The organism is Paucidesulfovibrio gracilis DSM 16080 (assembly GCF_900167125.1).
GTDB classification, from domain to species: Bacteria; Desulfobacterota; Desulfovibrionia; order Desulfovibrionales; family Desulfovibrionaceae; genus Paucidesulfovibrio; species Paucidesulfovibrio gracilis.
This window is the reverse complement of sequence record NZ_FUYC01000001.1, coordinates 229,317-286,141: the sequence shown is the minus strand read 5'-3', so window position 1 is coordinate 286,141 and position 56,825 is coordinate 229,317. Positions and strand designations below refer to the sequence as shown.

Below are 56,825 nucleotides of genomic sequence, written 5' to 3'. Positions count from 1 at the left end.
TGGGTTCCGCCGACCTTCTCATACACTTTGCGCAGCGGCACCTCGGCCACCTGCACCATGATGTTGGTGCCGTGCTGATCGTAGTAGACGCCGGGAACGATGCCCTGGGCGCGCAGACGGCGGTTCGGGCCTTTGCCCGTGGCGGTGCGTTCAGCAACGGTGAGAGTGGAAACTGCTTTTTTAGCCATGTGGTTTCTCCTTTCGTGGTCCCGGCCGCCACCCATTGACGGACGGACCGAGTTGATATGCACGGATTGTTCGGCAATCCGTTTCGCCTGGCGGCGCAGCCTCCGCCGACACTGCGTGGCGGGAGGCCCGGGCGGGGTTTTGCGCCCGTGAGAAGTATTAGACGAAAAGGACGCTGACGGAACTTTCCGTATGTACGTTGTTGATGGCCTTGGCCAGGAGGCTGGCCACGGAGACCACCTGGATCTTGGAGCAGGAGCGGGCCTCCTCGCGCAGGGGAATGGTGTCCGTGACAAATACCTTGGTGAACACGGATTCTTCCAGACGCTGGATGGCCGGGCCGGAAAGCACGGGGTGCGTGGCGCAGGCCATGACTTCCTTGGCTCCGTTTTCCAGCAGCACATTCGCTCCGGCGCACATGGTGCCTGCGGTGTCGATCATGTCGTCGATGATGATGGCGACCTTGTCCTTGACGTCGCCAATGACATGCATGGCCTGGGCCTGGTTGGGCTTGTCGCGGCGTTTGTCAATGATGGCCAGCCCGGCTCCCAGGTGCTTGGCAAAGGCTCGGGCGCGTTCCACGCCGCCAGCATCCGGGGAAATGATGACCAAGTCCTCCTCGTATTTCTTGAGGTGGTCGAGCAGCGCGGGAGCGGCGTAAAGGTTGTCCACGGGACAGTTGAAGAAGCCCTGAATCTGTCCGGCGTGCAGGTCGATGGTGACGATGCGGTTCATGCCCGCAGTGGTCAGGCAGTCGGCCACGAGCTTGGCTGTGATGGGCGCGCGTGGAGCCACTTTGCGGTCCTGCCTGGCATAGCCGTAGTAGGGCACGACAGCGGTGACGCGGTTGGCGCTGGCCCGTTTGAGCGCATCAAGCATGATGCACAGTTCCATGAGGTGGAAGTTGACGGGCGTACAAGTGGGCTGAATAATGAACACGTCATCGCCCCGTACGTTGTCGCCGATTTCAATCCGGATTTCGCCGTCGCTGAACTGCTCGCGCAGCATGGGACAAAGGCGGGTGCCGAGATGTTCACAAATGTCTTCGGCCAGCTTGGTGTTTGCCGAGCCGGAAATGATCTTGAGTTCGCCCTGCATCGGGGACATGACTTCCACCCCTGTGGATAGTGTGGGTGACCTGGCGCGTTGTACGCGTTCGGTCGGATGAAAGAAGAATGGCTGGGGTGGTAGGACTTGAACCCACGAGTGACGGGACCAAAACCCGCTGCCTTACCAACTTGGCTACACCCCAGCATCAAAAGACTGCGTATGGCAGGGAACATCCTTTCGGCGAAGCCGTGCGGCCGCGTTCCGGGCCTGCGTATGATCCCGAAACAGAGCGAAAATACCGGCTCCGCTCCCGCTCATGGCCGCGCCCGAGGCACCGGCGGAGAGCAGACATTCCTTGATTTCCCGCAGTCGGGGAAATGCTGCGAACACGACCTGTTCAAAGTCGTTGTGCAACAACAAACCCGATTCGGGAGCGGACTTTTTAGTACCCAATGGAACACTTGTCAAGACTGTGGGGGCAGGGTTTTTACGATCCCATTCCGAATATGCCCAGGCCGTGTTGACGTGGACGGGCGGGCAGGCCAGAACCAATGTGAATCCGGATAGATCCGGGCTGGCCGGACAAAGTTTTTCGCCAATGCCTGTGGCGTGGGCCGCAGGTGCGTCCAGCAGAAAGAGCGGAACATCCGCCCCCAGGGAGGCGCCCAGGGCAATGAGCCGGGATTGCTCCAGTCCACGGTCCCCGGCGAGGCGGTTCAACTCGCGCAGGACCACGCCCGCGTCCGCGCTCCCGCCGCCCAGTCCCATGCCCTGGGGGATGCGTTTGGTTACGCGGATGTGCAGGTCCGGGCGAAATCCCGTGAGACTGCCCAGTTTTTCCCAGGCTTTATAAATGATGTTATTTTCCGGGACCAGTCCGGGAATGGGGCAGTCCAACACCAGCCCCTGACCTGGATTGGCCGGGACTATGTGAATGGTGTCCGCGGGAGCGCGGAGCTTGAGAAAAAGGGTGTCCAGTTCATGAAACCCGTCCTCGCGCACCCCGGTGATGAACAGGTTCAGATTGATCTTGGCCGGGGCCGTGCGTTGGATTTCATGTGCGGGCATGGTGTTGAAAGACCGGGAGGCCGCAGCCCCCCGGTCGATGAATTGTTGTTATTTCATGACCGGAAGGGTCACGAAGAAGTTTCGGGTTCCACGGCGTACCAGCAGCAGGGCCGGGCGGTTGCCCGAGTCCTCGGCGGACTCCACAAAGTCCTTCACCGTGTCCACACGGGTCTGGTTCACTTCCAGGATGACGTCCCCTCGGGAGAGTCCCTGACCCGAGGCAGCGGATCCGGGCTGGACATTGGTGACCAGCAGCCCTCTGGTTTCGGTCAGTCCCATGCGTTCGGCCTCGCCTTTTTTCAGGGGACGCAGGAAGATGCCGAACTGCGAGGCAGGTTCCACCTTGCCTTCCCGTTCCTGCGGCTGGGCCTGGGCCATGTTGCGGGAGCGCTCTTCCAGCGTGACCGTGACTTCGGTGCGTTCGCCCTTGCGCAGCAAGCCGATTTCCGCCTCATCACCGGGCATCATGCCGCCGATGAGCCGGGCCAGGGCATGCATGTCCTTGACCGGTTCGTCGTTCACGGAAACAATCACGTCCCCGGCGCGGATACCGGCTTTGTCCGCGGGGTTGCCCGCGAACACGTCGGCCACGAGTACGCCTTCGGGCGTGTCCAGGCCGAGCGCCTGGGCCATGTCCTCGTCAATGTCCTGCATCTGAATGCCGAGCCAGCCCCGGTGCACGGTCTCCCCGAGCTTGAGCTGTTCGATAACCCGTTGGGCCATGTTGCTGGGAATGGCAAACCCCAGTCCCTGGCCCGAAGGAATAATGGCCGTGTTGATGCCCACGACGCGACCGTGCAGGTCGATGAGCGGACCGCCGGAGTTGCCGGGGTTGATGCTCGCGTCGGTCTGGATGAAGTTGTCAAAGGGACCGGCACCGATGATGCGGCCCGTGGCCGAGATGATTCCAGCCGTGACCGTGTTGCTCAGGCCGAAGGGGTTGCCGATGGCCAGTACCCATTCACCCACGCGGGCCTTGTCGGAATCCGCAAATTCGAGCACGTCCAGGCTCTCGGCCTCGATTTTCACTAAGGCGAGGTCGGTTTCCGGGTCGGTTCCCACCACCTCGGCGTCGTATTCGTCCCCGTTTTGCAGGCGGACGGAAATGGTGTCCGCGCCCTGGACCACATGGTTGTTGGTCACGATGAAACCGTCCGGAGTGATCACAAAACCGGAACCCAGGGAGCTTTGTTCCCGAGGTTGCTGGCGAAACGGGGCAGGCAGTCGCGGATCATTGAAAAACTGGTCGAAAAATTCGTCCAGCGGCGAATTGCCCCGGCCAGGGCCAAAACGAAAGGCTTGGCCGCCCTGAACGGTTTTGGTGATGGAGATGTTCACCACGGCCTTGCCTGCTTGTTCGGCCAGGGTAGCGAAGTCGGGCAGACTGGCAACCTGGTCCTGATCCGAAAACAGCTTGAAACCTGCCGAGGACTGACCGGGGAGAGCCAGGACCAGCAGCAGGGCAAGCAGGGAAAGGGATTGTTTGAGGGGATGTTTGGGGTGCATGATGACTCCTTGTGTTTCCGCGTGCATGATGTTGACGAAGCGTGGCGGAACAATGACCCAGAGTATAAAACGTTTTCAGTGGATGTAAATAGCGGGGACGGGAAAAAGGCGCGATCCGCAACAATCGGGACGGTTCGGAAACGACGGTAACTGGCTGCGCCGGGAAACCATTGAACCGGCCCCTTGAATACGGACCTGGAATGCAGTAGGGTGCGTCTCCCGATTTCACCGCCCCCGTAGCTCAGTTGGATAGAGCAACTGCCTCCTAAGCAGTAGGCCGCGTGTTCGAATCGCGCCGGGGGCACCATGAATTCCAAAGGCTTGCAGCGCCGCTGCAGGCCTTTTTTTGGTTTTTAGGCAGAGAAAATGGGTCTACACCAAAAACGGGGGCAGTCACGAAAGCGAACTGTTCCGAGCATGTCCACTTACCCACACAGCGCCTTGCGCGACGGGGCGCTTTTTCGGACTTGTGCATACAGGGGATCCTGGCTGGATTTGCGGAAATTCCGAACGGCGTCAGGCGTGAGTAATGAACGGTCTTTGGGAAGGGGAGTCCGAGGGGAAAGTTCTTTCTGCAAGAAACAGGGTTGCCCCTCGGAAACAGTTTTACAAACCATAGAAAAGGCCCGCACACCATGTGCGGGCCAGGTCCGTGTCTGGGCGTCGTTCACTCGCCCGTGTCAGGAGGAGTGATGGTCGAAGTCCGTTGCGCGGTTTTCTTCCATCTACCTGAACTATTGAAAATGTTTTGTCAGCGGCCCTTGGTCCAGTCCAGCACCACCTTGCCGCTGTTGCCGGAGCGCATGACATCGAATCCGTTGGCGTAGTCATCCACGTCCAGGCGGTGGGTGATGGCCGGAGCGATGTTCAGGCCGCTTTGGATCATGGAGGCCATTTTGTACCAAGTTTCGAACATTTCCCGACCGTAGATGCCTTTGAGCCGCAACCCCTTGAAGACCACCTCGTTCCAGTCGATGGCCGTGCTTTCCGGGAGGATGCCCAGTAAGGCCACGCTGCCGCCGTGGTTCATGTTTGCCAAAAGCTGGCGGAAGGCGGAGGGATTGCCGGACATTTCCAGTCCCACGTCAAACCCTTCCACCATGCCCAGCCCGGCCATTGTGTCTGCCAGGTTTTCGCGGGTCACGTTGACGGTGTGGGAGGCGCCGAGCTTGGCGGCCAGGTCCAGGCGGTAGTCGTTGACGTCGGTGATGACAATGTGCCGCGCTCCCACGAACCGGGCCACGGCCACGGCCATCATGCCGATGGGACCGGCTCCGGTGATGAGCACGTCCTCGCCCACGAGATCAAAGGAAAGGGCCGTGTGCACGGCATTGCCCAACGGATCGAGCACCGCGCCCATCTCATCGGACACCGCGTCCGGCAGATGGAACACGTTGGAGGCCGGAACGCTGAGATAGTCGGCAAAGCAGCCGGGCCGGTTCACGCCGATGCCCACGGTGTTGCGGCACAGATGCCGTTTTCCGGCTCGGCAGTTGCGACAATGTCCGCAGGTGACGTGTCCTTCGGCGGAAACGCGATCCCCGGGTTGCAGGCCGCGGACTTCACTGCCCACAGCCACTACGCGGCCGGAAAATTCGTGGCCCACGGTCATGGGAACGGGGATGGTGGCGGCGGCCCATTCGTCCCAGTTGAAAATATGCACGTCCGTTCCGCAGATGGCGGTTTTGTCCACCTGCACGAGCACATCGTTGTGTCCGAATTCCGGTACCGGCGCTTCCTGGAGCCGGATGCCTTGTTTGGCTTCGTGTTTTACCAGCGCCCGCATGGTGCGGGGAACGTCCGAGGTGCGGCTCATGTTTCCCCCTGGATCAGGCAATAAGGTTCATTTCACGGCCCGTGGCGATGAAGGCGTCCACGGCCTGCCGGACCTGTTCCGGCGTGTGCGCCGCGCTCATTTGCGTGCGGATGCGGGCCTTGCCCTGCGGGACTACGGGATAGCTGAATCCGATGACGTAGACGCCCTTCTTGAGCAGGCTGGCAGCCATGTCCCGGGCCACACGCGCATCGCCAAGCATCACGGGGATGATGGGGTGCTCGCCCGGAACCAGATCGAACCCGGCTTCGGTCATGCCCTGGCGAAAGATGCGGCTGTTTTTCCGCAGATTATCGCGCAATTCGTCCAGTCCTTCGATCATGTCCAGGGCTTCCAGGGATGCGGCCGCAATGGACGGGCAGAGCGTGTTGGAAAACAGATAGGGCCGGGAGCGCTGCCGCAGCCATTCGATGATTTCCTTGCGTCCCGAGGTGTAGCCGCCGGATGCGCCACCCAGTGCCTTGCCAAGGGTGCCGGTAAGGATGTCGATGCGTCCCATGACGCCGCGATGCTCGTGGCTGCCGCGTCCGTGGTCCCCCATAAATCCGGTGGCGTGGGAGTCGTCCACCATGGTCAGGGCGCCGTATTGTTCGGCCAGGTCACAGAGTGTGCCGAGATCAGCCACAATGCCGTCCATGGAGAACACGCCGTCCGTGACCACGAGCACGTGGCGGCAATCGGCGGCTTCGCGGAGTTTGGCTTCCAGGTCCGCCATGTCGTTATTTTTGTACCGCAGGCGGCGGGCCTTGCAGAGCCGTACACCGTCGATGATGGAGGCGTGGTTCAATTCGTCGGAAATGATGGCGTCCTCGGGACCGAGCAGGGTTTCGAATAGTCCGCCGTTGGCGTCAAAGCAGGAACCATAGAGAATGGTGTCCTCGGTGCCGAGAAAGGAGGTCAGGCGCTCTTCCAGCCGTTTGTGCACGGATTGGGTGCCGCAGATGAATCGTACCGAAGCCATGCCATAGCCGTAGTGATCCAGGGCGTGTTTGGCCGCGTTGATCAGGCGCGGGTGGTTGGCCAGCCCGAGATAGTTGTTGGCGCAAAAGTTGAGCACTTCGCTTCCGTCGGCCAGGGTGATGCGGGCCTGCTGGGGCGAGTCGATGACCCGTTCGGCCTTGTATAGTCCCTGGGCTTGCAGTGCGGCGGTTTCTTCGGCCAGGCGTTCGGTCAGCGATGCGCGCATGTCTGTCTCCTTGGGTAGGGTGTGCTCGTTTGAGAGGGAAACCGACATTATTTTTCTTGTCAAGTAAAAATACAGTAGTTAAATTGCTCGTATCGTATCGCAGATGAAATCACCAGCTCAGCAGAACGACCGGGGAAGAGTATGGAAAAGCCGTTGAACCTTGATCATATCGACCGGGCCATTATCGAGGAACTCCAGCGTGATGGCCGCGCATCCTATAAAAGCATCGCCCGCAAGCTCGGTGTTTCGGATGGTACGGTGCGGCTGCGCACCGAACGGATGATGGACTGCGGGTACCTGCGTATATCCGCTTCCGTCAACCCGTTATATTTTGAAAACACGCTCACCGCGGTGATCGGCATCAACCTGGAAAAAAAGGTGGATCAACAGATCATGGAGTGGGTCTCGCGGTGTAGCGGGGTGCAGTCCGTGATCAATGTGACCGGCCGCTACGATCTGATGGTGGAATTGTCGGTTTCGTCGCGCTCCAAGCTGAAACGGTTTTTGGTGGACGACCTTCAGGCGCTGGGCGGGGTGGTTTCCACGGAAACCTATCTCTATCTTGAGGCCATCAATAAATGGGTGGAACACAAGGAACACTCCGGATCCTTCAAGGGATAGACGGCCGTCGAGAAGGGAAGCATCAAAGGCGGCGTATAAGCAGGCGACAGGGACGCGAAAAGCTTCCTGGCAATGCGCAGGCGTTGCGTACAAACCCGAACGGTTGGATGCAGCAACGCAGGCGCGGTTGTGTTGAAAGCGGGATGGGCGGGCCGAAAGTTTTGTTCCGCGTTTGCTCTTGACCTTCTCTCCTCTCCATGGTCACACCCGAAGGCATGAAAATGATCCGCACCACCTGTACCCGGCATTGCGGCAATGGCTGCGCCCTGCTTGTGCGCTATGACGGTGAGCGTCTGCACGTACGGGGAGATCCCGATCATCCGGCCACGCAGGGCTTGAGCTGCGCCAAAACCGTGCGGTTCGGCGAGCGTCTGCATGCCCCGGACCGGATAACCCGCCCTCTGCTGCGGCAGAACGGCGAGCTTCGGGAATGCTCCTGGGAAACCGCATTGAATGAAGCGGCCCGGCGTATCCAGGCCGTACGCCACGACCCGCGCCGGATGCTCCATATTTTTTATGTCGGTTCATACGGTGTTTTGTTCCGGGCTTCCCCCTACCTTTTCGGCAGGCTCGGGGCTTCGGCCATGTCCGGGGATTACTGTCTGGACGGCGGCATAGAGGCCCAGACCCGGGATTTTGGGGAGTGTCTGGAGCCGGAACTGGATGATCTTTCCGCCAGCCATGCCATCGTCAACTGGGGCCGCAATCTGGATGCCGAGGGCATGCTGCCCGGTCGGCACGTGCGTGCGGCCATGCGTCGCGGCGTCGAGGTGTTGGCGGTCACGCCCGGAGATCCGGGGTACACATCCTCGGCGCATCGGGTCATCACCATTCGTCCCGGCACGGACCGGTTCCTGGCCTTGGCAGTGTTGCGTATGCTGGACGAGCAGGGCGGGTTGTGTCCGGACAGCTGCCGTGCGGCTCATGGTTGGACCGAATTCAAGCGCCTGCTTCGGGAATCCTCTGTGGCCGATCTTTTGGCGGCCTGTGACGTGTCTCCGGAGGATGCCCGGGCATTGGTCCGGGCCTATGCGTCGCGCCCTTGCGCCTCCATTCTGGGACGGGGGGTACAACGCTATCGCTACGGTGGTGAGAACGTGCGGTTCATCGACGCCCTGGCCCTGCTGTCCGGCAACATGGGGGTGCGTGGCGGCGGGACGTATTTTGCTTCCGGTGAGCGGGGGCATATCGATTATTCCTGGTTTCGGCGGCCTGAACCTGCGCCGCGCAGCCTGCCCACGCATGACCTGGGCGCGGCCCTGGAGCAGGCGGACAAGGACGGCGATCCTGTGGAACTGATCTGGGTGGAAGGCACCAACGTTGTCACACAAAGCCCGGACAGTGAGCGCCTGGCCAATGCCATGCGTAAGCCGTTTGTCATTGCGGTGGAGGCGTTTCCCAATGATACGGCGGAGGTGGCCGATCTGGTGCTTCCTCCGGCATTGATGTGGGAGTGGGAGGATGTGACCCGTTGCTCGTCCCATGGGTGGATACATCATTCCGCCAAGGTGCTGGAGCCGCCCGAGGGCTGCTTGTCCAACTTTACGATTTCCCAAGAGGTGGCGGCCCGGCTGGATCCGCCGGTTCCCTTCCCGGATGCCGAAACCGTGTTGCAGGAGGCCTTGCAAGCGCCCAACGCAACCACGTCATTGGAGGAATTGCGGCGGTGTACCTATCTGCCGTCCCCACGGCGGGAGCCGCCGTTTGTCCATGGGCGGTTTCATCATGCGGACGGCAAGGCCCGTTTGCCCGTGGAGTTGCATCCGGAACCTGCTCCCGGTCCCGAGTTTCCGCTCCGCATCCTCAGTCTGGTGGACAAGGCGCACCTGCTCTCGCAGATACCCGAGGCCGAGCAACGGCGCGGGCCAAGCACCGTGTATCTTTCGCCTGACTGTCCGGAGCTGGCGCGGCTGGACCGGACAGCCCCTTTGGAGCTGGTTACCGAGTTTGGCCGCATGCCCGTGCGACTCGAGTTGTTGACGGGACTGCACCCCGAAGCCGTGTTTCTGCGGCGGGGCGGCTGGATGAAGTGCGGACGGGGAATCAACGTCCTGATCGGCCCGCATGAGGGAGATATGGCGGGCCAGTGCGCGTATTATGCTCAGTACGGCACCCTGCGGAACGCTTGATCCCAGGGGCTATTCCTCGTTCAGGTCAATGCAGAGGATGCGTGCCGTGCCGTCCGGATCCAGAAACATGCTGGAGATGGTTAGGCAGCGGCGACCCGAGGCCTGCGAGATGTATGGTTCCGTGGTGAACCGGGTCAGACCGGAACGTAGGGGCAGAAAGTATTCCTTGCAGGAGTGGTCCGCGCCGCGCCGCGCCGGTTCATAGAGCAGGCGGCGGCTTTTGCGCACCCATTCGGGACGCCGGACTGTATCCGTTGACTGTATGCCCTGGGAATCCAGCAGATAGAGGCACTCAATGCGTGCGTCGGCATCCAGGCACTGCCGCAGTCGTTCTTCGAGCTGCGTGTTTGTGGGGGCGTTGCCCTGGGCCGTGGTCGCGCCAAGGGTCGCGCTGATGCGGTCCACCAAGGCGTTGTATCCTGAAAAACGGATTTTCTCAGAATTGTAGTGCCGAATGCTCGAGGTCTTGTGCGCTTCGGCCACCTGAGCGACCGATACCTCGGAAGCGGCCCAGTCCGGGAATCCGGGAACCGGGCGGCCGAAATAAAATCCCTGAAAAACATCCACACCGCATTCCAGCAACGTCAAGGCTTCGTCCAGGCGTTCCACGCCTTCCCCCAGCACAAGGCAGCCGGTGCGTCCGGCCAGCCGGACAAAACTCTTGACCACCTCCTGCTTGTGAAAATGCCGATGAATACGGCTGATCAGGCAGCGGTCAAGCTTGACCAGGTCCGGCTTGAGCAGGTGGATGCGGTCCAGATTGGAATGGCCCGCCCCAAAGTCGTCCAGGGCCAGCACAAACCCGAGCCGTTTGTATTCGGCAACGAATTCCATGAGTGCGAGCGTGCCGCCCGCCTTGGACTCCACAATTTCCACAATGATGTTTTCCGGGGGAATGCCCGAGGCCGCCACCTGTTCTTCCAGTACCTTGGAATGGACGCTGGACGCATCAATGATGGAGGCGTCCACATTGATGGAGAGCAACAGATTCGGATCGGCCTTGTGCAGGGGGCGGAACGCTTCCAGCGCGGCCTGACGGCAGCGTCGGTCCAGCTCCAGGCGCGCTTCCTGGCTGCGGGTTTTGCCGAAGAGGTGATCCGGCGTGATCAGGGCGCCTGTTTCGGGGTCTTTCCCCCGGGCCAGCGCCTCCACGCCGAGGACCGTTCCACGCCGCAGGGAAACCAGAGGCTGGAAGTGGATTTCCAGGGGCGGGATGTGGGCGGAACGTGGGCGGTGGGCCAGGATGGAGTGGGGCATGGGAGAGGCTCCGTGGATGGAAGGGGGCCGGGGGAATCCCCCGACCTCCCTTACTGGTCGTTGGCTCAGGCCAGGATGTCCTGTTCGCCGGTGCGGATGCGCACGGCCTTGGCTACATCGAGGACGAAGAGGACGCCGTCGCCCTCTTTGCCGGTCTGGGCGGATTCGCGAATCAGGGCCAGGGCTACGTCGGCGCGATCCGCGGGCAGTCCAAGTTCGATTCGTACCTTTTTGAGCAGGTTCACTTCCATGGGCACGCCGCGATAGGTTTCGGTGAAGCCCTTTTGCCGACCGGACCCGAGGATGTTGGTCACGGAGATGGAATAGAATCCTTCGGCGTAGAGCGCCTGCTTCACCTGGGTGAGCTGCTCTGGGCGGATATAAGCGATCACGAGTTTCATGAGCTGTGTCCTCCTTGCTGGTTGGACGGGTTGTCTTTTCTGGAGCGGGCTATTCCACGGTGAAGATCTGGAAGCCGCTGTAGGCTTCGGAGCCGTGTTCGGAGATGTCCAGCCCCTTGCGTTCCTCTTCCTCGCTCACGCGCAGGCCCATGAGCTTCTTGAGTACGGTGAAGGTGATCAGACCGGTTCCAAAGGCCCAGACAAAGAACACTGCCACACCCACGACCTGGACGCCGAGCTGGGCCAGACCGCCGCCGAAGAAGAGGCCGCCGTCCGTGTTGAACAACCCACAGGCCAGGGTTCCCCAGGCACCGCACACGCCGTGCACGGAAACCGCGCCGACCGGATCGTCGATCCGCAGCACTTTGTCGATGAATTCGATGGAGAGCACCACCAGGGCGCCGGCCACCAGACCGATGAGGATCGCGGAACCGGGAAGCACCGTGGCGCAGGGAGCGGTAATGCCCACCAGACCCGCCAGGGAGCCGTTCATGGTCATGGACATGTCGGGCTTGCCGAAGCGCAGCCAGGACACAGCCAGGGCAGCCAGGGATCCGGCCGCAGCGGCCAGGGATGTGTTCATGGCGATGAGACCGATGCTCGAATCCGCCGTGGTGGTGGAGCCGGGGTTGAAGCCGAACCAGCCGAACCAGAGGATGAACACGCCAAGGGCGGCCAGGGGGATGTTGTGGCCGGGGATGGCGCGGGCCTTGCCGTCGTTGTCGTACTTACCGATGCGCGGTCCCACGACCAGGGCGCCGGCCAGGGCGAGCCAGCCGCCTACGGAGTGAACCACGGAGGAACCGGCAAAGTCGCAGAAGGCCACGGAGAAGGTGGATTCGAGCCAGCCCGCGTCACCGTAAAGGCTGCCCCAGGCCCAGTGTCCGGAAATGGGGTAGATCACGCCCGTAACCACCAGGGAGACCAGTACGTAGGTTCCGAACTTGGTGCGCTCGGCAATGCCGCCGGAAACGATGGTGGCCGCAGTGGCCGCAAACACGGACTGGAAGAACCAGAAAGTGTATGACCAGGGCAGGTCCGCATCGGCCACGCCGCTCAGTCCGAAATTGGAGAGTCCGAGCAGGCTGGAGCCGGTGCCGAACATGAGACCGAATCCGAGAAAGTAGAAGACGATCTGTCCGGCACCGAAGTCCAAAAAGTTTTTCATGATGATGTTGCCGGCGCTTTTGGCGCGCGTGAAGCCGCATTCCACGCAGGCGAACCCGGCCTGCATGAACATGACCAGGATGGCCGCGATGAGGGTCCAGAGGATGTTGGCATTGTCCTGGGTGAGCAGCTCAGGCGCGTCCTGTGCCAGGGCGAGGCCGGGGACGAGGGTCAGCGCCAGGGCCAGCATGCCCGGGAGCGCGGTGATGCGGCGCTTGCGGGAATCGGGATACTCGGTTGACATGAAAAGCTCCTTCTGTTGAAAATTGCGTTGTAGACGGATCGAGATAAGCAGTGACCGTGCCAAAGTTGGCACCTCTCTGGAATTATTGAAGAAACAGGTTTTACGTCAAGACAAAATATTTCAAAATTGTCAAATTTACGTAGAAATTTAGTCTATAAAACTTGTAAATTTACAAAAAAGTTAATTTGAACTATTTTCCTCCCAGCGTGACAATCGGGGTAGGTGCATGGAAGGTGGATACAAAAGTAGGCGGTATCGTCCTTTTTTTTGCCCTCAAAAAAGAACCGATGACAAAACGTGGGGTGTGGGGTGCGCGTGGGGTGGTTTACGTTCCCACGGACCCGTGGGATCTTGAAGGACGTGTTCTGAATATGTCGGAATGGGCGCACGGTGCTCCAGTCCGCCGAAGAAAAAAATGTTCCCACACATACTGTATGTGATGAACGAAAAAAAATGGTTGACAGCTTTAAGGAGCTTCAGTAGCCAAAAAGCATGAACTCTCACAAAGACCTCGGCGTGTTCGCCTCCTTTTATTTTTGGTATTGGTTTACCCGCGTCAGCGGTCACGGGAGAGTTGTAGCCTAACGTACAGTATCATCAGGTGAATCTCTTCAAAGGGCCGCTGGCAAAATGCCGGTGGCCCTTTGTTTGTTTCATGGTCCCGGTGCCTCGGTCCGCAACACTACGGAGCAGGATTATGCATATTGGAAAAGCCATCCGGCTGGAGCGGATCTTCAACCGCAACACCCACCGAACCATCGTGGTTCCCATGGACCATGGCGTCACGGTGGGACCCATTGAGGGCATTGAGGACATGCGCGAGGCCGTGAGCCGCGTGGTGGAAGGCGGAGCCAATGCCGTGCTGGAGCACAAGGGCAACGTGCGCTGCGGCCACCGTGCCGAAGGGCGTGATGTGGGACTGATCGTCCACTTGTCCGCCTCCACCTGTCTTTCCCCCCGGCCCAACTACAAGGGACTGGTGGCCTCGGTGGAGGATGCGGTCTGCCTGGGGGCGGATGCCGTAAGCGTGCATCTGAACCTGGGGGACGACAACGAAACCGACATGCTTCGCGATGTGGGCCGGGTGGCCACGGACGCGGCCCGCTGGGGCATGCCGCTTCTGGCCATGGTCTACGCCCGCGGACCCAAGGTGAAGGACGAGTACGATCCAGCCGTTGTGGCGCATTGCGCACGCGTGGGAACGGAACTGGGCGCGGATGTGGTCAAAGTGAATTACACCGGGGATCCCGACAGCTTCTCCCGGGTGACGGGCGCATGCTGCATCCCCGTGGTTATTGCGGGCGGTCCGAAAATGGACAGCACCGGAGAATTCTTACAGATGGTTCGTGATTCTCTGATGGCCGGCGGAGCTGGTCTTTCCGTGGGGCGCAACGTGTTCCAGCACCCCCGGGTGACCAAGCTGGTGCAGGCGTTGTCCATGGTGGTACATGAGGACATGCAGGTGGACGAGGCCGTGGCCTTGGTGGACGGAAAGTAAAGCGAGCGGGATTCATGAAACGTATCATTTTCAAGGCTGTGCCGTTTGACAAACACCTGGTGACCCTGGCGCTCGAATCGGGCGTGGACGCGGTCCTTACCGAACCGGAGCGCGTGGACGACGTGTTGTCCCTGGGCCGGGTGGAAGTCGTGTCCGAGTCGGCCATGCCGGTGGTCTCCATCACGGATAAAACCGCTGAAGAGGAGGCCGTGGACCGGATGCGCGGCGGGGAAGCCGTGGTCCTGGCCGAGGGGTGGGAAATCATCCCCCTGGAAAACATCCTGGCGCAGCAGGACGACGTGGTGGTGGAGGTCGGCTCCCTGGAGCGGGCGCGCCTGGCCGCCGGTGTTTTGGAGCGGGGCGTCGCCGGGGTGGTGGTGCTGCCCGAGGCCGCCGCGGAACTGAAGGCCATTGTTTCCGAACTCAAACTTTCGCAGGGTGTCATGGATCTTTCCACTGCGGTGGTCACCGCCATTCGTCCCGCCGGGCTGGGGCATCGCGTCTGCGTGGACACCATCTCCATGTTGCGTCGGGGCCAGGGCATGCTGGTGGGCAATTCTTCGGCCTTTACGTTTCTGGTGCATGCCGAAACCGAATCCAATCCCTATGTGGCGGCGCGTCCGTTCCGGATCAATGCTGGTGCCGTCCACGCCTACGCCCAGATGCCCGGGGACCGTACTTCGTATCTGGAAGAGCTTTGCGCCGGATCACAGGTGCTGGTGGTGGACGCCCAGGGCAACACCAATCTGAGCACGGTCGGCCGGGTCAAGGTGGAGGTGCGGCCCATGCTGCTCATCGAGGCCCGGGTGGACACGCCGGACGGACCGAAACAGGGGCAGGTGTTTTTGCAGAACGCCGAAACCATCCGCGTGGTGCGTCCGGACGGCGAACCCGTGAGCGTGGTCTCCCTGCGGGAAGGGGATGAAATTCTCTGCCGGACGGACGAGGCGGGCCGCCATTTCGGAATGCGCATTCAAGAGGACATCAAGGAAGGCTAGGCCCATGCACGGGAACAGGAAGGACACGCTGCCCGACGATACCGGGCTGACCGGAATGCGCGAACGCATCGACGCCCTGGACGAAGCCATTTTGGACCTGCTCAACCAGCGGGCGGAAGTGAGCCTGGAAGTGGGGCGGCACAAGGCCGGATCAGCTGAACCCATCTTCAAGCCACGCCGGGAAAAGGAAGTCATTACCCGGTTGCAGGTGCTCAACCCCGGTCCTCTGCCGGATCGCCACCTCTATTCCATCTATCGCGAGATCATGTCCTCGTCCCGCCGTCTGCAACGGCCCGAGCGCGTGGTCTATCTTGGTCCGGAAGGCACGTTCTCCTATTTTGCGGGCATCGAGTTCATGGGACACATGGCCGAGCTGACCCCCAAGTCGAACCTGGGGGAGGTCTTCCGCGCTGTGGCCGAAGGCGGTGCCGAGCTGGGCATCGTTCCTCTGGAAAATTCGCTCCAGGGTACCGTGGGCCAGACCGTGGACCTGTTCATGCGCTATCCCGTGTTCGTGCAGGCGGAACTCTATTCGCGCATCAGCCATGCGCTGTTGGCCGCGGTACCCGGCCTGGGCCACGTCACCCGCGTGTATTCCCATTCCAAAGCCCTGGGCCAGTGTGGGGAATGGTTGGAGGCGAACCTGCCCGAGGCGCCGCGACTGCCCATGTCCAGCACGGCCGCTGCCGCACGGCTGGCCCGGGATGCCGGGGACGGCTCCGCTGTGGTGGGGCATGTGCGTCTGGCCGAACTTTTCGGACTCAACGTCCTGGCCGAACATCTGGAGGATCTGCCCGACAACTGGACCCGTTTTCTGGTCATTGCTCCGGCTCCGGGCCAGGAAAAGGAACGGGACAAAAGCTCCATCCTTTTCACCACGCCGGACAGGCCCGGCGCACTGGGGACGGTGCTGGAGATTTTTTCCCGTCGGGGCGTGAACTTGAGCAAGCTGGAATCGCGTCCTTCCCGCGGGGAACGGTGGAAATACGTGTTCTTCGCGGATTTGGAATGCGACCTTGCCGACCCCGCGTTCAAGCCGTTGACCGACGAATTGCGAGACCATTGCCATACCCTGCGGTTCCTGGGTTCCTACCCGGCCGGACCGCATCTGGAGAATTGCTGATATGTCCACGAGTGCTGAAATGGTGACCATCACGGCTCCGGCGTCCAAGTCTCTTTCCCACCGCGCCCTGATCGCGGCCAGTCTGGCAGCCAGAAGGTGCGACCTGGAAAATGTCCTGCAAAGCGTGGACCTGGACGTGACCCGCCAATGCCTGGAAGCGGCCGGCGCAGTCATGGCGCAACAGGACGCCTTGCTGCGTGTGGACGGATTCAAGGAAGGGCCGCTGGGCGGAGGCCAGGGCGCGGATCCCTCGGGCCTGGGAAAACCCGTTGACATCTTTGTGAATGAATCGGGAACGAGCTGTCGATTGCTTACCGCTGTGCTGGCTGCCGGTCACGGCGCGTTCAAGGTGCATGGGGCGGACCGCATGCACGAACGGCCCATTGGGGAACTGACCACGGCTCTGGAACGGTTGGGCGCGAAATTTGACTGGCTCGGCAATGAGGGCTGCCCACCTTTTGTGCTGCACGCCGAGGGGCTGTCCGGCGGGCGGGTGGAAATCAGCCTGGAGGAATCCAGCCAGTATCTTTCCGGCCTGCTTCTGGCCGCGCCCCTGGCCCGTAAGCCCATGAGCATTGTTTTGACTGGCTCCAAAAGCCTTTCCTGGCCTTATGTGGCGCTGACACTTCGTGTGATGCAGGATTTCGGTATTGAATTTTCCGTGCAGACCAGGGACGACAGCGGAGAATGGAACTCCGTGCCGTGGCGCTCTCTGAAACGTGCCGAACCCGGCCGGACCCGGTTCGAAATCCAGCCCGGAGAATATGAAGGCGCTGATTACCGGGTGGAAGGGGATTGGAGCAACGGCTCATATCTGCTGGCGGCCGGTATCGTGGGTTCCCGCCCCGTGCGGGTGGAAGGCCTGCACGCGGATTCGCTTCAGGGCGATCGGGCCGTGCTGGAAATTTTAGCCCAAATGGGCGCACGGTTTGCCACGGACTACACCGGGGTGACCGCATACCCGTCCTCCCTGCGGGGCGTGGATGTGGACATGGGCCGCTGCCCGGACCTCGTACCCACGGTGGCCGTGACCGCGGCGTTTGCCCGAGGCGAGACCGTGATCCGCGGCGTGCCGCATCTGCGCCTGAAGGAGTGCGACCGGCTGGCGGCCATGCAGACGCAGCTGGCCCGGGCCGGATGTCCCGTGGAGGAGACGTCGGACGGGCTGCTTGTGCATGGTCGCGGACCCGAAGGCTTGCGGGACGGAGAATCCGTGGAACTGCAATGCTTCGGGGATCACCGCATTGCCATGAGCCTTTCCTTGCTGGCCTTTGCCGGGGTGCGTCCCGTGCTGGACGATGTGCTGTGCGTGTCCAAGTCCTATCCCGGCTTTTGGGAGGATTGGGCCAAGGTGTCACCTGCGAATCTGGAGTTACAACGGTCATGACCACGCAGGAAGAAAACGAGATCAACGCGTCGGCCTGCCTCGGGCTTGTGGGGGCGCGGGGGCGTATGGGAACGCTGCTGGCGGGCCGCGCTGTGGCGGCCGGCCGGCGGGTCGTGGGCCTGGATCTGGCTTCGGGCAGCGACCGGCTCGCCCCGGAAGAACTGCCCCGGCTTCGGGACTGCGGCGTGGTCCTGCTCTGTGTTCCCGTACCCGCGCTGGACACGGTGCTCGCGGATGTTGTGCCGCATCTGGCCGAAGACGCGATCCTGGCGGACATCTGCTCCGTGAAGGTCTTGCCCATGCGCCGCATGCGCCGGGCCTGGAAGGGTTCCGTGGTGGGCACGCATCCTTTGTTCGGGCCGGTCATCCCGGAGGGATTCGCTCCCCGTGTGGCCGTAACCCCGGGACCGGGCGCGGACCCGGCGTTGGTGAACGCACTGTTTACGGACATGGGGTTTGAACCCTTCCTGTCCACCCCCGAAGAACATGACCGCGCCGTGGCCTACGTGCAGGGGCTGAACTTTATCTCCACGGTGGCCCACCTTGCGGCCATGCGGCAGGTGTCGGGCATTGAAAAATATTTGACGCCTTCCTTTCAACGTCGGCTGGACTCGGCGCGCAAGATGCTCACCGAAGATACCGACCTGTTTGAGACCATTTCCGAATCCAATCCACACCTCCAGGAAACCGTGCGTCAGTTCACGGGCTTTCTGAACATCGCCGCGGGCGGCGACCTGGACCTCTTGTCCGAGCACGCCCGATGGTGGTGGCGTTCCGAGTCCTGATTCACGCCGGGGGCTCGCCGTCCTGCGGCAGCCCCCTCTCCGAACCATCCCATATTGCGCCGCCTCGCCGGTCAGGGGGCAGCGAAAACCAAGCGAAGCGGTAGCTGGGTCCGATAACCGGACAGCCACGCGCCAGGCGCAAGGAGGCTTTGAACAACATGGTGAACACTGTTTACAACGACGACATGACGAACGGTACCGGGGAGGACGCAGCATGCGACTGACGTTGACGCAATTTGGACAATGGTTGCCTGCGGACGTGCAGACCCCCATCAGTCTCTATCTGGGACTCGTGGGCGATGCGCCGGGTATTCTGCTTGAAAGCGCGGAAGTGGACGGCCGATTGGGTCGCTATAGTCTGATGGCCTGGGATTTTCGGTGTTTGTTCACCCAGCGGCAGGGCCGTTTGGCCGTGGATGTGTTGGATCAGCGCTTGCGACCGTTGGCGGAATTGAACGGCATGCCCTGTGTGGAGGGGCTGCGGCGGGCCTTGGCCATGATCGACGTCCGTCAGTCCCTTCCTAAGCAGGACGGATCCCCGGCATCGGATCGGGAGGATTTGCCGCCCATTACACGGAGTCTGATCGGGTATCTCGGATACGGGGTAGCCGGATTGCTGGAACCGGAGCTGGAAACGGCTTTACCGGCGGAAGACGCCGACCTGGCCCTGGCCCTGCCCGGACGCATGGTGCTTTTTGACCACCTCCGGCATCGTTGCTGCTTCCTGAGTTTGGATCGGGACGACAAGCCTCTGCCCAAACCTGTGCCGAGTTTTCAGGATATTGCAGCGCCACGCGCTGCCGAGGCAGAGCCGGAATCCACTCCCGAGCGGGCGGGATACAAGGCCGCGGTAGAACGGGCCAAGGAATTGATTCGTGACGGGGAATGCATCCAGGTGGTGCTTTCCACACGGTTTACCGCCCCGCTCACGGATGCGCCGTTCCGCATCTACCGGCGGCTTCGTCAGGCCAACCCTTCGCCGTTCATGTTTTACATGCACCTGCCCGACGGTTCCGGCGAGGACATGACCCTGCTGGGATCATCCCCGGAAATGCTGGTGCGGTGCGACCGGGGACATTTGGAAGTGCGTCCCATTGCGGGAACGCGGCCCCGGGGCGCGGACGAGGCCGAGGACCAGTCTCTTGCCGAAGAGTTGTTGGCGGATCCCAAGGAACGGGCCGAGCACGTCATGCTGGTGGATTTGGGCCGCAACGACCTGGGCCGTATTGCCGCGCCCGGCAGCGTGAACGTGCGGCGGTTCATGCAGGTGGAGCGTTTTTCCCACGTCATGCACCTGACGTCCTACGTGGATGCGCAACTGCGGGACGGGCTGGATGCCCTGGACGTGCTGGCGGCCACGTTTCCGGCCGGGACGGTCTCGGGCGCACCCAAGATCCGGGCCATGGAGATTATTGCGGATTTGGAAGCGGAGCACGGGGAATCCCGACCGCGCGGGCCGTATGCGGGCTGCATCGGCTGGCTGGGGCTGGGAGCCGGACCGGTGAGCCTGGACACGGGCATCACCATCCGTTCGTTGTGGATTCGCGGGGAGCAGATCCACTGGCAGGCCGGGGCGGGCATTGTGTTCGATTCCGATCCGGAAAAGGAATGGCAGGAATGCAACAACAAGGCGCGGGTGCTGCGGGAAGTGGTGCGCGGCAGGGAGGACGGCGATGTTTTTGCTGATCGATAATTTTGATTCCTTCACCTTCAACCTGGTGCAGGCCTTCCAGCAACTGGGAGCTGATCCCGTGGTGCTGCGCAATAACCGGGAAGAGTTGCTGGACCGGGAGTTCGTGGCCGGGGTGCGGCGGGTCTGCCTTTCGCCCGGACCAAGCCACCCGGACAATGCCGGACATTGCCTGCGGTTTTTGTCGCTGTTGCCCCATGAGGTGCCGCTGTTGGGCGTCTGTCTGGGACATCAGATCCTGGGACGGTTCGCAGGTGCGGAAGTGAACCGCAACGAACGCATCATGCACGGCAAGACTTCGGCGGTGCGGCATGAGGGCCAGGGCGTGTTCGCTGGCCTGCCCCAGCCCCTGGAAGTTTGCCGGTATCACTCCCTGGTGGTGCGGCCGGAAGGAGCGGAGCTGCTGCGGATCACAGCGCGGACCGAGCGCGGCGAAGTCATGGGGTTGGAGTATGGGGATCGGCCCTGGCATGGGGTGCAGTTCCATCCCGAATCCATATTAACGCCGGACGGACCGAAACTGTTGCATAATTTTTTAAATATTCAGGAAAGATAGGAGAGAAGGATCATGACCACGATGACCACTGCCGTGAATTCAGCCCAGGTGTTGGAGTTGTTGTTGGAAGGCAAGGCACTCAGTGACGACCAAGCGGATGGTATGTTTGAAGAATTGCTTTCCGGGAATTTGGGGCAGGCCGCTGCCGGGGCGTTCCTCATGGGCTTGCGGGCCAAGGGCGAGGATTCCACGGACCTGGCCGCCGGGGTGCGCGCCGGACTCAAACATGCCCGGCAGATCACCGGTCTTTCCGGGCCGCGCATCGACACCTGCGGCACAGGTGGGGACGGCAAGAACAGCTTCAATTGCTCCACGGCCACAGCGTTGTTTCTGGCCGACATGGGACACCAGGTGGTCAAGCACGGCAATCGCGCTGTGTCCTCCTCCTGCGGCAGTGCGGACGCACTGGAGGCGCTGGGCTGCGAGTTGAATACCGAACCGGAGCAGGTGGCCGCCGAACTGGACCGGAATCATTTCGTCTTCCTTTTTGCTCCGGCCTACCACCCCGCCTTCAAGCATATCGCTCCGGTACGCCAGGGTATGGGCATCCGCACGCTGTTCAACTTCATGGGACCGCTGCTCAATCCGGCGCGGCCAACGCACCAGCTGCTGGGCGTCAGCGATCCGGACATGCTCAACCTCATGGGCGAGACTCTGCTGCTTACGGGCGTGGAGCGGGCACTGCTCATCCACGGTGCAGGCGGCTACGACGAGCTGACCACCTTTGGCCCGGCCCGTGGGTATTACATTGAAAAAGGCCGTATGGACAAGACGGTGGTGGATCCTGTGCGGCTCGGATTCCGGCGTTTTTCGCCCGAGGCTGTGGAAGTGGAAGGCAAGGAACACGCCGTGGCCGTGCTGCGGGATATCCTCAAGGGCCGGGGACCGGAACCCATGATGCAGATGGTGGCCCTGAATCTGGCGGCTTGCCTGCATATTCTGGGTGAGGGGGACATGGAATCGTGTTCCGAGGTGGCCCGGGATTACGTCAAGGGCGGCTTGCGACGCGGGGAGGTGGCATGCTGAATCGTTTTCGCGAGGCCAAGGCGATGGAAATCGCGCAACTTCGGGAACTGGCGGAACGCGGCGCCATGCCGCGGCCCTGGTACGGGCATCGTCCGTCCTTTTCAGCGCGGTTGCGCGGTCGCGGTCCAGGGGCGCTTATCGCGGAATATAAGCGAGCCTCGCCCAGCATGGGGCATATCAACGGCACATTGCTGCCCCGCGATGCCGCGTCGTTGTTTGAGGAAAATGGAGCCGCTGCCATGAGTGTGCTCACGGAGGAGACATTTTTCAAAGGAGATTTCGCGTTCCTGGGTGCCTGTGCCGGGCATGGATTGCCCCTGCTGCGCAAGGATTTCCTGTTTGATCCGCTCCAGGTGGATGCCACGGCCTCCAGCCCGGCTTCGGCCCTGCTGTTGATCGTGCGTATGTTTCCGGACGTGGATGCCCTGGCTGCAATGATCCAGCGTGCCACGGCGTTGGAATTGGAGGCCGTGGTGGAGATCTTTGATGAACAGGATCTTGCATCAGCACGCCTGGCCGGGGCCGGGATCATTCAGGTGAATGCTCGGGATCTGGACACGTTGGAAGTGGACCGGGGAAATATTGAACGGCTTGCGGCCCGGCGGGGGGCCGGGGAGGTCTGGATCGCGGCGAGCGGTGTTTCCGAGCCATCCCAGGTCCGGTCCGCTGCGGCCATGGGGTACGATGCCGTGCTGGTGGGGACCGCCATCATGGCGGATCCTGATCCCGGGTCCGTGGTCCGATCCCTGGCCCGGGCCGGGGGACCGGAGGTCTCATGAGGCGGCCCCTGGTGAAGATTTGCGGTCTGACCTCGGAGCAGGAGGCCCGGGCTTGCATGGAGCTTGGCGCGGACCTGCTCGGGTTCATTTTCCATGCATCAAGCCGCCGTTGTGCGGATCCGGCCATGGTGTCGCTGGTTCGATCCGGCGGGGCGCGCAAGGTCGGAGTGTTCGTCAAGCAGGGCGTGTCCGATGTCGTTGCCCTGACGCACCGTTGTGGTCTGGACATGGTCCAGCTGCACGGCGGGCATGGGCGCGACGGAAACCATGGATTTGAAGTGTGCGGCCAGCTGGTCAGCGCCTTGGGCCGGGAACGGATCATCAAGGTGTTCTGGCCGGAACGATACGCCTCTTCCCGGGCATTGCAGGATGATCTGGAGCGCTTTGCTCCGGTGTGCGGATGGATGCTGCTGGATGCGGGAAAGGGCGGCGGCGGGCATGGACGAGGATTTGATCCCGGCTTGCTGTCCGGGGTGCGGTCTCCGCGTCCCTGGCTGCTTGCCGGGGGGCTGGGACCGACCACGCTGCCCGCTGTTCTGACGGCCTTGGAAGAACCGGGCCTGCCGCGGCCGCACGGAGTGGACATGAGTTCGGGCGTGGAAACCGCGCCGGGAAAAAAGAATCTGGAAGAAGTAAAACAGGTCATGCGGATCATATACAGCGGCGCACCGGAGCGGAGCGTCGTGGAACGTGAGGAGTGAAGCGGAGATGAAAAAAGGCTATTTTGGATCATTTGGCGGCCAATTCGTACCGGAATTGTTGATGCCGCCTTTGCTGGAACTGGAGGAAGCCCTGGAGAGCATTGTGCAGACTCCGGCGTTTCAGGATGAGCTGATGGGGTATCTTCAGGAGTATGTGGGCCGCCCCTCGCCCATCACCCACTGCCGCAATCTTTCCGCGCAACTGGGCCTGGATCTCTGGCTCAAGCGGGAGGATTTGAATCATACGGGCGCGCACAAGGTGAACAATACCATTGGCCAGGCGCTGCTGACCAAACGCATGGGCAAGACCACCCTGCTGGCCGAGACCGGGGCGGGCATGCACGGTGTGGCCACGGCCACGGCCGCGGCGTTGCTGGGGTTGAACTGCGTGGTCTACATGGGCGCAGTGGACGTGGAACGGCAAAACGTGAACGTGCGCCGCATGGAATTGCTCGGGGCCGAGGTGGTGGCCGTGCAATCCGGCACCAGAACGCTTAAGGACGCCATCAACGAGGCCTTGCGCCGTTGGATCGCGGATCAGGCCGACACGCACTATTGTTTCGGCACGGCGGCCGGGCCGCATCCGTTTCCTCTGCTGGTGCGTGATTTCCAGGCCGTGATTTCGCATGAGGCGCGAAAGCAGTTTCTGGAGAAGAACGGCGTCCTGCCGGACGTGGTTTCCGCCTGCGTGGGCGGCGGATCCAACGCCATCGGCATGTTCCATCATTTTGTGCCGGACGAGTCCGTGCAACTGGTGGGCGTGGAGGCCGCAGGCACCGGGGAACCCGGGTGCTACAATTCCGCGCCGCTGAACCTGGGGACGGACGGGGTGTTGCACGGCATGAAGACCAAGCTGTTGCAAACCGGGGAAGGCCAGATTCTTCCTTCCCACTCGGTTTCCGCCGGGCTGGATTATCCTGGCGTCGGACCGGAGCACGCCATGTACCACGCCTCGGGGCGCGTCCGGTACGGCACATGCGACGATGCCCAGGCGTTGAAGGCGTTTCAAACCCTTTCGCGCACCGAGGGGATTATTCCGGCGCTGGAAAGTTCCCACGCCGTGGGCTGGGTCATGGAGCACGCCGGGGAGTTGCAGGGACAATCGGTGCTGGTCTGCCTTTCGGGCCGGGGCGATAAGGATATGGGAATCGTGGAGGAGTATTTGTAATGAGCGCGCCAAGCGAAAAACTGACGCAACGCATTGAAGAGGCCACAGCCAAGGGCCGTCCCGCCCTGGTACCGTTTTTGCCCGCCGGGTATCCGCACCGGGAAACCTTTTGGCAGACCCTGGTGGGGCTGGATACCAAGGGCGCGGCCGTGATTGAGATCGGCATGCCGTTTTCCGACCCCGTGGCGGATGGGCCGGTTGTGGAGCGGGCCTCGCTCAAGGCATTGGAAAATGGCGTGAATTTGGAATGGATTTTATCCGAATTGCAAAAACGTGAATTCCGGGCCGGACTGGTGCTCATGGGATACCTCAATCCCGTATTGCAGTACGGCCTGGAACGGTTTGCGCGGGATGCGGCGCGGGCTGACGTGGGCGGCGTGATCCTGGCGGATTTGCCCTATGAGGAGGCTGACGAGGTGCGTTCGGTTTTGGAGGAGCAGGGCGTGGCCTTGATTCCGCTGGTGGGGCTGAACACCGATGCCGAACGCATGGCGCTGTATGCGAAGCATGCTCGCGGATTTGCGTATTTCGTATCCGTACTCGGCACCACGGGCGCGCGGGAGAGCCTGCCCGCCCAGGTGCGCGCCCGGCTGGAACTGGCCAAAGCGGCCTTTGATGTTCCCCTGGCCCTTGGCTTCGGGCTTCGCCGTCCCGAGCAGCTTGCGGAACTTACCGGGTTGGTGGATGCGGCCGTGTTCGGTTCCGCACTCATTGAACACCTGGACGATGGCGGCACCGTGGGCGAGTTTATGGATCGCTGGAGATAAAGGGGGGCAGGCAGCGGCAACTGGCCGGTCCGATAGTGGACCATGCCGGGCAAAATCAGCGCAGCAGGTTCAGCCACCAGTGTTGGATTTGCGGTCCCCAAAGCAGGTGGACCATGCAGGCAAGGGAAAGAAAGGGACCGAAAGGGATGGGCGCTTGCCCTCCCTGCCCCGTGCGGATCATATAAATGATGGCCGCCAGCAGCGCCGTGACGCCTGCCAGGAGCAGCAGCAACGGCAGTCCCTGTGGACCGACGAGCGCGCCGATGAGCAGCATAAGTTTCACGTCGCCAAGGCCCAGCCCCTCGCCGCCGCGCAAGGCGCGATACCCCAGGCGCAGGAGCCAGAATCCGCCGCCGCCGAGTCCTGCGCCCCAAAGCGCCGTGGTGCCGCTGGCGATCCACGCGTCGGGACCGGAACCGGGACCGAGCAGAAAGGTTGCGGTGAGCAGGGCCAGAACCGCGCCCGGGAGCGTGATCACATCCGGGAGCAGAAAGGATTCCAGGTCGATGAAGCTTGCGGTGAGCAGCATGCCTCCCAGCACGAACAGGGCGGCAAAGGGCCAGCCCGGACCGTAGACCATGGCCAGGGCCAATCCCCAAAGACCGGAAAGCAGCTCCAGGGCGGGGTATCGCCAGCTGATGCGTTCCTTGCAATGGGCGCAACGTCCCCGTAGCAGGACAAAGCTCAACAGGGGGATGTTTTGCCACCAGGGGAGCGTGGTCTGGCAATGGGGACAAAAGGACCGGGCCGGATCCACCAGGGAGATGCGGTTCAGCCAGCGATGCACGCAGGCTGTGGAAAAGCTGCCCATGATCAAACCAAGGACCAACGCTGCGAAATCAAAAGGATTCAATGGCATGGAGAGTCGCTCCCTGACTTGAAGAAAAGCGTAATTTACTGCATGACTAATCGCACCCCCCGGCCTAGCCGATTTCGCCGGGAGCCACAAGCCGAGACCCAGAAGGAGAAAGCGCATGGCGGGCCAATACCGCTTTATTCCGCAGATGGACGAGGAACAGATTGCCGCAACCCAGCTCAGCGGGCTGCAATGGACCGTGAAACATGTCTGTGAGGGCAGCCCTTTTTACCGCGAGCGAATCCGTGAGGCGGGCGTGGACCCGGAGGGGATTCGCAGCCTGGATGATTTGCGCTCCTTGCCGCTGACCACGGCGGATGATCTCAAGGAAGGGTATCCGCTTCCGCTGCTATCCGTCCCCGAGCAGGACATTGTCCGCGTGCATGCCTCCAGCGGCACCACGGGAAAGCGCAAGGTGCTTTCCTACACGCAAAAAGACGTGGACGTTTGGAAGAATATGTTTGCCCGCTGTTACGAGCTGGCCGGACTCACGCCCATGGACCGCGTGCAAATTTGCGTGGGCTACGGCCTGTGGACCGCCGGGGCCGGGTTTCAGCTCGGTTGTGAGCATTTCGGCGCAATGGCCTTGCCCGTCGGACCCGGGCTTATCGACATCCAATTGCAAATGTTACAGGATCTTGGGTCAACGGCTCTGTGCTCCACCGCGTCCATGGCTTTGCTCATGGGGGAGGAAGTCCAGAAACGCGGCCTGGCCGACAAGATCAACTTGCGGACCGCAATTTTCGGTTCCGAGGCGCATACGCCCAAGATGCGACGTCAGTTCGAGCAGGCGCTCGGCCTGGAAAGCAGTTTCGACATTTCCGGCATGACCGAACTCTACGGGCCAGGCGCGGGCTTGGAATGCGAGGCCCGCAACGGCATTCACTACTGGGGCGACATCTATATCGTGGAAATTCTGGATCCGGCCACACTCCAGCCCGTGGAGCCGGGCGAGGTGGGCGAATTGGTGGTCACCACGCTGTGTAAGGAGGCCTCCCCTCTGGTGCGCTACCGCACTCGCGACCTGACCCGCGTATTGCCCGGACCCTGTGCATGCGGCTGCTGCATGCCCCGGCATGACAAAATCATGGGCCGGTCCGACGATATGTTTATCTTCCGGGGTGTGAACATCTATCCCGGCCAGATTGCCTCGGTGTTGGAACTGTTCCCGGAACTGGCTTCGGAATACCAGATCATGCTTTCCCGGCGGGAAGGATTGGACCATATGCTCGTGCGTGTGGAACGTCTGCCGGAGGGCGGGCAGCAGGTGGATGACGTTCGGCTTGCCAAAGCTGTATCCGATGAAATCCGCAAACAGATTTTGGTACGGACCGAGGTGGAAGTGCAGCGGCCCGGAGCGTTGCCACGCAGCTTCGCCAAAACCAAGCGCGTGCAGGATGATCGGGGAGAGGACTGACCACGAGACCGCGGTTACGTCCGATCCGCACGGTGCGCCGCAGCAAGCGGGAGACAAGAGTTGATCGGGGACCGCGTATCAGGTTTTGCCATGCAAGAGAAAAGGAACGGCGCGTGCCGTTCCTTTTGTTTTATGGAAGTTGATTTTTCAGAGCTGCGTCCACCCGCTGCGGAAGGACTTTGCCTTCGGTCTTTCGCGGGGTGCGCAGGCATGCTTTTTGTTATTTCACCACAAGCACGGGGCATTGGACGCTCTGCATGACCTTGTGGGTCACGCTGCCGAGCAGCAGTCCCTCCAGGTCGCCGCGTCCTTTGGATCCCATAATCACGAGGTCCACGCCTTCCTCCTGGGCGAATCGGGGGACGATGTTGCTGGGACGTCCGCCTTCGATGCGCGTTTCATATTCCACCTCAAACTGACGCAGGGGCGCGGTTTGCCGTTCGATAATGGCGGCGCGTTCCTTAATGAGTTCGTCCATGGCGCGTCCCAGGGTGTCGTCGTCGAACTGCGGCACCTTGTAGATACGGTAGCAGGAGAGGACCACCACCTGGGCCGCGAAGTTTTGGGCCACGCGTGCCGTCATTTCTGCGGCGCGTGTGGAGTATTCGGAGTCGTCCACGGGCAGAAGGATTTTTTTCACGTTGATCATGCGTCAGCTCCCTTGTTGTTGCGGTTGGGCGCAGAGGTATCCAACGGTACTTGGTACAGAATCGGTAGTATTTCGTGGCCTATTGGTCAACAGGTTGATTGGTTGCCGATGAACCGGGGGTCTCCGGTCGGAGCGGCAGACGCACCCGGATACTGGTTCCGTGGTCTTCAGAGGAAGTGAAGGAAATGTCGCCGCCCATGGTTTTGGCGATGAGCAGGGCAGAATAGGTGCCGAGTCCGCTGCCGCCTTTTTTCCCCAGGGTGGCAAATTTTTCAAAGAACGTATCGCGGATGCTTTGCGGCACCACGCCCATGTTGTGGATGGTGATATCCGTATGCGCGTTCTGGTGCAGGTTGATTTGCACGGTGCTTTCACGCGGGGCGGCTTCCAGGGCGTTTTTTATCAGGTTGGAAAGGAGCGAATAGACGAGCAGTTCCTCCCCCCGAAGGATGAATGCGTCGGCATTCTCCTGCTTCTCTCCGTTGACCAGGATGTGGACCGTGATCCATTTGGACTGGGACAAGTCTTGTAGCTCGGTGAGAATGGAGCGCAGGATGGGACCGATGTTGACGTTTTCCGGGTGGTATTCGTATTTCCCGGTCTCCATTTTGAAGATGTCGAGCGAAAGGTTGATCATGCGGAGCATCTTCAGGCCGGCTTCCTTGATCATGTATAGTGTGGACCGGACTTCTTCGTCCTCCCCGTCCATTCGGCTGAGAATGATGTCAGGCAGGGCAATGATGCCGTTGAGCGGGGTCTTGAGATCGTGCCGGGTGATCTGGTCCACGTCCTCGCGAAGTTTTATCAGTTTTTTTTGTTCGGTGATGTCCACAAAGCTGTCCAGCAGGTAGCGGTGTCCTCCGAGGCTGATGGGCGCTGTGGAGCGCATCACGTGGCGGATGTCTCCGTCTGCGGTGCGGAGCGTTCCTTCACATTTGTTGTCGGTTTTTTTGGGGCAGCATGTCCCGTCCAGGCAGGGGCAACAGTGCTGCTTTTCCTCGCAAAAGCGCTCCTTGCAGGGGCGTCCCATGAGATTTTCAAGCGATTCGCCGAGCATGTCCAAAGCGGTTTTATTGACCTGGGCGATGCTGTGATTGTCCGCGTCGACGAGCACGATGCCCGCGGGTACAGCTTGGATAATGGTGCTCAATTGGGTGTTGGCTTCCTGGAGGTCGCGGGTGCGTTGCTCAATGCGTTGTTCCAGGTGCCGGTTGATTTCGGAGAGCCGCTGCTGCAGCTGACAATTGTCCAGGGCGTGGGCCGCGGAGGAGAGCACCACGGAGAGCAGGGCCAGTGCGGTATCGGGTATGCCGGATCGGTCTCCGTCGAGCAGGGCGGCGAACATCCCCTGGATGCGGGTGCGCGTCGCCATGACATGCAGCAGGATTTCCTGCTTTCGGTCCGTGGTGAGGAAAAAAACCGGGCCGTGTTGCCGCAAGGCCCAGGAAAAGGAGTTGTCCTGAATGAGTCGCTCTATTTCGCACTCCAGACTTTTTTCCTGCTCCTGGGGATGGGCAAAGACGAGTTCGATATCGTTGGTGTCGTCGTTGATGAGAAACACTCCGGCCTGGGAAACGTTCATGAGATCCTGGATGCGGCTGGTGAGTTCGCGAAAAATTTCAGTGGATTCGGCGCAGCCTTGTCCGGAATCAAAGGCTCCGAGAGAGGAGGCCAGTCCCAGGGCTTCCATGGCGGCGTTTTTTTCGCGGGTAAGGTTTTCGACGCGTTGCTCCAGCCGCTGAATGCGTTTTTCTGTGCTGTTTGTCATGAGAGAAAAAGGGTTAAAATATCTTCGAGCTGCCGTGCTCCAGTGCGGATGGTCGGTCCTATGATGCTCAGAGGGGCGTCCAGGCATTCCCAGGCACCTGGTTCGGGATTCGGGACGAGCGCACTACCGTTGAATCCGTATTCCAGGGCAATGGTCATCATGTCCGCCATGTGCAGCAGGGAGGCGCCGCGCGGCTCGGCGCAGAGCGTAGGGGCGTGATGTCCGGCCGCCGTTTCCAACAGCGTGGGTGGCAGGTTCCAGCGCTGGAAGAGTTCTCTGGCCAGGGTCGTGTGGTCCCATCCGAGCAGGCGTTGCTCGGCCAGATAGAGCGGAAGGCACTCCTGGTGGGAAATGATGATGGCCTGGGCCACGATTTCCGGCAGGCGGCTGAGCATGACAAGACGGCCCGTATCGTGGAGGATACCAGCGACAAAAAGTGCTTCACCAGATATTTCTGGCAGATGAGAAGCAAGTACTCGGGCGAAAACGCCGCAGGCCAGAGAGTGCGTCCAGATGGCTTTTGTGGTGGGGGCGGGGGTGGAAATGCCGGAAAAGGATTGGATGATGGTAACCCCCAGGGCCAGCTGGGAAAGCTCCCGCGTCCCAACCAGGGTAACGGCCCGTTCGATTTGTTCCACGGGCCGTGAAAAGCCATAAAAAGGGCTGTTCACCAGGCGAAGCAGCTTGGCGGTCATGCCCGGGTCTTTTCCCACCACGTCCGCGAGATGCCGGGCCGTGCTCGTGGGGTCGTCAATCACTTCCAGGATGCGGAAAAATGTTTCGGGAAAGGAAATGAACACGTCGCCCTGTTTGAGCATCTCCTCCAGGGAGGGCGGGGAAGACTTGGGGGGATCGACCAGGGGGCAATGACGTACCCGGTGAGGCTCCTGATTTTCCATCAGCGCTCTGGCACGGAAGAGTAAGCATTGTCGGCGGAGTTCCGTGGTCGCGGGGTGATCCTCGGAGCAGGCGTCAAAGAGCACGCTGACCCGCTGTTCGGCGCGGTGTAGAATCTCCGGAGGGAAATCGTCTTCCTGGCGGATTGGTTCGGTGCCATTGCCGAGGATGACGGCTTCAGTGATGCCCCAGATGCGCAGTACCCGTAGATGATGTGTTTCAAGGATGGTGTTCCCGGCGAGCAGCAACCGTCCGTCCGGGCCGTGGATGTCCTTGGCCAGGATCATGTCCGGGGCGAGTTCGTCCACATTGATGGTCTGCATTTTCTGGCCGGGCCTCCTGTTGCGGATGAGAGGGGAAACCTACTTTGGACGCATAGCACAGTCGTGGGAACAGGGACAAGACCCGGTGTATGATTTCCCTTGGACTGTGTGCAAAGGGTGTCTTGACGCTTCAAGCCGGGGCGACCTATCAAGAACGTCGGGGCTGGAGCATGTATCTTGGTCCCAAAATCCCGGAGATGCCGATGGACGAGTCCAATCCGTTTTATTCCGACAGCCGCTGGAACAACATGTACGCCTATGCCCAGACCCTGCAGGATCTGGTGCGGACCGGGGGCGACCCCGTGGAGGAGTGCATCACCACGCTTTCATTGGTTTTGCAGCAGTTTCCGGAGGGGCCGCCCTTGGATGAGGACAGCCACCGCGTGCAATGCGTGCGTTTGCTCGTGCGCAATGTTTTGGGAGCATTGCGGGAACATACACTGGACCAGGCACGCAAGGAGCAAAAATGATCTGGCATGACGCCGATCGCGTGGACTGCTGGCGCGACTGTTGAAGCGGCTTTCGGGAGCTTAGTTTGAAGCTCCGTGCCGCTGGGGCCGACACCCCGTACCGTGTGGAGATCTTACCGGACCAGCGGGAGAATTTGGGACGGTTGCTGCGCCATGCGCGTGCCCGTGTGGAGGAGGAATGCCTGCTCGACAACGGCCACGTTGAATTGCGGGTGCGCTCCGCCGGGGAGGAGAAGACCGGCTGAATAAACGCTGCGGCCATGTACAAGGCAAGGGGTGCCGTTGGATCGAATATGTGATACAGCTTTTCTCGGAGCATTTTCCGAGGAGGCCGGGGTGTCGAGTATCTCCATTGGTTCCATCCTGTACAAAATTGTTTTTTCATTCATGACCGCATTGGCTCTGGGAGTTCTCCCGGTATGGGCCGAAGCGGGCAACACCATCCCCGACAGCGTGGACGGCATTCGCATGGGCGCGTTCCTGAGTGATCTTGAAGGGTTGGCCTTTTCCCGGGACATGACCCTGCATGACGAAGTGGCCGGAGACTCCCTGATCCGATATTATGTTCGGTCGGAGCCGCCCGCCCCCATCGGCGGCGTGGTGCTGGATCGTCTGGAATTCGGCTTTTGCGATGGATACGTCTGCTCCATCCGTGGGGAAGCCGCAGGCGAGGCCGCGTATCATTCTTTGCGCAAATATTATTCCCGGCAATACGGAACCGAGAATCGGCGGGTGCTGCTGTACGGTTCCCAGTGGGATCGGTATTGCGAGGAAGACTGGTCTCGCCGAGGATCGGGCGTGCGCTGGGTGCTGTGTGAACACGCCACGGACAATTGCGCGGTGTTTTCTATTCGTTATGATCCGCAGCAGAACCGGACCGTGTTGCTGCTCGGAGATGCCTTCACGGAGTGAAGTTTTCGGACCGGGACGCGCTGAAGAGGAGGGATTCAGGCATCGGCCTTGACCGGTGCGGAGTCAGGGTCAACGGTGCGTGGAGCCGGACGGGGGTGAATGTTGATTGCGGCTGTCCGGAGCAATGGGAAATTCCAGCCGCAGCCGTGTACCCCGGCCGGGCTTTGATTGGATATCCAGTTTGCCGCCGAGCATGTTGGCCCGTTCCATGAGTCCGGGCAGGCCCATGCGTTTTTCCAGGATGGCTTCGTGCGAACGCCTAGGATAGTCGAATCCCGCGCCATTGTCCTCCACACGAAGAATGACGTTGGGGTGCGAGGCCACGAGCCGGACCGTGGCCGTATCCGCGCCGGAATGTTTGCGCACGTTGCTTAGCGCCTCCTGCACGATGCGAAAAACGTGGATGCCCGCATCCCCGTCCAGTCGTACATAATCCATGCCCGCCGAGGAAAAATCCACCTGTAGCCCGGTGACCGAGGCCACGCTCCGGCAGTAGTCGGCAATGGTCTTGTCCAGTCCGATCTGATCCAGGCCCGACGGGCGCAGATCATGGGCCATATCGCGGACCGAGGCAATGGATTTGCCGAGTATTTCCGCACACCGCAGAGCGCGTTCACGGGTTTGGGGCGGCAGGTCGGCCTCGTCGTCGAATAGGGTTTCAAAGGCGATTTTCAAGGCGGAGAGATCCTGGGCCACGTTGTCGTGCAGGTCAAGGGCCACGCGGCGACGTTCAAATTCCTGGATACGCAGTATTTCCCGGGACAAAATGTTCCGGTACTCCTCGGCGCGTTTGCGGTCCGTGATGTCCATGACCGAGCCTTCGTAAAACAGAACCGTGTTGCCCGAGCCGCGGACCGCACGGGCCGTGCATTCTACCCAGATAAGCTCTCCGTTGCGTCGGCGCAGCTGGTAGATGAAGGGATCCGGGCGGGGGTGTCCTTCCACATGCTCACGGAATTTTTTGCGTACCGAGGGCGTTGCATAGGTTTGTTCGGCAATGTCCTCAAGTTCGGCCACGCATTGGGCCGGCGTGTTATATCCGAGCATGGCGGCCAGGGTCGTGTTGGCCGAGAGCAGCCGTCCATCCGGGGTGGACCGGAACAGGCCCACCGTGGCGTTTTCAAACAGGGTCCGGTATTTGGTTTCCGCCTGGGTAAGGAAGGTTTGTTTTTCTTCCAGCCGTTCGGTCATGTCGTTGACGGCTTCGGCCAATTCGGCCAGCTCGTCGTTTTGCCGCAGGTGAACCCTGGCTTGCATCTCCCCGCCCGCCACCCGGCGGATGACATCGAGAATGCGCCGCACCGGGCTGAACAGGTTGCGCATGAAGAAGTACAGCGTGGTGATGAAGCAGACCGGCAGGATCAGCAGGGTGATCAGCAGAATGCTGCGGGTGGTGTCCACCCGGGCCTGGTCCAGAGCTTCCCGTGTCCGGCGCACCGAGGAAAGCAGATTGGATTCGGAAATGACGTAGCCCAATCGCCAGTTGGTGGACGGTAATCGTTCGAAGGCGAGCAGGTATGGGGTTTGTTCCAGACGAAGGGAGAGCACGCCCTGTGGTTCGTCACGCATGGCTTGCGCGGCGGTGCGTATGGCCGGATCCTGGGAGTCGGTCAGGCCGATGCGGAGCAGCTCACCCGGCCGCAGGTGGTCGGCCGCGTTCAGGCCGAAAAGGTGCAGTTTCCCCGTGGGAAAGGCGATCAGCCCGCCTTGATCCGTGATCAAGAAACTGAACCCCTGCTGGGAATTGCCGTCCAGCACATGTCGTATCAGCCGTTGTACCGAGATATCCACGCCTGTGGCCGCCACAAATTTGCCTTGGTCGTCATGTACGGGCATGCTCAGGGTCACCACCAGACCCTGCCCCATGGAGTCCTGATAAATTTCATTCCAAAGCGGGCCGCCTTTGGGGTTGGCCTCGGGCGTGACGCTGGCAAAGCAGACATCGTCCCGGTAGTCCAGTTCTTCAGGACTGGGCATGAACTGGGCGTGGTGAATGTTGGGATAATAGCGCGACAAGGCGTCCGCGGTGATGACCCAGGCCGCTACGGAACCGGCTGTGGCCTGCTGACAATGCCGCAGGAGCGGATCGACGTGGGAAAGGGCGTTGATGCGTTGGCGGATTTTCGGAGTCGGAGTGTCGAAATCCCAATAGGCTCCCGATGCCAGACTCTCGAGATCGTTGGTAAAGACGCCATTTGCGCTGCGCCGGATAAGCCGTTCCTTGGGATTGAAATTGCGCTGCCCGTAAAACGCTTCCTGGCTTAGGAAGCGTCCCAGGCTCGATGCCGTATACCTGACGGTTTTTTCTGCCTGATAAAAAATGGATTGATAGTGCAGAGCACGTTCCTGAACGGCAGAGGCCAGGCTGCTTCGGGCCAGAGCGCGAATGGAGCGTTCGTTTTGTTCCGCGGAAAATTCACCCAGGGCATTGATCTGATCCAGAGAAATAAAGGAGACCAGTGCCGCCGTAGCCAGAATGGACCCGAGCAAGACCAGGGAGAAGCGCGCCACGAGGCGGGGGAGCGGAAGGGGGAGCACAGGTCGTCAACTCCGGTTCAATGTTGGGTTGGGGGTATGCCGGAAGCCAGTGGATTGTGCAGCAGGATACCTGTTTTGAGCAAACCGTATACTCCGGCCAGCACGGCTTCGGCCGCATCGTGCCGCAGCGACGTGGGGCGCTTGGCCCCGGACCATTCCACTATTTTTCGGGCCAGTGCGTACGCCTCCTGTTTGGCCAGCTTGCCGCTGGTGCGTTGGCGGAGGGGCAGAAGTTTCTTGCGCCATTCTTCAGCCTGGATTTGAAGGGTGGCAATGTCCTGTTTTTTTGCCGTGGCCAGCCAGATGTCCGCCAGCCTGCCTCCGCCCTCCAAAATGAGCAAGTCCGGAGAGTGGCGGTGCAGGAGATTGTTTGCGGCCCGGCGCAGCCGAGACGCCTGCCCGAGGTTGTGGGAGCGGCACCAGTGCAGACGTCCATCCGTACCGAACAGGGCCAGTCCGGTGCGCAGTCCCACATCTACGGCCAAAATCATGAGCGTTTGGTCGAGCGGAGTCTAATCGTCGTCCGATCCGCCGGAATCGGAATCCTGGCTGTCCGGGATGCCGTCATTGTCCCGGTCGGTATCGGCTCCCCGATTGTAATATTGGTCGTTGTAGTAGGTGTTGTTCCTGGAGCGACGGCGCTTTTTGGAGCGCATGCTCCACCATACCAGCGCCACAATGATCAGCAGAACGAACAGGCCTTCATTCATGTACTTCCCCTTGCGATTGCCCCGTGACCCGGAAATCGGAATCTATATATGATGACACCGTACACGAACCTGACGGGCTTTTCCAGCATTGGCGCGTTGAAAATGAAGCCGCGGGAACCGGATACGCGGGGCCGGATGCGAAAAAACGTTCCAGCCGACACGCAAGCACGATGCGGCCGGTCTGGAACGTTCACGGTACGTTTGAGGCGTACTCTTTGTGTATCGTGCGATCAGGCTTCCTTACCGTTGATGCTGTAGAGTTTGGTGCGCATTTTGAGCAGCACCTCATGACACTGCTCCAGTTCACTGGGCGGAAAGCCGTTGAGGAGTTCTTTTTCCAAGGTGAAACAGACCCTGGTGATCTCCTCCAGAAGCCGAATGGCCTTGGGTTGCAGCTCCACGAACTTGACGCGTCTGTCCTGGTCCGAAACTTCGCGCCGCACCCAGCCGCCTTTTTCCAATTGGTCCAGGGCGCGCGCCAGGGTGGGACTTTCCACCCCCATGGCCTCGGCGATTTCCCGCTGGGAAACCGGCGACCCCAGGAACTGGACGGTTTTCAAGGCCATCCAGCGGCTGTTGCTCAGACCCAGCGGCTTGAGCCGCTGGTCCAGGGCGTAGCGCCATTCGCGGGACACTTCGTACAAGGTCAATCCGAGCAGGTTGGAGCCTTGCCGCAACCCCCATTGGATGCACTCGTTCTCCAATTGAGGGGGGTATTGGGGCGTACTCATGCCTGTTGCTCCTTGCCTCGCTTGCCGCGCACCCATTCCGTGGCTCCCATGATCATGCGGTAGAACGTGGGAATGAAGAACGTGGCGATGTAGGTTGCGGCGAGCATGCCGCCGATAACGCCTGTTCCGATAGCGTGGCGCGAGGCCGCACCTGCGCCGGAGCTGATGGCCAGCGGGACAACGCCGAGCACAAAGGCCATGGATGTCATGATGATGGGCCGGAAGCGCAAATGGGCGGCCTGGGCTGCGGATTCGAGCAGAGAAAGCCCCTGCCGGCGTAACTGCACAGCAAATTCCACAATGAGAATGGAGTTCTTGGCGGACAGTCCGATGAGCGTCAGCAGCGCAATCTGTAAATAGACGTCATTGGACAGACCGCGCAGCCAGGTGGCGGCAATGGCACCGAACAGGGCGAACGGAACCACCATGATGACCGCCAGTGGCAGGGTCCACTGTTCATACTGGGCCGCCAGGATCAGGAAGACCATGAGCAGGCCGAGCAGGAATACAAAGGTCGCGCTGTCGCCCGAGGTGGTTTCCTGGTAGGCGGAGCCTGTCCAGGCCAGGGCGTATTCATGGCCGAGCACTTCGTCGGCGATTTCCTGCATGGCCTGGAGCGCCTGTCCCGAGCTGTAGCCTGGAGCAGGACCGCCCACCAGCTTGGCCGCGGGGAACACGTTGAAGCGTTCCACGGTTACCGGTCCGGTGGTCTGCTCCACATTCACCAACGCCGTGAGCGGGATCATGTCGCCGTCGTCAGAGCGGACGTATACATTGGAGAGATCACCGGGATTGTCGCGGTACTCGGCCTCGGATTGCATGTTCACCTGGAACGTGCGCCCCAGCATGTTGAAGTCGTTGATGTAGTACGATCCGAAGGTGGCCTGCATGGTGGAGAACACACGGTCCACGGGAACCCCCATGGCCATGGCCCGTTCCCGGTCCAGGTTCACGCGCAGTTGTGGCCAGTTGGCGGAGTAGGTGGTGGACACGCGGCCCAGTTCAGGGCGTTTTCCTGCGGCGGCGATGACCTTTTGCGTCACTGCCGCCAATTCCGTGGCGCTTCCGCCCGCCCGGCTCTGGATGTAGCCTTCAAAGCCGCCGGTGTTGCTCATGCCCTGAATGGGAGGCATGCCAAAGCAGAGCACAAAGGCGTCCGTGATGGGATAGGCCAGACCGAAAACGCGTTTCACGAAGCTGTCCGCGTCTTGCCCTTCTCCTGTGCGTTCGCTCCAGGGCTTGAGTTTGATGAAGGTGGTGCCGGAGTTGGACTTTCGGGTGCCGGAGAGTATGTCCAGGCCGGTGAGGGAGATGAAGGAATCCACCTCGGGCTGGGCCTTCAGGCTTTGGTCCAGTTGGTCCATGGCGGCTTCGGTGCGGTCCATGGACGCACCGTCCGGCAACATGGTCACGGCCATAGCATAGCCCTTGTCTTCATTGGGCACGAGGCCGCCCGGCACCTTGTTGAACAGCCCCCAGGTGCAGGCAACGAGCGCGGCAAAGAGCAGCAGCGCCAAAAAGCCGCGTTTGAGCATGAAGCGTACGCCCGAGGTGTACCCGTTGGTAACGCGGTCAAAGAACTTGTTGAACCATTGCAGCGGCCGGATCGCGCTGCCGTGCTTTTCGCGCAGCAGCAGCGCGCACAGGGCCGGGGTCAGGGTCAGGGCCACGACGCCGGAGATGACCACGGACACGGCGATGGTCACGGCAAATTGTTTATACATTTCACCGGCTAGGCCGCCCATGAAAGCAACAGGGACGAACACGGCGCAGAGCACCAGCACTGTGGCCACCAGAGCACCGGACACTTCGTCCATGGCCTTGATGGTCGCCTGCTTGGGCGGGAGTTTGTGCTCCCGCATGACGCGCTCCACGTTCTCGATGACCAGAATGGCGTCGTCCACCACGGTGCCGATGGCCAGCACCAGGCCGAACATGGTCAGGGTGTTGATGGAAAAGCCCAAGGCCTGCATGCCGGCGAACGCGCCGATGATGGAGACCGGAACCGCCAGAACCGGGATGACCGTGGCGCGCCAGTCCTGCAGAAAGAGGAAGATGATCAGCGAGACGAGCAGGAAAGCTTCGATCAAGGTTTGCCGCACTTCTTCCACGGAAATGCGCACAAAGGTTGTGGTGTCGTATGGCAGGGAATAGATGATGCTTTCCGGGAAGTTCTGCGAAAGCTCTTCCATTTTGTCATGGACCCGTTCCGCCGTGTCCAGGGCGTTGGCGCCGGGCGCGAGGTAAATGCCCATGGCCACGGACGGATCACCCGTGATTTTGGAGTCCACTCGATAGGCCTTGGAACCCAGCTCAATGCGGGCCACGTCCCGCAGACGCAAAATGGTGCCGTCCGGATTAGCGCGCAGGATGATGTCGCCGAATTCGTCGATGTCCGTAAGTCGGCCCAGGGTGGTGACCGTATATTTCAGCTCCACTTGGCCGGTAGGACGTGAACCAACGGAACCGGCCGCGAACTGGGCGTTTTGTTCCTTGATGGCTTCGGCCACATCCGCTGGAGTCAGGCCCAGCTGTGCCAGTCTGTCCGGTTGCAGCCAGACGCGCATGGAGTAGTCCCTGGATCCGAAAATCGTGGCGTCGCCCACGCCTTCGAGACGTTTGAGTTCGTCCACGATGTTCACCAGGGCGTAGTTGCTCATGTAGGTGGTGTCGTAGCGTCCGCCTTCGGACATGAGGTTGACCACCTGGAGCATGCTGGAAGAGCGCTTGCGAACGGTGACGCCGAGGCGGCGCACCTCCTCGGGCAGACTGTTTAGGGCCGCCTGCACGCGGTTGTTCACGTTGATGGTGTTCTGGTCCGGGTCCGAGCCAACGGCAAAGGTCACGGTGATGCTCAGGGTGCCGCTGTCCGAGCTGGCGGAGTTGACGTAGAGCATGTCGTCCACACCGTTGATTTGCTGCTCCAGGGGAGCGGCCACGGTGTCGGCGATGACTTCGGCGCTGGCGCCGGGGTAGTTGGCCGAGACTTCCACCTGCGGTGGCACGATCTCCGGGAATTCCGCAATGGGCAGATTGAACAGGGAGATAGCCCCTGCCAGGCAGATCACCAGGGAAATGACCGTGGCGAAAACCGGGCGGTTGACGAAAAAGCGGGAGAACATCCTATTGCTCCTCTCCGTCAGGGGTTTGGCCGTCCGGGGCCGAGCCGTCGCCGGGAGCCTGTCCTTCAGGCGGTTGCGGCTGCGCCACGTTCACCGGAGCGCCGGGCCGTACTTTGATCACGCCCTCACTGACGATGCGGTCCCCGGCTTCCAGGCCGGATTCCACCACAAAGGAATCCTCAATTTCAATGCCGAGCTTGAGCGGGCGGGGAGTGGGCATGTTCTGTTCGTCGAGGACATAGGCTATTGGTCCCTGCTGGGTGAAGAGCACGGCGCGCTGCGGGATGAGCAGGGCGTCCTTGAGCACGGCGCCCTTGACGAAGATGCGGACGTACTGCCCAGGCAAAACGAGCTTGTCCGGGTTGGAGAACTCTCCGCGTACACGGATGGAACCGGTTTGGGGATCCACGCGTTTATCGGAAAAGTTGATGAAGCCGGAGATGGGATAGATACTGCCGTCCACCAGCCGCAGTCCCAACGTGTACTCGTCGTTTTCCAGGAACATTTTGCCCTCAGCCAGCCAGCGGCGGTTACGCAGGGCCACGGCGCTGGGTACGGAAAAGTTCACGTAGAACGGATCCAGCTGAGTGATGGTGGTGAGCACGCTGCTGTTGGAAATCACCAGGCTGCCTTCACTCATGGTTTCCTTGCTGGTCATGCCGGAAATGGGCGCACGCACCTCATTGTAATCCACGCTGATGCGGGCGTCGCGGACCTTGGCTTCGGCTTCCTGTACGCTGGCCAGGGCGGATTCGTAGGCGGTGACCGCGTTGTCGCGTTCCTGGGCGCTTACAGCTCCGTCCTTGTAGAGTTTGACGATACGGTTGCGCTCACGTCGGGCGTTTTCCAGAGTGGCCCGTTCCCGAGCCAGGGTGCTCACGTATTGGGCGAGATTGGCGTCGGATTTTTCCGGGTCAATGGTGAAGAGCAGGTCGTTCTCATCCACATATGACCCTTCCACGTATTTGCGTTCCAGGAGAATGCCGCCGGTACGGGCGGTTATGTCGATTTCCCGCGCTCCCGCGGTCTGCCCCATATATTCGAACGTGATGGGCTGGTTCGCGCGCTTAATGGTCATGGCTTTGACCATGGGCGGCGGCATCTGTCCTTGTTGTTCCTCGTTGCCGCAGCCGGACAGGGCCAGGGCAAAAACGACAAGCAGCAGCAGGCCCAGACGATGGATGGTGGTGTGGATCGTGGTCACGGTTCCTTCCGTTGTTGGATATTGGTTGCCAAGAAAGTTAGCTGGCTAATTATTAGAGAGGCAACTGATAGCCGCGCAACTATTATCTGTCAAGCGAGGTGAAAAATAACAATGACATTTCCATATCGTGATGATTTTTAATGGAAAAAGATGTTCCGTGACGATGGCGACAGGCCCGAAATAAAAAAGGCGGTGGCCGAAGCCACCGCCCTGAAGGGTCGAGATGAAGCCGTATCTACAGCTTGCAGGCGGTTTTCAGATCATCTGCGGCATCGGTCTGTTCCCAGGTGAATTCGGGGAGTTCCCGGCCGAAGTGACCGTAGTTGGTGGTCTTGCGGAAAATGGGGCGGCGCAGGTTCAAGCGCTCCTGGATGAAGTACGGGCGCAGGTCAAAGACTTCGCGCACGGCCTTGGTCAGGGTTTCGTCGCTGCACTCGCCGGTGCCGTGGGAGGTGACCACCACGGAAACAGGCTCGGCCACGCCGATGGCGTAGGCGATTTGGACTTCGCACTCGCGGGCCAGGCCTGCGGCGACCACGTTTTTGGCAACGTAGCGGGCCATGTAGGCACCGGAACGGTCCACCTTGGACGGATCCTTGCCGGAGAATGCGCCACCGCCGTGGGCGCCGGCTCCACCATAGGTGTCCTGGATGATTTTGCGTCCGGTCAGGCCGCAGTCACCCACGGGACCGCCGATGACGAACCGGCCGGTGGGGTTCACGTAGACCTTGAGGTCGTCGTCCAGCAGATCCTGGGGCAGGCTGTGGAAGATCACTTCCTTTTTGATGGCTTCCACGAGGTCGGCATGGGCGATGTGTTCATCATGCTGGGAGGAGACCACCACGTTGTCGATGCGCACGGGCTTGCCGTCTTCATACTGCACGGCCACCTGGGTCTTGCCGTCGGGCCGCAGGAAGTCGAGTATTCCTTCCTTGCGAACGTAGGTCAGGCGGCGGGACAGCTTGTGGGCCATGTAGATGGAAGTGGGCATCAAGGGTTCGGTCTCGCGGGTGGCGAAGCCGAACATCATGCCCTGGTCGCCCGCGCCCATTTCTTCGGGCTTCTGGCGGTCTACGCCCTGGGCGATGTCCGGGGACTGTTTGTCAATGGAGGAGATGACGGCGCAGGTCTGCCAGTCAAAGCCCATGGTGTCGGAGGAATTGTAGCCGATGCTTTTGATGGTGTCCCGCACGATCTCGGGCAGATCGGCGTAGGCCGAGGTGGTGATTTCACCGGCGATGAAGGCCATGCCCGTTGTGACGAGCGTTTCGCAGGCAACGCGGGAGGCGGGATCCTGGCCGATGAGGGCGTCGAGCACCGCATCGGAAATCTGGTCGGCCACCTTGTCCGGGTGTCCTTCGGTTACGGATTCCGAGGTGAAAATGTATTTCCCTTTGGGCGAAAAAAACATGCAGTATCCTCCTTACAAAGTGGTCAGCCGCAGGGACGCTGTTCCAATACCTGTTCGATGTTGTTGTCTTCGTCCACGAGCACCACATGGGCCGCGTGGTTTTTGATTTCATCCTGGTCCAGCCAGGCATAGGCCGCTACAATAACTTTTTGTCCCGCTTCGCCGCGCAAGGCGGCGGCCCCGTTGAGGCAGATCTCACCCGGACCGCCGGGAATGGCGTAGGTGGTCAGGCGTTCGCCGTTGCCCAGGTTGTATACGTCCACCTGTTCATAGGGCAGTATGCCCGCGGCCTCAAGCAGTCTGGTATCCACGGACAGGCTGCCGTGGTAGTCGGGGTTGGCCCTGGTGATGGTCGCGCCATGCACCTTGGCGTTCAGGAAGCACCTGCCGGGCATCCTCATTACACCTCCAGAAGAAGATTGTCTATCAACCGGGCGTTTTTCATCCGTATGGCAACGGCCAGCAGGGCGCGTTGTTCCACTGTTTCCAGCGGGTGCAGATCGTCCGGATCCACAATGCTCAGGTAGTCGGCCTCTCCCAGGGGGAGTGCGGCGTCGTAATATTCGTGCAATGTTTGCAGCAGGCGGGGAGCGGAGCGTTCTCCGTCGTGCAGCGCGGTTTGCACGGTCAGAAGCCCCTGGCGGATGGCGGGCGCCTGGGCGCGTTCCTCGGGGGAGAGCCGCACGTTGCGGGAGCTGAGGGCAAGCCCGTCCTCTTCGCGGACGATGGGTCCGGCTTGGATCTGTACGGGCATGTTCAGGTCACGCACCATGCGCCGGATGATGGCCAGTTGCTGCCAGTCCTTTTGGCCGAACACCGCCAGCTCCGGCTGCACCAGGTGGAGCAGCTTGCAGACCACGGTGCAGACCCCGCGAAAGTGTGTGGGGCGGGTCGCGCCGCATAAGCCGCGTGCCAGTTCCGGCACTTCGATCCATGTGGCGTGATCCGGGGCGTACATGCTGCCCGGCTCGGGCATGAACAGGGCGTCCACGCCGTGTGCTTCGGCCAGGGCGGCATCACGATCATGATCCCGTGGGTAGCTGTCCAGATCTTCGTTGGGTCCGAATTGGGTCGGGTTCACGAACAGGGAAACCACCAGCTTGTCGGCCTGGGGGCTGGCCCGGTCCATGAGCGAGAGGTGGCCTGCGTGAAAATAGCCCATGGTGGGAACCAGGGCCGTCCGCAGCCCCTGGTCGCGCCAGTGGCGGCAGGTGGTCTGCAATTCGTTGGGGTCGGTGATGGTAATCATTGGCTTGGCCTCCGGCAAGGCAATCAGGGCTATGTCATTTTGTACGGGTTGTCCAGCGTAACGCTTGAGAAATATGTGCTGCAAGGATAAGGTTCCAGAATATGAGTGTGAAGCGTAATGATTTGCTGCGGGGGGTTCCCCCGCTTACCGGCAGGGATCTCGTGGAATTTGAACATGCGCTCAAGGATGCGTTGCGTCTTCATGTGCCGTTCGAGTCCTACAGCCTCTTTTTCCCGGAGTCCATGAATCAGGGGCAGGGGGAACCCAAGGCGTCCTATCGTTCCTCCAGCCGGGAGTTGCTGTTGCCCCTGGTGCTGGAGGATCATCTCTTGGGCTGGTTCGTGGCCCGGGGAGTGCGGCTCAAGGCGCCGCGCAGTGCTCCGGCCTATCTGGCAGCGTTGGCGCGGGGCGAGCTGGAAAAATTTGCGCTTTATAAAAGCAGCATTACGGATCGGCTTACCGGCCTGTTCAACCGCGATCATTTTTTGGACGTCCTGGAGCGGGAGATCGAGTTGGTGGATGCCGCGCTCATGGCCGGGGACGCGGTGGCCTTGGACGCGGCCGGGCGGGGAAGCGGTTTTTCCGGCGGTCTGGGCGTTATTTCTTTGGATCTGGATCGATTCATGCTCATCAATGAGCGGTACGGCTACGGCGTGGGGGATGCCATTTCCCAGGCGGCGGGCAATGCCCTGCTGCGTATTTGCCCACAGCACGCCGTGGCTGCGCGGCTGATTCATGACCGTTTTGCCGTGTTTTTGCCGGATGCCCGTCCCCGGGCCTGTTTTCAACTCGCCGAACTGATCCGGTCGGGCATTTCCCGTCTGACACATACGGACCCCGTCACCGGCGACGCCATTTCCGTGACGGCCAGCGTGGGACACGTCTGCTATCCCCAGGGAATGACCGGCCCGCAATTGGGACGCTCCACGCCGGAACGCGCCCGCATCCTGCTGCGCAAGGCCACCAAGGCCGTGTCCACGGCCAAACAGCATGGCCGCAACCGGGTCTTTGGATTTGCGGACATATTGGCCAAGGGGGGTAAAATTCTGGATGTTTTACCCATGGGGCGGCTCAGCGTGACGCTTGGCCGGGACGTGGATGCCCGGGTGGGCCAGCGGTTTTTGATTTTACCTTCAGGCGGGGGACACCGGGCAGCGGACGCAAAAGGCCATCGGCAGGGAGTGGAAGCGGCCGGGAATGTGACGCACAAGGGCGAAGCCGTGCTCATTGAGGTGCAGAACGACATGGCCTATGCCGATGTGCTGCACGCTACGGATCCGTCCCTGCCGATTTCGGCGGGTGATCGTCTTGTCAAGGTTTCCGAGGAGGGCGCTCCCTTTGAACACGACGGCACGGGGCGGGTTGATGCGGATCGGGACCGGGTCACCGGGTTGTATGCGCATCGTGATTTCTTGGCGCGCTGGCCTGTGCTGCGCCGGGGACCGGAGACATTCTCCCTGGTGCTCTTCCGGGTGCTTTCCGGGGCGGACGGCTTTGCTCGCGGCTATGAAAGCGCCATGCGTTCCAGAGTGGCGGGACTGACCGAGCTGGTGGAGTCCCGCCTGCCCGAAGGCGCTGTGGGCGGTGAATTCGGTCTGGGCGGTGTGGTCTGGTTTTTGCCGGGCGTGGACAGAGACCGGGCGCAGGCCTTCATGCGGGACGTGGTCATGGATGCGGATCGGCGCGGTCTGGAACTGGCGGCCGGAAGCGGCGTGTATCCTTATATGTCCTTCACACGGGCCGACATGCTCGACAATGCGCGCAAGGCATTGGACCATGCCTTGCTTTTGGAGCATCCCCGCGCCGCGGTGTTTGATTCGGTTTCTTTGAACATTTCTGCGGATCGGCTGTTCATGCAGGGGGATCTGTTCGGGGCGGTGGAGGAGTTCAAGCTTTCCTTGCTGGCGGACGAGGCCAATGTCCTGGCCCGCAACTCCCTGGGGATTTGCTATGCCCAGCTCGGCAGACCGGAGCAGGCTCGAACCCAGTTTGCCGAGGCGTTGCGCCACGCACCCGACGATATCATGGCCGTATACAACCTGGGCTGGATCAGCCAGCGCATGGCAGATACGGACCGGGCCGCTGAATATTTTTCCCGTTGTCTTGAATTGGATCCGTCCCACATCTACAGCATGCTGCGCCTTGGAGCCTTGGCGGAGCAGCGTGGGGATAAGGACGTTGCGGAAAAATGGTATTTACGCGCTTCAGCGCTGCCCGGAGGGGAGCCGTTGACCATGCGGCATCTGGCGCGACTGGCCGTGGAGCGGGAGGACAAGGAGCGGGCCAGGGAGTGCCTGCATTTGGCGCTCAACGCCAACCACAACGACCATTACGCCATGTTCCTTCTGGCCCGGCTTTATCTGGACTCCGGCGAAGATCCGCAGATCGCGGAAGTGCTGGCCCGCCAATGCTCGGCTTTGGCTCCGGAAAAGAGCGAATATTGGGATTTGTTCATCCGTACGTTGAACGAACAGGGCAAAACCGAAGAAGCCCGCATGGCCGATGCCCGGAAGTTGCGGGGATAGCGTCGGTTTCGTCCCCTGGAAGTCTCAGGCGGCTCATGAAAAATCCGCTCTCTGCAACAGGAACGCATGCAGCGAGCGGATTTTTTGTGTTCATTTCCGAGCCGGTTGGGATTTTTGTCCGCGCAGGAGCGGCTATGCGCCGGTGGCTTGGAAGGCCGCGTTCACAATGGCCTTTGCCTCGTCTTGTATATCGGCAAGGTGCTCTGCGCCAAGAAAGCTTTCCGCATAGATTTTGTAGATGTCCTCGGTTCCCGAGGGGCGTGCCGCGAACCAGCCGTTTTTTGTGGTCACTTTCAGCCCGCCGATGGGCGCGTTGTTGCCCGGGGCGCGGGTCAGTCTTGCGAGAATCGGTTCTCCGGCCAGGTGTTCGGCAGTGACCATGTCCGGGGTGAGCTGTTTGAACGCGGCTTTTTGATCCGGACTGGCCGGGGCGTCGATGCGGGCATAGACCGGTTCGCCGAAGCGTTCCGTCAGCGACGTATACCGTTGGGCCGGATTGTTTCCCGTGGCCGTGATTTCGCAGGCCAGCAGGTCCATGATGATGCCGTCCTTGTCCGTGCTCCAGGCTGTGCCGTCCTTGCGCAGAAAGCTTGCGCCCGCGGACTCCTCACCGCCAAAGCCCAGCGAGCCGTCCAGAAGACCGTCCACGAACCATTTGAAGCCCACGGGGACTTCATACAGGGTGCGGTCCAGATGGGCGGCAACGCGATCGAGCATGGATGAGGAAACCAGGGTTTTGCCCAGCCCGGCGGCGCGGCTCCAGCCCGTGCGCGTCTGGAACAGATGTTCGCAGGCCACGGCCAGAAAATGATTCGGATTCATGAGTCCTTGCGATGTGACGATGCCGTGCCGGTCAAAGTCCGGATCATTGCCGAAGGCCACGTCAAATTGGTCCTTGAGCCGGATCAATCCTGCCATGGCGTGGGCGGAAGAGCAGTCCATACGGATTTTCAGGTCGTGATCCAGCGGCATGAACGCGAATCGCGGGTCCGTGGAGCGATTGACCACCTCGATATCCAGCCCATAGAGATCCGCGATAGGGTCGAAGTAGGCCAGACCGGATCCGCCCAACGGGTCGGCGCCGATTTTCAGCCCGGCCGAACGAATGGTCTCCATGTCCACCACGTTTTCCAAATCCAACACGTACGGGCGCACATAGTCGTGCAGGTGGACAAGCTCGGATTGAATCGCACGTTCATACGGCAGGCGGCGAACCTCGTGCAGGCCGTCACGCAGGATCTGGTTGGCGCGTTCCTGCACCGGGCCAGTGATGTTCGGTCCGGCCGGACCGCCCGAGGGTGGGTTGTACTTGAATCCCCCGTCGGAAGGCGGGTTGTGCGAGGGCGTGACCACCACGCCGTCGGCCAGGCTGCCTTTGCCGCCTCTGTTCCACGATAAAATGGCGTGAGAGATCACCGGGGTGGGAGTGTGGCCGTTGTCCTGCTGGATGAACACGTGTACGCCGTTGCCCGCCAGCACCTCAATGGCTGTCCGTTGGGCCGGTTCGGAGAGGGCGTGGGTGTCCATGCCGAGAAACAGGGGACCGTTCACGCCTGCCCGGGCGCGATGTTCGCAAAGGGCTTGGGTCACGGCCAGGATATGCCCTTCGTTGAATCCGCCCTCCAGAGCGCGTCCCCGATGGCCGGATGTGCCGAAGGAAACCGCCTGGCCCGGGATGTCCGGGTGGGGAGAGAGCGTATAATAGGCCTGGATCAATGCCTCGGGGTCCACGAGCATGGACGCGGGGGCCGGGGTTCCCGGACGGGGTTGCGGATCGGTCATGGAGCAGAATCCTCTGTTTTACTGGTGGGGTTGTGTGATGCTTGATACGGCGGGCGGCCGCCGTGGTCAATCCTCAAAGGCAATCCCGTGTTCCGTAAGCCGCTGTTCCAGATCTGCAACGCGTTGGTTGGTGTCGCGCAGTCGTTCCGCCAGAATTTCGGAGAAAATTCGATAAAAGAGTGCCTGGGCAATGAGTTTGTCCGCACCGGAGAGCCGGTTCAAAAATGCTCCGTCCACCACCACGCAGAGGCTGGGAGTCAGTGCCGTAATGCTGGCGGATCGGGGTTTGCCGTCGATAATGCCCATTTCACCGAATACGTCGCCAAGCCGGCGGATGCGGCCGACGCGCGCGCCTTTTCGGTCAATGCTCAAATCCCCGCCGATGAGGAAGAAAATGTGCTGATCATAGGCGCCTTCCTCGATCACTACTTCCCCGGGGTCATATTTCCTGAGTCTGGAAACGCGGAGAATTTCGCGCAGTTGTGCGGAGTTCAGGCTGTCAAAGACCGGCATTTGCCGGAGTCGGCCGATGATCTCCATGTTGGAGTGGTCCAATTCTTTCTCAATCATGTGTGCCCCGTTGGTCCAATGTGGTTTTATTCCCCAATATGGCCCAAATGCGAGGGAGCGGCAAGGTCCGGCGTCATTTTATCCGGGAGAATTTTCGCACAATGTGCATCGCAGATGCTCTTGCCGCTTCATCCCATGTCGTGCCGGTCTGGCGACCGGCCAGGCCTGCGGGTCGCGTTTACTCCGATCGCGCAAGGCGCTAGCCCGACCCGGAATGTCTGGTTTGGGCTGCAAGGGATTCCAGGGCCGCCAGACGTTGCGCCAGGGGCGGGTGGCTGTGGTTCAGGGCCACATACAGAGGATGCGGCGTGAGGTTGGCCAGATGCTGGCGGGCCAGTTTGCGCAGGGCCGATGCCAGTGCCTCGGGCTGTTTCGTGACCTCGGCGGCGTAGCGGTCCGCCTGGAACTCATGGCGGCGGGAAAGAAGATTGTGCAGGGTATCGAGCACCAGGGACAAAGGAGCCATGAGCAGGCCGAACAGCAACAACCCCGCATGCGGGCTGGGTTGCAGTCCCAGTCCGGTAAAGAGGCTCTCCCAGCGCAGGAGCAAGGAAAAGAGCCAGAGGAGCGCGCCGATTTTGAGTACGCCCACCAGGGTGGTTCGCCGAATATGCCCGAGCTTCCAGTGGCCCAGTTCATGCCCGAGAACCGCTACGATTTCCTGTCGGCTGAGATCGTTCAGCAGCGTATCGAACAGGGCGATACGTCGTTTGTTGCCCAGTCCTGTGAAAAAGGCGTTCCCTTTGGCGCTGCGGCGGGAGCCGTCAACCGTAAACAAGCCGGTAAGGGAGAATCCCACGCGTTGCGCCAGTTGTTCGATGTCCCGGCGTAACGGACCCTGTTCCAGCGGCTCAAAGCGGAAGAACAAGGGCAGCATCACCGGAGCCAGCAACTGAAGAGTGAACATGACCACGGCCGCGAGCGCCCAGCAGCCGATCCAGGCTCCCGGGCCATAGGCGTGCAGCAGCCAAAGGATGCCGCTGAGCAACGTACCGCCGATAACCGCGCCGAGGAGCAGTCCCTTGATGCGGTCCAGAATAAAGGTGGCCGGGGTGGTCCGGTTGAAGCCGAAGCGTTCTTCCAGCACAAAGGTCTGGTAGAGGGAAAAGGGCAGTTGTAGAAGCTGGCTCAGCAATAGCAGCCCGCCGATGAAGAGCAGTCCTGCAACAAGGTCGGTTCCGAGTGGGCCGAAGCCCAGGGACGCGGCCGCGTTTTGAGCCAGTCCGTCTGCCAGGGGCAGGCCGTTGAACAGCAGAAGTAGCACCGTGGCCAGGGTCAACACCGCGTCGGATCGGACACGCAGCCTAGTGTTGGCACTGGCATAATCCTGCGAACGCGCGTACGCTTCGGGAGCGTGGATATCCTCCAGTCCGGCCGGGGGGGTAGGGGATCGGCGCAAGGCGTTGAGCAGCTCGGCCAGGGTGGAGACCGCCCAGGCCGAAAGAATGCAGATCAGAAGCAGAATCAAGGGTGTTGTCATGGCGTTCCGTAGTCTTGTTGGAGGTTCGGCCACAGCGGTGTTGCGGTTTCATGGGGAACTCGCGGACCTGTTGCGAACGAATACTACCGAGGGAATCGTACGATATCCAGTGGGCCGGAGAGCGTCAATTAAAGACATGATCGAAAGTTTGGGCATACCCCATACGGAACTATACCGAATGCGCATTGGGGAACAGGAGGTGGATTTTTCCTACCTTCCCGGTCAGGACGATACCATGGACCTGTGGCCTGCGTCCGTGCCGGTGGATGTGACCCGGGAAACGCGGCTTCGGTCGGCTCTGGCCCGTGCGGGGCGCTTCCTGGTGGATGAAAACGTGGCCGGGTTGGTACCGTTGCTGCGTGGGTTGGGGCTGGACACGGTGTATGACCGTACCTGGTCGGATGCCCACATCGCGGAAACGGCTTTCCGGGAAGCGCGGGTGTTGCTCAGTCGTGACCGGGCCTTGCTCAAGCGGTCCTGCGTGCAGCATGGGCGGCTGGTACGTTCGCAACAGCCCGATGAACAGCTGGTGGAAGTGCTGGCCCTGTATCCCCGCCCGGGAGATGCGATTCCTTTTACGCGTTGCCTGCGATGCAATTGCCTCTTGCAGCCCGTGGCAAAGGAGCGGATCCGGCATCGCTTGGAACCCCGCACGAAACGCTATTATGATCGGTTTAGCATTTGTCCGGAATGCGACCGTTTGTTCTGGCCCGGTTCGCATCAGCGGTCCATGTGGGAGCGCTATGTGTCGCTCGGGGTGGCGGATGCGCGGGAAATCCCGGATCGCCTTGATTAACGCGGCGGCGTATATTATTCATTTCTGATACGTTCGGAGGAGGGCGCACAACGCATGTCCGTGACAGCTAAGGAAATTCGGGAACACATAGCCCGCGCCAGAGCCGCCGGTCAAAAGGGGGATCTGCTGCGTTGTCTCAAATGCTTGCGGAACGCCTCGGCCGGGTTGGTGGACAACAAGGTCTTTGGGCGGGAAAAATTCGAGATCGAATCATTGCTCGTGGAGGCCTTGCGCGACCTGAACCGCATGCGGACCATGCAGCGTGTGCTGCCGCAAGGCGTGCACTACGTGCGGGGAAAGGAAGCCCGTCTGCATTCCAAGCTGGCGCATCTGTATGCAAAGCTCAAGGAAGCCATTGACCGCGCCTGCCTGGAAAAAATGCGACAACGCATGCTTACTCTGGACGAAACCCTGCTGGCCGCTCAGGAGCAGTTGAAGAATAAGGATTACCTGGAGGCGCGGAAATTGTTTCGGCGCGCTGCGGACCATTTTCCGGATCAGCCCGGGCTGCTCTCGGACATCGGCACGCGTATGCTCATGGGCGGACTGGTCCAGGAGGCCGTGGAATACCTGCGCAGGGGATTGGAGCAGAATGCGCGGGACGAGCGGGGGCATTCTTCCCTGATCATGTGTTACGAAGTGCTGGGCATGGCCGAAAAGGTGGAGGAAGCCATCAAGAACGCCATTCGTCAGCTTGGTCCCCGTGAGGATTTGTATCTGCGGCTGGGCAAGGTGGCGCTCCAACGCCGAAATTGGTCCACGGCTCTGAACGTTGCCGAGGCCGTGCTGAAGAAAAATCCCCTAAATGTCGAGGCTCGGAAGATTCGCGCCAAGGCGCGTCCCAAGGTGTACGGCAATGGATCACCCACCTCCGCGTCCACCAAGCCCGCTGGGGCGACCGCTTCGGCGCGCAAAGGAAAATCTTACAATCTTGACATGTAGCTCGGGTATCGCTGTTCATCCGGATCACCGTGTTTCCGATTTCGACATAATTCGGCACGCCCGGAGGAAATCTCCAAAAATTCTTACTTTCTTCCTGACTGAACGATTGTTTGAGAATTCCCTTGTGTGGTGCAAAAATGAGGTGTAAAAGCTGAACGCCATACAGGGAGGAGGCCTTACGACTTCATAAGGGGGCCGCATTGCTGAATCTCGGTCGCCAGTGTTTCCAGCCTGCCGTCTATTGTCACAAAGCTGTTTCAAAGGCTATGAGGGGCTATCGGTTCGTCCGGCGTGGAACCACCCCATCGTCCATTCCGCGTTGAGCCGTGTTCCGCTCCGAACCATGCCGGAATCAAACGCTTCGGAGTCATGTTCACGGATTTTGAACGCGGAAGCGAGTCGTTCACATTTCGCAACCGTGTACCCTTTGCTCACTAGGAGGAAGTAGATGAACAAGGTCGTATCCGCCATTTTGGCCATCTGTCTGGTGCTTTCCGCCGGACTTGCGTCCGCCAATACCTGGGCGGAAATTCAGGAAAAAGGCGTCATCACCGTGGGCAACGCCCCGGATTACCCCCCGTTCGAGTCCATTGACGACAACGGCGAACGTATCGGTTTTGATATTGATCTGATTCGCGCCGTGGCTGAGCGTCTGGGCCTGGAAGTCAAATTCGTGACCCTCGGTTTTGAAGTCATCGTCACGGCCGTGCAGAGCGGCCAGGTGGATGTCGGTGTTTCCGGCCTGAGCATCACCGAGGAGCGCAAGCAGTACGTGAATTTTACAGATCCGTACGTCATCGCCGGTCAGGTCGTGATCACCCGCGACGAGACCGGAATCAAGACGCTGGACGATCTTAAGGGCAAGCGTGTTGCCGCACCCGTGGGCACCACCAGCTACGCCGCTGCGGAAAAGCTCGAAGGTATCGACCTGACTGCGCCCGAGGACTACAACATGTCCTTTGCCCTGCTCAAGGGCGGCGGTGCCGATGCCGCGGTGTTCGACATCCCCGTGGCCCAGGAATACCTCAAGCAGGGCGGCCTGAGCCTCGTGGGCGATCCGCTTTCCTATGAGGAAATGGCCATGATCGCCAACAAGGACAACCCTGAGCTTATCGAGGCCATGAACAAGGCCATGGCGGAGCTGAAGGCTTCCGGCGAACTGGACGCCATGATGAAAAAATGGGGTCTGAAGTAGCCCCACGCTGCTAGGAACCGGGCCGGGGATTCGTCCCCGGCCCGTCACCCCCGTACTCTGGAGGCACGGTGGATTTTTCGCTCGTTTGGAAACATCACGCCCTGATGCTCAAGGGCATGGTCACGACCCTGGAGTGTACTTCCGGGGCCATCTCCCTTGGTCTCATCCTGGGTATCGTCGCCGGTATCGGCGTCATCTCGGACAAACGGCTGTACCGTTGGATTTCGGACATCTACGTGCAGGTTATTCGCGGCACCCCGCTGCTGCTGCAAATCTTTTTCTTCTACCTGGGCGGTCCCCAAGTTTACCGGGCCATTACCGGCGACACCATCTCCCCTGATCCGCTCATCACGGGCATCCTGGCCCTGGGCGTGAACAGCGGCGGCTACACCGCCGAGATCATCCGTGCCGGAATCCAGTCCATCGGTACGGGGCAGACCGAAGCGGCGCTCTCCTCCGGGTTGAACAAGCGGCAGACCATGATCTACATCATTCTGCCCCAGGCCTTGCGACGCATGATTCCGCCTTTGTTCAACGAACTCATCGTGCTGCTCAAGGATTCCTCGCTCATCTCCACCATCGGGGTGGCGGACCTCATGTTCTCGGCAAAGCTGCTCGGCTCCAAATATTACAATTATGTCCCTTTCCTGCTCGGAGCCGCCCTCATTTATCTGACCCTGACCGTGAGCTTCTCCCGGATCATGAAGTACCTCGAACGGCGCTGGCCGGTTCGACTCTGATTTTTGCCGAGATGCACAATACAAGCCCCCGTGGACACTCCGTCCCCGGGGGCTTGTTTCTGTGTGGATCTCCCTGCGGGGTCAGAATTTGATCAGGTTCAACCCGACATTTGCATCAAAGGCGCGGTCCACTTCTCCCTCCATGACGTCCACGACGATTTCCGCGGTGGCGCTTACATCGGCCTCGTTGAGATGGCCACCAAAGGCATGATGTTCCTCGTCCGCAAGGGTGGCATGCAAATGGAGATAGGTTTCTCCATCCATCGTGCTCACGTTGCCGATCAAAGCCGTGATCTCAAACTCCTTGCGTAACTCGCTTTTCACATATTCCTTGGTGTCCGTGCGAAAAAGACCGATCACGGCCCGGTTCACAGCGCCGATGCCGCTGACCGTGCCGAGCTTGACCGCTTCCTCGCGACAGACCGCCATGACCGAGCCGATCACTTCGTCGCCCGGATTCAGCCGGATCAGAATCCGGTTGCCGAAACGTTTGCTCTCCATGCTGCTGACTCCTTGGTTGAACAGGTGGGACTACGATTGCTTGCAACCATTGGTGAAGATGTAGTGAAAGAGTATGAAAGGCAAAGGGATTGCCGTCAACCGTTGAGCAGGCACCCTGTGTCCTGATCGGTTGAACGCGGCTGGTTTGGTGCATGGGCTTGGACGCGGGACAGGAACAGGAGCTGAAATAGCATGGTGAAGAGGGGGAAGCCTCCCCCATGGAAAAAGGCTCCCCGCCGAAGCAGGGAGCCTTGAATCACAATTGAGGCGTTGGGGTGATGGACCGGCTTAGTACATGCCGCCCATGCCGCCCATGCCACCCATGCCGCCGGGCATGGCCGGAGCCGCGGCGTCCTTGGACTCGGGCTTGTCGGCAATGGCGCATTCGGTGGTCAGCAGCAGGCCGGCCACGGAAGCGGCGTTCTGCAGGGCGATGCGGGTGACCTTTTTCGGGTCGATGACACCGGCCTTGAGCAGGTCTTCGTACTCGCCGTTGGCGGCGTTGAAGCCGAAGCCGTCCTTGCCGCCCTTGACCTTTTCCACGACCACGGAGCCTTCGAACCCGGCGTTGGCCGAGATCTGACGCAGAGGCTCTTCCACAGCGCGGGAGATGATGGCCACACCAGCGGCCTCATCGTCGTCGGAGAGCTTCAGGCCGTCCAGGATCTGGGAAGCACGGGCCAGGGGCACGCCGCCGCCAGGCACGATGCCTTCTTCCACAGCAGCGCGGGTGGCGTTCAGAGCGTCTTCCACGCGCGCTTTCTTTTCCTTCATCTCGGTCTCGGTGGCCGCGCCAACATTGATGACGGCGACGCCGCCCACCAGCTTGGCGAGACGCTCCTGCAGCTTCTCACGATCGTAGTCGGAAGTGCTTTCCTTGATCTCGTTCTGGAGCTGCTGCACGCGGGCTTTGATGTCGTCGGTCTTGCCGGCGCCGCCCACGATGGTGGTGTTTTCCTTGTCGAGCACGACGCGCTTGGCGGTGCCGAGGTCAGCCACGGTAACGTTCTCCAGCTTGATGCCCAGGTCTTCGGTGACGACCTGGCCGCCGGTGAGGATGGCGATATCCTGGAGCATGGCCTTACGGCGTTCGCCGAAGCCGGGAGCCTTGACAGCGGCCACGTTCAAGGTGCCGCGCAGCTTGTTGACCACGAGGGTGGCCAGGGCTTCGCCCTCAATGTCCTCAGCGATGATCAGCAGGGGCTTGCTCATCTTGGCGGTCTGCTCCAGCACGGGCAGCAGATCCTTCATGTTGGAGATCTTTTTCTCGTGCAGGAGAATGAACGGATCCTCGAACTCGCAGACCATCTTTTCAGGGTTGGTCACGAAGTAGGGGGAGAGGTAACCGCGGTCGAACTGCATGCCTTCCACAACGTCCAGCGTGGTTTCCAGACCCTTGGCCTCTTCCACGGTGATGACGCCTTCCTTGCCGACCTTGTTCATGGCCTCGGCAATGATGTTGCCGATGGTGGCGTCGTTGTTGGCGGAAATGGTGCCGACCTGGGCGATTTCCTTCTGGTCACGGGTGGGCTTGGCCACGTCGTTCAGTTCTTTGGTGATGGCTTCCACGGCCTTGTCGATGCCGCGCTTGATGGCCATGGGGTTGCGGCCTGCGGCCACGAGCTTCACACCTTCGGTGAACACGGCCTGGGCCAGGATGGTGGCGGTGGTGGTGCCGTCACCAGCGATGTCGGAAGTCTTGGAAGCCACTTCCTTGACCATCTGGGCGCCCATGTTCTCGAACTTGTCTTCCAGCTCCACTTCCTTGGCGACGGTAACGCCGTCCTTGGTGATGATGGGGGAACCGAAGGATTTCTCAATGACCACGTTCCGGCCCTTGGGTCCGAGGGTCACTTTAACGGCATTGGCGAGCTTGTCCACACCCGCCTTGAGGCGTTCGCGGGCTTTGGCGTCGAAAAGAATCTCTTTGGCCATGATAATGGTCTCCTTACGTGCTTTGGGGTGTTGATGTCGCTACGGTCTGCTTAGTCGACGACGGCGAGGATGTCGTCCTCGCGCATCACCAGATGCTCTTCGCCATCCAGCTTGATTTCTGTGCCAGCGTACTTGGCGAAAAGAACCACGTCCCCGGCCTTGACGGTCATGGGGACCACTTTCCCGTCGTCACCGGCCTTGCCGGGGCCGACAGCGACAACCTCGCCGCGCATGGGCTTTTCCTTGGCAGAATCAGGAATGATGATGCCGCCTGCGGTTTTTTCTTCCATCTCGAGGCGCTTCACCAGCACTCGGTCGCTCAAGGGCTTCAGCTTCATGCTATTACTCCTCCAACTAGATGTGATTTGTAGTGTTGCTTGCGCCGAACGCACTGAAGGCGTGCCGATCCTCGCGGACCCGGCGCTGCATGACAAATAAACACGAAGCCTACCCTGTCAAGCGAGGGAAGGCGATTTTTTTTACGGAAAGCAACCGCTCGTCAGGCAAGACGAAAATTCCGGGTCCATCCGGCAGGGGCTTGGTACAATCCGTGCCTAGCCGCGGCTCGGCGCTCGGAGGTGTTCCTCATAGTCGCCGTAGAGCAGATCGTCGCCGGTGCGGCCGTAAAATTCGTTCAATTCGGCGAGTTCATCGGCCAGGGCGGGGGAGTCCAGGGGATGCAGCTCTCCAGGAAGCAGCCGCCAACTCCAGTTGCCGGTGGAGCGGCCGGGTATGTTGAGTCGTCCGTCCGTTCCCAGGCCGAGTAGATCCTGTGCCGGAATAAACGCCTGGCTTGCAGGGCTGGCCATGGCCAGTCGAATCAAGGCCCGGGGAACCCCGGCCGGGTCGGGAAGCGGACCCGTGAATCGTTCGAGTCGCGTCTTGGCCTTGGAATCCAGTTCGGTTTCGAACCAGCCGCGTGTGGTGTTGTTGTCATGGGTTCCGGTGTAGACCGCGCCGAGCGGTTCATGTCGG

At 60.8% G+C, this 56,825-nt stretch carries 52 protein-coding genes and 2 tRNA genes (2 of these 54 cut by a window edge); 24 read left to right on the top strand and 30 right to left on the bottom strand.

The genetic code is table 11. The annotated features are described in order from the left end of the window. From B5D49_RS01305 to B5D49_RS01285, 5 genes are all read right to left on the bottom strand, one after another. On the bottom strand, positions 1–188 hold the beginning of the coding sequence (locus B5D49_RS01305; protein ID WP_078715836.1) for a 50S ribosomal protein L25. 451 nt of this gene lie to the left of the window's left edge; only the first 188 of its 639 coding nucleotides appear in the window; it begins with the start codon at positions 186–188; its stop codon lies beyond the left edge, outside the window. A 157-nt stretch (positions 189–345) separates the two neighbouring features. Next, entirely contained in the window at positions 346–1,284 is a 939-nt protein-coding gene (locus B5D49_RS01300) for a ribose-phosphate diphosphokinase (RefSeq protein ID WP_078716035.1), read from the bottom strand. 78 nt (positions 1,285–1,362) lie between these two features. Then, positions 1,363–1,438: transfer RNA gene (locus tag B5D49_RS01295), tRNA-Gln, on the bottom strand. Then, positions 1,429–2,304: a 4-(cytidine 5'-diphospho)-2-C-methyl-D-erythritol kinase gene (ispE, locus tag B5D49_RS01290; RefSeq protein WP_078715835.1), complete on the bottom strand. Its 876-nt coding sequence runs from the start codon at positions 2,302–2,304 to the stop codon at positions 1,429–1,431. The genes B5D49_RS01295 and ispE overlap by 10 nt, the downstream gene beginning before the upstream one ends. Before the next feature lie 48 nt (positions 2,305–2,352). Beyond that, complete coding sequence (locus B5D49_RS01285; RefSeq protein ID WP_078715834.1) at positions 2,353–3,810, bottom strand: DegQ family serine endoprotease; 1,458 nt, start codon at positions 3,808–3,810, stop codon at positions 2,353–2,355. Between the two features lie 230 nt (positions 3,811–4,040). Between B5D49_RS01285 and B5D49_RS01280 the strand changes: the two genes are divergently transcribed. Next, positions 4,041–4,117: transfer RNA gene (locus B5D49_RS01280), tRNA-Arg, on the top strand. A 444-nt stretch (positions 4,118–4,561) separates the two neighbouring features. Here B5D49_RS01280 and tdh read toward each other — a convergent pair. Beyond that, on the bottom strand, positions 4,562–5,626 hold the full coding sequence (tdh, locus tag B5D49_RS01275; protein ID WP_234990588.1) for an L-threonine 3-dehydrogenase: 1,065 nt from the start codon (positions 5,624–5,626) through the stop codon (positions 4,562–4,564). 13 nt (positions 5,627–5,639) lie between these two features. After that, positions 5,640–6,830 carry a glycine C-acetyltransferase gene (locus B5D49_RS01270; protein WP_078715833.1) on the bottom strand — a complete coding sequence of 397 codons (1,191 nt, stop codon included), beginning with the start codon at positions 6,828–6,830 and terminating at the stop codon, positions 5,640–5,642. A gap of 141 nt (positions 6,831–6,971) precedes the next feature. On the opposite strand from B5D49_RS01270, the gene B5D49_RS01265 reads away from it, so the two are divergent. Both B5D49_RS01265 and B5D49_RS01260 read left to right on the top strand, forming a co-directional pair. Beyond that, positions 6,972–7,451, top strand: a complete 480-nt coding sequence (locus tag B5D49_RS01265; RefSeq protein ID WP_078715832.1) for an Lrp/AsnC family transcriptional regulator — start codon at positions 6,972–6,974, stop codon at positions 7,449–7,451. 221 nt (positions 7,452–7,672) lie between these two features. Then, positions 7,673–9,580, top strand: coding sequence for a molybdopterin-dependent oxidoreductase (locus B5D49_RS01260; RefSeq protein ID WP_159447097.1), 1,908 nt, complete (start codon positions 7,673–7,675; stop codon positions 9,578–9,580). Between the two features lie 9 nt (positions 9,581–9,589). On the opposite strand, the gene B5D49_RS01255 is transcribed toward B5D49_RS01260, so the two are convergent. The 3 genes from B5D49_RS01255 to B5D49_RS01245 all read right to left on the bottom strand — a co-directional run bounded on the left by B5D49_RS01255 (position 9,590) and on the right by B5D49_RS01245 (position 12,595). Then, a complete protein-coding gene (locus tag B5D49_RS01255; RefSeq protein WP_078715830.1) occupies positions 9,590–10,837 on the bottom strand; it encodes an EAL domain-containing protein in 1,248 nt (415 codons plus the stop codon). 65 nt (positions 10,838–10,902) lie between these two features. Next, on the bottom strand, positions 10,903–11,238 hold the full coding sequence (locus B5D49_RS01250; RefSeq protein ID WP_078715829.1) for a P-II family nitrogen regulator: 336 nt from the start codon (positions 11,236–11,238) through the stop codon (positions 10,903–10,905). A 49-nt stretch (positions 11,239–11,287) separates the two neighbouring features. Further along, a complete protein-coding gene (locus tag B5D49_RS01245) occupies positions 11,288–12,595 on the bottom strand; it encodes an ammonium transporter (RefSeq protein ID WP_234990603.1) in 1,308 nt (435 codons plus the stop codon). A 751-nt stretch (positions 12,596–13,346) separates the two neighbouring features. On the opposite strand from B5D49_RS01245, the gene B5D49_RS01240 reads away from it, so the two are divergent. The 12 genes from B5D49_RS01240 (at position 13,347) to trpA (ending at position 25,127) form a co-directional block, all read left to right on the top strand. Then, positions 13,347–14,147 (top strand): 2-amino-3,7-dideoxy-D-threo-hept-6-ulosonate synthase, encoded by an 801-nt coding sequence (locus B5D49_RS01240; RefSeq protein ID WP_078715827.1) that lies wholly within the window; start codon positions 13,347–13,349, stop codon positions 14,145–14,147. 14 nt (positions 14,148–14,161) lie between these two features. Next, positions 14,162–15,145, top strand: a complete 984-nt coding sequence (locus tag B5D49_RS01235; RefSeq protein ID WP_078715826.1) for a 3-dehydroquinate synthase II family protein — start codon at positions 14,162–14,164, stop codon at positions 15,143–15,145. Between the two features lie 4 nt (positions 15,146–15,149). Continuing rightward, the gene (pheA, locus tag B5D49_RS01230; protein ID WP_078715825.1) at positions 15,150–16,268 is read left to right on the top strand and encodes a prephenate dehydratase; all 1,119 of its coding nucleotides are present in this window, start codon (positions 15,150–15,152) and stop codon (positions 16,266–16,268) included. A 1-nt stretch (position 16,269) separates the two neighbouring features. Then, on the top strand, positions 16,270–17,655 hold the full coding sequence (locus tag B5D49_RS01225; protein WP_078715824.1) for a 3-phosphoshikimate 1-carboxyvinyltransferase: 1,386 nt from the start codon (positions 16,270–16,272) through the stop codon (positions 17,653–17,655). Beyond that, complete coding sequence (locus B5D49_RS01220) at positions 17,652–18,440, top strand: prephenate dehydrogenase/arogenate dehydrogenase family protein (RefSeq protein WP_078715823.1); 789 nt, start codon at positions 17,652–17,654, stop codon at positions 18,438–18,440. Before B5D49_RS01225 ends, B5D49_RS01220 begins: the two co-directional genes overlap by 4 nt. A gap of 214 nt (positions 18,441–18,654) precedes the next feature. Beyond that, a complete protein-coding gene (locus B5D49_RS01215) occupies positions 18,655–20,133 on the top strand; it encodes an anthranilate synthase component I family protein (protein WP_078715822.1) in 1,479 nt (492 codons plus the stop codon). Beyond that, on the top strand, positions 20,114–20,686 hold the full coding sequence (locus tag B5D49_RS01210) for an anthranilate synthase component II (RefSeq protein ID WP_078715821.1): 573 nt from the start codon (positions 20,114–20,116) through the stop codon (positions 20,684–20,686). The genes B5D49_RS01215 and B5D49_RS01210 overlap by 20 nt, the downstream gene beginning before the upstream one ends. A gap of 21 nt (positions 20,687–20,707) precedes the next feature. Beyond that, the gene (gene trpD / locus B5D49_RS01205) at positions 20,708–21,712 is read left to right on the top strand and encodes an anthranilate phosphoribosyltransferase (protein ID WP_078715820.1); all 1,005 of its coding nucleotides are present in this window, start codon (positions 20,708–20,710) and stop codon (positions 21,710–21,712) included. After that, positions 21,706–22,491 (top strand): indole-3-glycerol phosphate synthase TrpC, encoded by a 786-nt coding sequence (locus B5D49_RS01200; protein WP_078715819.1) that lies wholly within the window; start codon positions 21,706–21,708, stop codon positions 22,489–22,491. Before trpD ends, B5D49_RS01200 begins: the two co-directional genes overlap by 7 nt. After that, the gene (locus B5D49_RS01195) at positions 22,488–23,192 is read left to right on the top strand and encodes a phosphoribosylanthranilate isomerase (RefSeq protein ID WP_200806753.1); all 705 of its coding nucleotides are present in this window, start codon (positions 22,488–22,490) and stop codon (positions 23,190–23,192) included. The genes B5D49_RS01200 and B5D49_RS01195 overlap by 4 nt, the downstream gene beginning before the upstream one ends. Before the next feature lie 7 nt (positions 23,193–23,199). Continuing rightward, entirely contained in the window at positions 23,200–24,360 is a 1,161-nt protein-coding gene (gene trpB, locus B5D49_RS01190; protein WP_078715818.1) for a tryptophan synthase subunit beta, read from the top strand. Continuing rightward, positions 24,360–25,127 carry a tryptophan synthase subunit alpha gene (trpA, locus tag B5D49_RS01185; protein ID WP_078715817.1) on the top strand — a complete coding sequence of 256 codons (768 nt, stop codon included), beginning with the start codon at positions 24,360–24,362 and terminating at the stop codon, positions 25,125–25,127. The genes trpB and trpA overlap by 1 nt, the downstream gene beginning before the upstream one ends. 55 nt (positions 25,128–25,182) lie before the next feature. Here the strand turns inward: trpA and B5D49_RS01180 are convergent, their stop codons facing one another. Further along, positions 25,183–25,986, bottom strand: coding sequence for a prepilin peptidase (locus B5D49_RS01180; RefSeq protein ID WP_078715816.1), 804 nt, complete (start codon positions 25,984–25,986; stop codon positions 25,183–25,185). A 115-nt stretch (positions 25,987–26,101) separates the two neighbouring features. Here B5D49_RS01180 and B5D49_RS01175 point away from each other — a divergent pair, with 115 nt between their 5' ends. Next, on the top strand, positions 26,102–27,400 hold the full coding sequence (locus B5D49_RS01175) for a phenylacetate--CoA ligase family protein (protein ID WP_078715815.1): 1,299 nt from the start codon (positions 26,102–26,104) through the stop codon (positions 27,398–27,400). Positions 27,401–27,620: 220 nt separating this feature from the next. Here B5D49_RS01175 and B5D49_RS01170 read toward each other — a convergent pair whose 3' ends face one another. The 3 genes from B5D49_RS01170 to B5D49_RS01160 form a co-directional block, all read right to left on the bottom strand. Then, positions 27,621–28,049 carry a universal stress protein gene (locus tag B5D49_RS01170; RefSeq protein WP_078715814.1) on the bottom strand — a complete coding sequence of 143 codons (429 nt, stop codon included), beginning with the start codon at positions 28,047–28,049 and terminating at the stop codon, positions 27,621–27,623. Between the two features lie 79 nt (positions 28,050–28,128). Then, positions 28,129–29,817 (bottom strand): sensor histidine kinase, encoded by a 1,689-nt coding sequence (locus B5D49_RS01165; RefSeq protein ID WP_159447096.1) that lies wholly within the window; start codon positions 29,815–29,817, stop codon positions 28,129–28,131. Beyond that, positions 29,814–31,037: an HDOD domain-containing protein gene (locus tag B5D49_RS01160; RefSeq protein WP_078716032.1), complete on the bottom strand. Its 1,224-nt coding sequence runs from the start codon at positions 31,035–31,037 to the stop codon at positions 29,814–29,816. The genes B5D49_RS01165 and B5D49_RS01160 overlap by 4 nt, the downstream gene beginning before the upstream one ends. 203 nt (positions 31,038–31,240) lie before the next feature. Between B5D49_RS01160 and B5D49_RS01155 the strand changes: the two genes are divergently transcribed. The 3 genes from B5D49_RS01155 to B5D49_RS01145 all read left to right on the top strand — a co-directional run bounded on the left by B5D49_RS01155 (position 31,241) and on the right by B5D49_RS01145 (position 32,419). Then, positions 31,241–31,507 carry a hypothetical protein gene (locus B5D49_RS01155; protein ID WP_078715812.1) on the top strand — a complete coding sequence of 89 codons (267 nt, stop codon included), beginning with the start codon at positions 31,241–31,243 and terminating at the stop codon, positions 31,505–31,507. A 65-nt stretch (positions 31,508–31,572) separates the two neighbouring features. Further along, complete coding sequence (locus B5D49_RS01150; protein WP_078715811.1) at positions 31,573–31,752, top strand: hypothetical protein; 180 nt, start codon at positions 31,573–31,575, stop codon at positions 31,750–31,752. Between the two features lie 91 nt (positions 31,753–31,843). After that, entirely contained in the window at positions 31,844–32,419 is a 576-nt protein-coding gene (locus B5D49_RS01145) for a hypothetical protein (protein WP_078715810.1), read from the top strand. 69 nt (positions 32,420–32,488) lie between these two features. On the opposite strand, the gene B5D49_RS01140 is transcribed toward B5D49_RS01145, so the two are convergent. The 9 genes from B5D49_RS01140 to panC form a co-directional block, all read right to left on the bottom strand. Next, a complete protein-coding gene (locus B5D49_RS01140; RefSeq protein ID WP_078715809.1) occupies positions 32,489–34,957 on the bottom strand; it encodes a PAS domain S-box protein in 2,469 nt (822 codons plus the stop codon). A 17-nt stretch (positions 34,958–34,974) separates the two neighbouring features. Continuing rightward, a complete protein-coding gene (locus tag B5D49_RS01135) occupies positions 34,975–35,448 on the bottom strand; it encodes a hypothetical protein (protein ID WP_078715808.1) in 474 nt (157 codons plus the stop codon). 21 nt (positions 35,449–35,469) lie between these two features. Then, a complete protein-coding gene (locus tag B5D49_RS01130; protein WP_078715807.1) occupies positions 35,470–35,667 on the bottom strand; it encodes a hypothetical protein in 198 nt (65 codons plus the stop codon). Positions 35,668–35,897: 230 nt separating this feature from the next. After that, entirely contained in the window at positions 35,898–36,398 is a 501-nt protein-coding gene (locus B5D49_RS01125; RefSeq protein ID WP_159447095.1) for a MarR family winged helix-turn-helix transcriptional regulator, read from the bottom strand. Next, the gene (locus tag B5D49_RS01120) at positions 36,395–39,520 is read right to left on the bottom strand and encodes an efflux RND transporter permease subunit (RefSeq protein WP_078715805.1); all 3,126 of its coding nucleotides are present in this window, start codon (positions 39,518–39,520) and stop codon (positions 36,395–36,397) included. Before B5D49_RS01120 ends, B5D49_RS01125 begins: the two co-directional genes overlap by 4 nt. A 1-nt stretch (position 39,521) precedes the next feature. Then, positions 39,522–40,724 (bottom strand): efflux RND transporter periplasmic adaptor subunit, encoded by a 1,203-nt coding sequence (locus B5D49_RS01115; RefSeq protein WP_234990587.1) that lies wholly within the window; start codon positions 40,722–40,724, stop codon positions 39,522–39,524. 235 nt (positions 40,725–40,959) lie between these two features. Then, on the bottom strand, positions 40,960–42,135 hold the full coding sequence (gene metK / locus B5D49_RS01110) for a methionine adenosyltransferase (RefSeq protein WP_078715804.1): 1,176 nt from the start codon (positions 42,133–42,135) through the stop codon (positions 40,960–40,962). A 23-nt stretch (positions 42,136–42,158) separates the two neighbouring features. Continuing rightward, complete coding sequence (gene panD, locus B5D49_RS01105; RefSeq protein ID WP_078716030.1) at positions 42,159–42,530, bottom strand: aspartate 1-decarboxylase; 372 nt, start codon at positions 42,528–42,530, stop codon at positions 42,159–42,161. 5 nt (positions 42,531–42,535) lie between these two features. Continuing rightward, the gene (panC, locus tag B5D49_RS01100; RefSeq protein WP_078715803.1) at positions 42,536–43,384 is read right to left on the bottom strand and encodes a pantoate--beta-alanine ligase; all 849 of its coding nucleotides are present in this window, start codon (positions 43,382–43,384) and stop codon (positions 42,536–42,538) included. Between the two features lie 101 nt (positions 43,385–43,485). On the opposite strand from panC, the gene B5D49_RS01095 reads away from it, so the two are divergent. Continuing rightward, positions 43,486–45,909, top strand: a complete 2,424-nt coding sequence (locus B5D49_RS01095; protein WP_078715802.1) for a GGDEF domain-containing protein — start codon at positions 43,486–43,488, stop codon at positions 45,907–45,909. Between the two features lie 132 nt (positions 45,910–46,041). On the opposite strand, the gene pgm is transcribed toward B5D49_RS01095, so the two are convergent. The 3 genes from pgm to B5D49_RS01080 form a co-directional block, all read right to left on the bottom strand. Further along, positions 46,042–47,691: a phosphoglucomutase (alpha-D-glucose-1,6-bisphosphate-dependent) gene (pgm, locus tag B5D49_RS01090; protein ID WP_078715801.1), complete on the bottom strand. Its 1,650-nt coding sequence runs from the start codon at positions 47,689–47,691 to the stop codon at positions 46,042–46,044. 66 nt (positions 47,692–47,757) lie between these two features. Next, complete coding sequence (locus B5D49_RS01085; RefSeq protein ID WP_078715800.1) at positions 47,758–48,261, bottom strand: Crp/Fnr family transcriptional regulator; 504 nt, start codon at positions 48,259–48,261, stop codon at positions 47,758–47,760. A gap of 199 nt (positions 48,262–48,460) precedes the next feature. After that, complete coding sequence (locus B5D49_RS01080; RefSeq protein ID WP_078715799.1) at positions 48,461–49,741, bottom strand: M48 family metallopeptidase; 1,281 nt, start codon at positions 49,739–49,741, stop codon at positions 48,461–48,463. Between B5D49_RS01080 and B5D49_RS01075 the strand changes: the two genes are divergently transcribed. The 4 genes from B5D49_RS01075 to B5D49_RS01060 all read left to right on the top strand — a co-directional run bounded on the left by B5D49_RS01075 (position 49,740) and on the right by B5D49_RS01060 (position 53,414). Continuing rightward, on the top strand, positions 49,740–50,537 hold the full coding sequence (locus B5D49_RS01075; RefSeq protein ID WP_078715798.1) for a Mut7-C RNAse domain-containing protein: 798 nt from the start codon (positions 49,740–49,742) through the stop codon (positions 50,535–50,537). The two genes, B5D49_RS01080 and B5D49_RS01075, sit on opposite strands and share 2 nt — an antisense overlap. A 54-nt stretch (positions 50,538–50,591) precedes the next feature. Then, positions 50,592–51,479 carry a tetratricopeptide repeat protein gene (locus B5D49_RS01070; RefSeq protein ID WP_078715797.1) on the top strand — a complete coding sequence of 296 codons (888 nt, stop codon included), beginning with the start codon at positions 50,592–50,594 and terminating at the stop codon, positions 51,477–51,479. 448 nt (positions 51,480–51,927) lie between these two features. Then, a complete protein-coding gene (locus B5D49_RS01065; protein WP_078715796.1) occupies positions 51,928–52,674 on the top strand; it encodes a basic amino acid ABC transporter substrate-binding protein in 747 nt (248 codons plus the stop codon). A 68-nt stretch (positions 52,675–52,742) separates the two neighbouring features. Then, positions 52,743–53,414, top strand: coding sequence for an amino acid ABC transporter permease (locus B5D49_RS01060; protein WP_078715795.1), 672 nt, complete (start codon positions 52,743–52,745; stop codon positions 53,412–53,414). Positions 53,415–53,495: 81 nt separating this feature from the next. On the opposite strand, the gene B5D49_RS01055 is transcribed toward B5D49_RS01060, so the two are convergent. The 4 genes from B5D49_RS01055 to malQ form a co-directional block, all read right to left on the bottom strand. After that, the gene (locus B5D49_RS01055; RefSeq protein ID WP_078715794.1) at positions 53,496–53,915 is read right to left on the bottom strand and encodes a PPC domain-containing DNA-binding protein; all 420 of its coding nucleotides are present in this window, start codon (positions 53,913–53,915) and stop codon (positions 53,496–53,498) included. A 288-nt stretch (positions 53,916–54,203) separates the two neighbouring features. Then, positions 54,204–55,853 carry a chaperonin GroEL gene (groL, locus tag B5D49_RS01050; protein WP_078715793.1) on the bottom strand — a complete coding sequence of 550 codons (1,650 nt, stop codon included), beginning with the start codon at positions 55,851–55,853 and terminating at the stop codon, positions 54,204–54,206. Positions 55,854–55,900: 47 nt separating this feature from the next. Then, the gene (groES, locus tag B5D49_RS01045) at positions 55,901–56,188 is read right to left on the bottom strand and encodes a co-chaperone GroES (protein ID WP_078715792.1); all 288 of its coding nucleotides are present in this window, start codon (positions 56,186–56,188) and stop codon (positions 55,901–55,903) included. 216 nt (positions 56,189–56,404) lie between these two features. Continuing rightward, positions 56,405–56,825 carry the 3' end of a 4-alpha-glucanotransferase gene (malQ, locus tag B5D49_RS01040; protein ID WP_078715791.1) on the bottom strand. It continues 1,154 nt past the right edge of the window, so 421 of the gene's 1,575 nt are visible here — the last part of the coding sequence; its start codon lies off the right edge, out of view; it ends in the stop codon at positions 56,405–56,407.

Coding starts and splice junctions, on each gene's coding strand:
- B5D49_RS01300 (WP_078716035.1), bottom strand. CDS start 1,284: ATGCAGGGCGAACTCAAGATCATTTCCGGCTCGGCAAACACCAAGCTG.
- ispE (WP_078715835.1), bottom strand. CDS start 2,304: ATGCCCGCACATGAAATCCAACGCACGGCCCCGGCCAAGATCAATCTG.
- B5D49_RS01285 (WP_078715834.1), bottom strand. CDS start 3,810: ATGCACCCCAAACATCCCCTCAAACAATCCCTTTCCCTGCTTGCCCTG.
- tdh (WP_234990588.1), bottom strand. CDS start 5,626: ATGAGCCGCACCTCGGACGTTCCCCGCACCATGCGGGCGCTGGTAAAA.
- B5D49_RS01270 (WP_078715833.1), bottom strand. CDS start 6,830: ATGCGCGCATCGCTGACCGAACGCCTGGCCGAAGAAACCGCCGCACTG.
- B5D49_RS01265 (WP_078715832.1), top strand. CDS start 6,972: ATGGAAAAGCCGTTGAACCTTGATCATATCGACCGGGCCATTATCGAG.
- B5D49_RS01260 (WP_159447097.1), top strand. CDS start 7,673: ATGATCCGCACCACCTGTACCCGGCATTGCGGCAATGGCTGCGCCCTG.
- B5D49_RS01255 (WP_078715830.1), bottom strand. CDS start 10,837: ATGCCCCACTCCATCCTGGCCCACCGCCCACGTTCCGCCCACATCCCG.
- B5D49_RS01250 (WP_078715829.1), bottom strand. CDS start 11,238: ATGAAACTCGTGATCGCTTATATCCGCCCAGAGCAGCTCACCCAGGTG.
- B5D49_RS01245 (WP_234990603.1), bottom strand. CDS start 12,595: ATGCTGGCCCTGGCGCTGACCCTCGTCCCCGGCCTCGCCCTGGCACAG.
- B5D49_RS01240 (WP_078715827.1), top strand. CDS start 13,347: ATGCATATTGGAAAAGCCATCCGGCTGGAGCGGATCTTCAACCGCAAC.
- B5D49_RS01235 (WP_078715826.1), top strand. CDS start 14,162: ATGAAACGTATCATTTTCAAGGCTGTGCCGTTTGACAAACACCTGGTG.
- pheA (WP_078715825.1), top strand. CDS start 15,150: ATGCACGGGAACAGGAAGGACACGCTGCCCGACGATACCGGGCTGACC.
- B5D49_RS01225 (WP_078715824.1), top strand. CDS start 16,270: ATGTCCACGAGTGCTGAAATGGTGACCATCACGGCTCCGGCGTCCAAG.
- B5D49_RS01220 (WP_078715823.1), top strand. CDS start 17,652: ATGACCACGCAGGAAGAAAACGAGATCAACGCGTCGGCCTGCCTCGGG.
- B5D49_RS01215 (WP_078715822.1), top strand. CDS start 18,655: ATGCGACTGACGTTGACGCAATTTGGACAATGGTTGCCTGCGGACGTG.
- B5D49_RS01210 (WP_078715821.1), top strand. CDS start 20,114: ATGTTTTTGCTGATCGATAATTTTGATTCCTTCACCTTCAACCTGGTG.
- trpD (WP_078715820.1), top strand. CDS start 20,708: ATGACCACTGCCGTGAATTCAGCCCAGGTGTTGGAGTTGTTGTTGGAA.
- B5D49_RS01200 (WP_078715819.1), top strand. CDS start 21,706: ATGCTGAATCGTTTTCGCGAGGCCAAGGCGATGGAAATCGCGCAACTT.
- B5D49_RS01195 (WP_200806753.1), top strand. CDS start 22,488: ATGAGGCGGCCCCTGGTGAAGATTTGCGGTCTGACCTCGGAGCAGGAG.
- trpB (WP_078715818.1), top strand. CDS start 23,200: ATGAAAAAAGGCTATTTTGGATCATTTGGCGGCCAATTCGTACCGGAA.
- trpA (WP_078715817.1), top strand. CDS start 24,360: ATGAGCGCGCCAAGCGAAAAACTGACGCAACGCATTGAAGAGGCCACA.
- B5D49_RS01180 (WP_078715816.1), bottom strand. CDS start 25,986: ATGCCATTGAATCCTTTTGATTTCGCAGCGTTGGTCCTTGGTTTGATC.
- B5D49_RS01175 (WP_078715815.1), top strand. CDS start 26,102: ATGGCGGGCCAATACCGCTTTATTCCGCAGATGGACGAGGAACAGATT.
- B5D49_RS01170 (WP_078715814.1), bottom strand. CDS start 28,049: ATGATCAACGTGAAAAAAATCCTTCTGCCCGTGGACGACTCCGAATAC.
- B5D49_RS01165 (WP_159447096.1), bottom strand. CDS start 29,817: ATGACAAACAGCACAGAAAAACGCATTCAGCGGCTGGAGCAACGCGTC.
- B5D49_RS01160 (WP_078716032.1), bottom strand. CDS start 31,037: ATGCAGACCATCAATGTGGACGAACTCGCCCCGGACATGATCCTGGCC.
- B5D49_RS01155 (WP_078715812.1), top strand. CDS start 31,241: ATGGACGAGTCCAATCCGTTTTATTCCGACAGCCGCTGGAACAACATG.
- B5D49_RS01135 (WP_078715808.1), bottom strand. CDS start 35,448: ATGATTTTGGCCGTAGATGTGGGACTGCGCACCGGACTGGCCCTGTTC.
- B5D49_RS01130 (WP_078715807.1), bottom strand. CDS start 35,667: ATGAATGAAGGCCTGTTCGTTCTGCTGATCATTGTGGCGCTGGTATGG.
- B5D49_RS01125 (WP_159447095.1), bottom strand. CDS start 36,398: ATGAGTACGCCCCAATACCCCCCTCAATTGGAGAACGAGTGCATCCAA.
- B5D49_RS01120 (WP_078715805.1), bottom strand. CDS start 39,520: ATGTTCTCCCGCTTTTTCGTCAACCGCCCGGTTTTCGCCACGGTCATT.
- metK (WP_078715804.1), bottom strand. CDS start 42,135: ATGTTTTTTTCGCCCAAAGGGAAATACATTTTCACCTCGGAATCCGTA.
- panD (WP_078716030.1), bottom strand. CDS start 42,530: ATGCCCGGCAGGTGCTTCCTGAACGCCAAGGTGCATGGCGCGACCATC.
- panC (WP_078715803.1), bottom strand. CDS start 43,384: ATGATTACCATCACCGACCCCAACGAATTGCAGACCACCTGCCGCCAC.
- B5D49_RS01095 (WP_078715802.1), top strand. CDS start 43,486: ATGAGTGTGAAGCGTAATGATTTGCTGCGGGGGGTTCCCCCGCTTACC.
- pgm (WP_078715801.1), bottom strand. CDS start 47,691: ATGACCGATCCGCAACCCCGTCCGGGAACCCCGGCCCCCGCGTCCATG.
- B5D49_RS01085 (WP_078715800.1), bottom strand. CDS start 48,261: ATGATTGAGAAAGAATTGGACCACTCCAACATGGAGATCATCGGCCGA.
- B5D49_RS01075 (WP_078715798.1), top strand. CDS start 49,740: ATGGCGTTCCGTAGTCTTGTTGGAGGTTCGGCCACAGCGGTGTTGCGG.
- B5D49_RS01080 (WP_078715799.1), bottom strand. CDS start 49,741: ATGACAACACCCTTGATTCTGCTTCTGATCTGCATTCTTTCGGCCTGG.
- B5D49_RS01070 (WP_078715797.1), top strand. CDS start 50,592: ATGTCCGTGACAGCTAAGGAAATTCGGGAACACATAGCCCGCGCCAGA.
- B5D49_RS01065 (WP_078715796.1), top strand. CDS start 51,928: ATGAACAAGGTCGTATCCGCCATTTTGGCCATCTGTCTGGTGCTTTCC.
- B5D49_RS01055 (WP_078715794.1), bottom strand. CDS start 53,915: ATGGAGAGCAAACGTTTCGGCAACCGGATTCTGATCCGGCTGAATCCG.
- groES (WP_078715792.1), bottom strand. CDS start 56,188: ATGAAGCTGAAGCCCTTGAGCGACCGAGTGCTGGTGAAGCGCCTCGAG.